This window comes from Bacteroides sp. AN502(2024), from assembly GCF_041227145.1.
Taxonomy (GTDB): Bacteria; Bacteroidota; Bacteroidia; order Bacteroidales; family Bacteroidaceae; genus Bacteroides.
Genome location: NZ_JBGFSP010000003.1, coordinates 3,402,620 through 3,460,290 on the forward strand (window position 1 = coordinate 3,402,620; position 57,671 = coordinate 3,460,290).

Genomic DNA, 57,671 nt, shown 5'->3' on the forward strand with positions numbered 1-57,671 from the left:
CGAAAACCAGGAAGACAAAAAAGGACAGCTCGTTCTGTCACACAGAAAAGCCCGCGCTACTCGTTCTTGGGATCGCGTGAACGCTGCTCTGGAAAATGAAGAAATTATCAAGGGTTACATCAAGTGCCGCACGAAGGGTGGTATGATCGTAGACGTATTCGGCATCGAAGCATTCTTGCCGGGTTCTCAGATCGATGTGAAACCGATCCGCGACTATGATGTATTCGTTGGCAAGACAATGGAATTCAAAGTGGTTAAAATCAACCAGGAATTCAAAAACGTTGTCGTATCTCACAAGGCTCTTATCGAAGCCGAACTGGAACAACAGAAGAAAGAAATCATCGGTAAACTGGAAAAAGGACAGGTTCTGGAAGGAACTGTTAAAAATATCACCTCTTACGGTGTGTTCATCGACCTGGGTGGCGTAGACGGTTTGATCCACATCACCGACCTTTCTTGGGGACGTGTCAGCGATCCGAAAGAAGTGGTTGAACTGGATCAGAAGCTCAACGTGGTTATCCTTGACTTCGATGACGAAAAGAAACGTATCGCTCTTGGCTTGAAACAACTCACTCCGCACCCATGGGATGCGCTTGACGCTGACCTGAAGGTGGGTGACAAGGTGAAAGGTAAAGTGGTTGTTATGGCCGACTACGGTGCATTCATCGAAATCGCTCCGGGCGTAGAAGGATTGATCCACGTCTCTGAAATGTCTTGGAGCCAACACCTGCGTTCTGCACAGGATTTCATGAAGGTAGGCGACGATGTGGAAGCTGTTGTGCTGACACTTGACCGCGAAGAACGTAAGATGTCTTTGGGTATCAAACAACTGAAACAAGATCCATGGGAAACAATCGAAGAGAAGTATCCTGTAGGTTCTAAGCATAATGCCAAAGTTCGCAACTTCACCAACTTCGGTGTATTCGTAGAGATCGAAGAAGGGGTTGACGGCTTGATCCACATCTCTGACCTTTCTTGGACGAAGAAAGTAAAACACCCGTCAGAATTTACTCAGATCGGTGCTGACATCGAAGTTCAGGTATTGGAAATCGACAAGGAAAACCGTCGTTTGAGCCTGGGTCACAAACAGCTCGAGGAGAATCCTTGGGATGTATTCGAAACGGTGTTCACCGTAGGGTCTATACACGAAGGTACGATTATCGAAATGTTGGATAAGGGTGCTGTAGTTTCTCTTCCTTATGGTGTAGAAGGTTTCGCGACTCCGAAACACCTTGTAAAAGAAGACGGTTCACAAGCACAGTTGGACGAGAAACTTCAATTCAAAGTGATCGAGTTCAACAAAGACGCCAAGAGAATCATCCTGTCTCACAGCCGTATCTTCGAAGATGTAGCCAAGGCTGAAGAGAAAGCAGAGAAGAAAGCTGCTTCCGGTTCTAAGAAGTCATCTTCCAAGAGAGAAGATACTCCGATGATCCAGAACCAAGCTGCTTCAACTACACTGGGCGACATCGACGCGCTTGCTGCATTGAAAGAACAGTTGGAAGGAAAGAAATAATGTTTATTTCCAGATAGATAAAAAGGCGTCCCGACCATCGGGACGCCTTTTTGTGTTTATAGGCAAGGATGTGTGGGGATTTTTTCCTTTTTCTTTGCAAGATTGAATGTGAAATGCTTTATCTTTGCAGAGGATAATCAATTATTCCGTATCTGATTGATACACAAATAGCGAATACTGTGATGAAAAGTTGTTGGTAACGATTTGGCGACTTCAAGATTGTACCAATCTTCCGCATTATGCTTTATCAAAACAACTCTGATACAAAAGTATAGCTAAACTTCTTGAATGAACAAAGAGTTTGGCTACTTTTTAAGTTATAAATCCATTTTGCAGTTATAAATAGTCATAATTAGTCATATTTCAGTCATAACATATGAATTAGGGACATTCATTAAATATTATAAAATGAGCCAACTAATTCATACACAAATTATTGCGAATTAGTTGGCTTTTTAGTATCTTTAGGTATTCCCCCGAAAACAAGGTTTGACGGCCCAAACGGGGGAAATTCCCCAACTAAGATATGGCTAAGATAGAAAAAATTTCAGAAATCCACCCAACTTTGGGCTTTACAGAATTTGATATTCTGGAAAAATACCGCAAGAGTTTTCATGAGAGTGAGCTTGGCAGGCTTCATTCGGTCTTTCCATTTGATCGTATGGCAAAAGCCGCAGGCCTGTCTGAACAACGTTTGGGCCGCAGGAACATATTCAGTCCTTCCGCAAAGATCGCCCTTATGGTCCTGAAGGCATACACCGGATTCTCCGACAGGAAACTGGTGGAACATCTGAACGGGAACATACACTACCAGATGTTCTGTGGAATCATGATCCCCCCGTCCCTTCCCATAACCAACTTCAAGATAGTCAGTGCCATCCGTAATGAGATAGCATCCCGCCTTGACATTGATTCCTTCCAGGAGATCCTGGCTTCACACTGGAAACCTTATCTTGATAACCTTCACGTCTGCATGACCGATGCCACATGCTATGAAAGCCACATGCGTTTTCCTACGGACATGAAACTCCTTTGGGAAAGCATCGAATGGCTCTACAGTCATATATGCCGGCATTGCAGGGATCTGGGCATAAGGCGTCCGCGCAACAAATACAGGAATGTGGCGGAATCCTATCTGTCCTACTGCAAGAAAAGAAAGAGGAGAGCTTCAAGGACAAGAATGCTTAAGCGCCGTATGATCAAGCTTCTTGAAAAGCTCCTCAGTCAAAGGGATGGGCTCCATAGCGAGTACGGTGCTTTACTCCGATATACGCAGGATTACCATAAGCGTCTTTCCATCATCAGAAAGGTGCTTGTACAGGAAAAGGAAATGTTTGAAGGGCGAAAAGTCAGTGACCGCATCATCAGCATCGACCGTCATTATGTACGTCCCATCGTCAGAGGCAAGGAAACCAAGTCCGTCGAGTTCGGTGCAAAGGTCAATAATATACAGATAGACGGCATATCGTTCATCGAACACCTCTCGTTCAAGGCTTTCAATGAGGGGATACGCTTGAAGGACTGTATCCGTATGCAGCAGAAGCTGATGAATGTAAGGGTAAGATGTGTGGCTGCCGATTCCATATATGCCAATAATGCCAACAGAAAGTTCTGTACTAAATATGGGATATCCACATCCTTTGTGCGCAAGGGAAGGGAGGGCAAAGATGAGCCTTTGAGGAAGCTGCTTAGAAGCGAACTCTCAAAAGAAAGGGCCACACGGCTTGAAGGAAGCTTCGGCACTCAAAAGCAACATTACTCGCTCGCAAGGATAAAGGCAAGGAACAAGAAGACGGAAATCCTGTGGATTTTCTTCGGAATACATACAGCAAATGCCATACTGGTGATTGACAAGATCAGGAACAGAACGGGGAAAGCTGCATGATATGAGTTTACTGAAAGAATCAGAAGAGGTCAGAAGACTTCTTCCGGAACTTCATGTATTGTCAGATAAGAGTATATGAGAATATACAGAAAAATGACAATAATAATGGCATATGAAGTGATTATACTCTATCATCTTCATATGCCATGGTATTTGGGGGGAACATTTACTGAATATTCCGAATTACGACTTCAAAAACACATCTAACTTTCGGACAAATTCCCTATGTTTTCATTTTTAATAAAACAAAAAAGAATTCTTCCGTATAATTTGCTATAGAATCTATTCTACTTTTACCTTACGATCATCCTTATATAACTGGATAGTTGTTCCTATTAATGTATGTGTATCTAATCCGTTCCAATCATCTTCCCACCCCAATTTATAATACATATAGTCATAACTAGATTCCATCCAAACTCCAAATACTTGCTGCACAAATATTTCAAAATTAATCATTGATGAATTCTCAAATTCTGCATTTGTTGAGTATGATACCACAAACTTTTGTTTATAAGGAGATTCTGACTCTGAATAATTCAGAACTCCATACTTTGGGAGATCTCCTTTTTTGAGCCATACGAAACGGTCTTCGATATTGAATACTTCGGAATTTGTAATAACTCGATAATTTTTCCCCTTACCAACTCCTTTATATTCTGTCAAATTTGCCCTTGAATTAGGAGGTATAGATAAAAAGCGTTGCATACCATAAGTTGCACTTGCTGAAGAAATATTACTTCCTCCTACAGAGATTCCGTTTGCAATGCCTCCAACAACACCGCCAACTCCCACTGCATTAGCCACAGCTCCTAAACCAACAGAAGCCCCAACTCCTTTTCCGCTTGATATTGTGGTTTGTTTAGTGTTATAATAGCATTCAGCTCTTCCGTCTGGGTATATTTTGAAACTTCTTGCTAAATCAATGTATATATAATCATCAGTTTTATTTCTTAATGATATTACATAGGGGGCATTATACCAACTTCCCTTTTTATTTAACAAGATACTAATTTCAAGTTCATTTGTGGACAAAATAGATGATGATGACATTCCAAATTTATATGTATACGCTGACGCTTTTTTAGTTGATATTTTATTCTTATAATACGTTATATATTTGTTATATAATGCTATAAGTGAGTCATTTTTTATGTCTGGAATCACTGTTTTATTTTTATTCTCCATTTGTGTCTCTCTACACTCAAAGACATCTTTTTCTCCATTTTCATAATTTATTGCTGCAATTTCTTTCGCTTCAATTGTATATATGGGGCCATTGAGATTTGAATACTTTTTATATTTTACAACGGAAGAGGATATTTCAACTACTTTACTCTTAATAACTGAAAGGTCTTTTTTAACAATAACATCTTGCGCAGATACAGAAAGGCAAGATAATAATCCTAAAAAGTATATAAACTTGTTATGCTTCATAAGCTTTCATAACTTGAAATTATAATTATTACAAATGTAATCAAAATAATCCACATTGGGGGTTGATAATACTACTTTTTAACTTTAAGTCGGATTTTTCTCTAAATCTCCCGACTTCGGAGAGGATGTTCGCGGAATTTGGCAAGATTTTCGGGAGTAACCCAAAACGTTTTGAGTAACTTAAAACATATCATGCTATCTTCCTGTAAACATCAGGTTTGAAACGGCTAAATTCATTTCGAGCGGCTGAAGACATACCTTGCTGTGTTCAGGAACACAAGCACGAAGTTTCAATTCATGGTTTATAAATGGCAGGATTGCCATAGCATCGGCAAGCAATATGGCAGTTTGCCAAATTTGAGGGCAATAAGGCTATATAGCTTGCAGACCTACAGTATAGCCGGCAGGTTTGCAAGCTATACGGTTTGTGTAAATGTTGAATTGCGAACTTTTGTTTCTTTGAGTGAGGGATTCTTCCTCCTAAAAAAGAAACGAATAGCAAAGCAATCAAGGCTCTGCCATCCGTCAGATTTTCTGTTTCTCATCGGTCGGTCATCTCCTCTATGGGTACTTTATCTGTGCGACCTTGAAATATGCAAGTTTTTTTCGGATCAATACTCTTGAAGTCTGAGAGGAAGATTGTTCCGAAAACGGGTTGCGTTGCAACCAACCATTATTGATAGCTGTGTATATAATACTGCGAAACGGCATCATATACGACCATACGGTATGGTGCAATGATTCTTCTCGGTGCGGAGGAACAACTCAAAGTCGGTGATAATACAGGGGATAGCTCACTCAAGGCAATATCACTCACTTTGTAGCGATGCTTGATGAACTCTTCCAAATGGTTGTAAATGGTGCAATATTTCCAATAGCTGCGTTGGCTTTTCATTTTACCTACTTGTTTGGCATAATCCTCATTGTGCTGTCGGAATACAGCAAGCAGGGGCTTATGGTTTTGCCCCATACCCAAGAATGCATCTCTTACTTTCTCTGACGAAACATAACCGTCTCTGTCCATAATCTCCTGATAAGCCTTGTTGATACCGACACGGATTTTATCCAACATTCGATTGGCTTCCTTTGCAACAATGCTTCTTCCCGAGATTCTGCCGAGGTTGATATTCCACAACCTTTCCTCTACATCCAATTTGCAACTGAATTGGGAAATCTTGCCGTTTACGGTGATACGACACATCACCGGTACAAGCCCGTTCTTCTTCGGGGCATTGAGCTTGAGATAGAATAATACTCTGAAAGTGCTTCTGCTCATAACTCTACTTTTTGGTTTGCAAAATTATTTATGGTAGAGCCGAATGACGGTAAGCAAAACACTGCGTATCGGTGCAAAAGAATTGGCCGAAGCGAAACCGGAACGAAGATGTAAGAAAAGCTCCTATATTTGTGGTCTCAACCGCCTAACAAGTGTTGCTATTCAATCTGTTACAACAGTCAAAAAAAAATTTCAAAGTCAAGATTCAAAGTAACGGGATAGTAACGAAACTCTGTCATTTCTTGGCTTTTCATTGGCTTTTGATGGCACTGCAATATCTTGGCGTACACTGTTAAATCGCTAACAGACAACATTCTTTCCCTGTTTCGCACTCACTTTCGTTTCTTTGTTGTATCTTTGCAAGAAATGGAAAAGTTTGAGTTACATATATTAGGATGCGGTTCCGCTTTGCCTACTACGCGACATTTCGCGACCTCCCAAGTCGTGAATTTGCGTGAGAAGCTTTTTATGATCGATTGTGGTGAAGGAGCGCAGATGCAGTTACGCCGTTCCCGGTTGAAATTTTCCCGGTTGAATCATATCTTCATCTCTCATTTACACGGTGACCATTGCTTCGGATTGCCGGGGCTCATCTCTACATTCGGCTTGCTGGGAAGAACGGCCGATTTACATATCCATTCCCCACAGGGACTGGAAGAGTTGTTTGCACCGATGCTTGCTTTCTTTTGCAAGACGCTGACTTATAAAGTATTCTTCCATGCATTCGAAACGAAGGAACCGTTGCCTATCTATGAGGACCGTTCGGTGACGGTGACCACCATCCCTTTAAAACATCGTATACCCTGTTGCGGCTTCCTTTTCGAAGAGAAACAGTGCCCGAATCACATCATCAGAGACATGGTCGATTTTTATAAAGTCCCGGTCTATGAACTGAACCGCATCAAGAACGGGGCAGATTTCGTGACTCCCGAAGGAGAGATCATCCCCAATTCACGCCTGACCCGTCCCTCGGCTCCGCCTCGTAAATATGCCTATTGCTCTGATACGATGTACCTCCCGTCACTTGTCGAACAAATCAGGAATGTGGATTTGCTTTTCCATGAGGCCACCTTTGCGCAGGCAGAGCAGGCACGTGCCAAGGAAACTTATCATACAACGGCTGCACAAGCCGCTCAACTGGCTCTGGACGCTCATGTGAGACAACTCGTTATCGGGCATTTCTCAGCCCGTTATGAAGATGAGTCCATCCTGCTTGATGAGGCATCCTCCCTCTTCCCGCCAACCGTGTTGGCGAAAGAAAATCTGTGTATTGACATTGCTGGAGGAGCTGCTGATGGGAGATAGACATTGATAAATAGGTTCCCTCTTTGCCGGAAACAAGGAATGGCCCGAATTTGAAACCATAAATAAACATACAGAAACAAGAGATGATGATTCCTTATAACGAACGCGAAGTTTTGAAGCTCCTTCAGGAGGAGAGTACGCAGCGGAAAGGATTTGAAATGATTGTGGCGCAGTATAGCGAGCAGTTGTATTGGCAGATCCGCCGGATGGTACTGTCGCATGAGGATGCGAACGATCTCCTGCAAAACACTTTCATCAAGGCATGGACGAGTATCGACTACTTCCGTGCCAAGGCGAAGTTGTCGACCTGGCTCTATCGCATCGCACTGAACGAATGTCTTACCTTTCTGAACAAACAGCGTGCGGTGACTACCGTAGGTATTGACGATCCTGAAGCTGCCATTGTGCAGAAGCTGGAAAGTGATTCCTACTTTTCGGGCGATGAAATACAGCTGTGCCTGCAAAAAGCATTGCTGACTCTGCCCGAGAAACAGCGCATGGTGTTCAACCTGAAATATTATCAGGAGATGAAATACGAAGAGATGTCGGAAATCTTCGGCACATCGGTGGGTGCGCTGAAAGCGTCGTATCATCATGCGGTGAAGAAAATAGAGAAGTTTTTAGAAGAAATAGATTAAACCTTTTAAATTAGACTGTGTCTAAGGAAAAGAGAGGAGAAAAGCGTATGAAAGAAGAAGAGATCCTATTGAAGAAGCTGGGGAAGGAGAATTCCTTCAAAGTGCCCGAAGGGTATTTTGAAAACCTGACTTCGGAGGTTATGAATACACTTCCTGAAAAAGAGAACGTTGTTTTCAAGGAGGAACCTGTCGGAACATGGACAAGAGTGAAGCCATTGCTCTATCTCGCTGCCATGTTTGTAGGTGCGGCTTTGATAATCAGGGTAGCGTCGACAGACCGCAAACCTGCTGCGGTGGATGAAGTGGCGGTGATGGAGGTGGATACCGAAATCGTGTCGGACGAGATGCTCGATGTGGCACTGGACCGTGCCATGTTGGATGATTATTCGTTATATGTTTATTTGAGTGACGCAAGTGTGGAATGATTTATTAATACTGATTGAATAATACGGAAAAATGAGAAGACTAATCGCATGGGTTGTTTTGTTGTGTGGCTTTATGCCTGTTCTTTGGGCTGCCGATGGATGTGAACAGCATTTATCCCGGGAGGAGTTCAGGGCAAAGCAAAAGGCATTCATTATCGAACAGGCCGGATTGAGTAAAGAGGAGGCGGCCAGGTTCTTTCCCCTCTATTTTGAACTCCAGGATAAGAAGAAGAAACTGAATGATGAATCGTGGAATCTGATGCGTAAAGGCAAAGAGGAGAAGACCACGGAAGCTCAATATGCGGAAATCAATGAGAAGGTAGCCAACAACCGTATTGCTGCCGACCAGCTTGACAAGACGTATCTGGGTAAGTTTAAAAAGATTCTTTCCAGCAAGAAGATCTTTCTGGTGCAGCGTGCTGAAATGCGTTTCCACCGGGAGATGATTAAAGGAATGAACCGTGGTAGAGAGAAGGGAGAGCATCCCAAGAAGAAATAAAGAAAAACAGAGGCGCTGTTTGAGTAAAATGGAGGCGCTGTTTCACCTAAATAGAGGCTCTGTTTGAGTAAAATAGAGGCTCTGTTTCACCCAAATAGAGGCTCTGTTTGAGTAAAATGAGGGTGTGTCAGAATGCCTGAATATAAAGATTGAGGCTGTCTGACAGGCCTCGGTAATTAGAAGTCACCCCTGCCAAAGCATATTCTGGCAGGGGTGAAATCGTTAAAATAGGACTTGTTAGACAGCCTCATTTCCTTAAAAAGGGATTCCGGCACACCCTCGTTTTGGTATCGGTAGGGCGGTTATAATCCCTTTTTCTTAGCCTCATTCCAAATGGCATCCATCTCTGCGAGAGTCATCTCTTTCAGGCTTTTTCCCTCTTTGATGGTATGCTCCTCCAGGTAATTGAAGCGGCGGATAAACTTCTGGTTGGTGCGTTCCAGTGCATTGTCGGGATTGATTTTGTAAAGACGTGCCGCATTGATAAGGCTGAACATGACATCCCCGAATTCGGCTTCCGCCTTCTCCTGGTCCATCTGGGCCACCTCATCCTGAAATTCTCCGATTTCTTCCTTCACTTTATCCCACACCTGCTCGCGCTCTTCCCAGTCGAAGCCTACGTTACGGGCTTTGTCTTGAATACGATATGCCTTGATGAGCGAGGGGAGGGCAGCGGGCACACCGCTCAATACACTCTTATTACCGTCTTTCTCCTTTAACTTCAACTGTTCCCAATTTTCGGAAACTTCTCCTGCCGTCTCCGCTTTGACCTCTCCGAACACATGCGGATGGCGGAAAATCAGTTTGTCGCACAGGCGATCGCAGACATCTTTCATGTCAAAATCTCCTGTTTCCGAACCTATCTTGGCATAGAAGGCTACATGCAGCAAGACGTCGCCCAATTCCTTGCAGATCTTTTTCTTGTCATCCCTCATCAGGGCATCGCAAAGTTCGTAAGTCTCTTCTATGGTGTTGGGACGCAGACTTTCATTGGTCTGTTTGCGATCCCAGGGACATTTAACACGCAGTTCGTCGAGAATGTCCAGGAAGCGTCCGAAGGCTTCCATCTGTTCTTGTCTGGTATGTGACATAAATCTGTTTTTTATTAAAATGGTTATAAAGCTATGATTCATCATTCATCCCCGGTGTGATGGTGCCGGCCCGAGAAACAAGGCACAATCTACTGCTGTTTTTCCCATTCCCGGTAAGAAATCAACAGCCCCACTACTTCCGAGTAGTTCCGGCGGCCGCTTTCTATCTTGTTTCCTTTCAGGTAGAGATCGTATATCCAATCCTGTACGGCTCCTACTGCCGGGCTGTATTTGGCAGCCCAATAGGCTTGATGATTCTTGGCCAATTCGATAATCTCCGGTCGGATGCGCTGAAAGTGTCTCGCATACTCTTCTTGGGAAAGCAATCTTTGCGCATTCCGTAGTACATGACCCAACACGGAAAAATATCCGGAGAAGCGGATGCCCATCGCCTGTGAACGGGTGCAGACCTGATAAGCATAGAAATTGGCTTCCGCTTCGCTGGTGATGCCCAACAGGTGGGCCAGCTCATGAGCATAAGTGGCGGGATAGTTGGCGGGAAGCAGATCTCCGTTGAGGGTGAACTCGCAGAAGAAAGGTCCCATGCTGCCGGTTACGCCTACCATGGAAATGAACGGGGTAAACAACATGGTCTTTACTCTCGGATGATCGTGCGGAGGGCGGTGTACGCCGAGGCTGTCGCTTAACTGATGATAAATCCGTACGGTTTCTTCCCGTATCAATTCCTTGTCGATACGATGGATGGGGGTATACGAATGATTTAGTCGGGTGATATAGTCGTCCACAAACTCCTGAAAATGTTCGGGAGTGTAGGCTGTATACGGGATTTCGGTTCGTTGATAAAAGTTCTTTTGGGAATAGTTCAGTCCCCATGCCAGATAGAACCATGCATACATCCACAACAGGTATTCACCGTCGTGCGATAAAATTTTCTTCCAGGGCAACTGCTTGCAGCGGCGGGCGTAAATGGGATAGATAATCACTCCCGTGATGCTGAGGAAGATGAATAAGTCTCCTATCGCAAAAGGAAATAGATTGGAAAAGAAAGATAGAACGTAAGAGATAAAGGGGTAGATGGTTTGCGAATAGATTGTTGCCAGAGCAGGAATCCATTGCGTCAGCCACACCAGGATTAAGATTGTTCCTAAGGCTAAATGTCTTACATTGGGCTTCTTTTTCATCATTTGTCTGATATCGGTCGACAAAAATAGGCATTAAATAGATGTAGCGCGAAAAAAATACCTCTATATTTGTGAAAAATCTGTTAACAACGGCTTTCGGGTGGGGATAACGGGGAGAGTCATCGCACATCAACCGGATAAAAAAAGAGGACTGCAAGTAGGAAGAAACCCTACGAGGGTGGTAAGATTTGAATTTAAATTGTTAACTTTGCACCCGTTATTTTTAGAATATACATTATCATATATACATAAGACAATATGGAATTAGCAAGTAAGTACAATCCCGCTGACGTGGAGGGAAAATGGTATCAGTATTGGCTGGACCATCATTTATTCAGTTCGAAACCCGATGGCCGTGAACCTTACACCATCGTCATTCCGCCCCCGAACGTCACCGGTGTGTTGCACATGGGACACATGCTTAATAACACCATTCAGGATATTCTGGTTCGCCGTGCCCGTATGGAGGGCAAGAATGCCTGCTGGGTACCGGGAACAGACCATGCTTCTATTGCCACCGAGGCAAAGGTTGTGAACAAACTTGCTGCTCAAGGTATCAAGAAGAGCGATCTGACGCGTGACGAGTTCTTGAAACATGCCTGGGAATGGACTGACGAACACGGTGGTATCATCCTGAAACAGCTTCGTAAACTGGGTGCATCCTGCGACTGGGATCGTACGGCTTTCACGATGGACGAGAAGCGTAGTGAGGGGGTGATCAAGGTGTTTGTCGACTTGTTCGATAAAGGATTGATTTATCGGGGCGTCCGTATGGTGAACTGGGACCCGAAGGCATTGACGGCTCTTTCTGACGAGGAGGTGATTTACAAAGAAGAGCACGGAAAACTATACTACCTCCGTTATCAAGTGGAAGGGGATCCGGAAGGACGCTATGCCGTAGTGGCAACGACTCGCCCTGAAACCATCATGGGGGATACGGCGATGTGTATCAACCCGAACGACCCGAAGAACGAGTGGCTGAAGGGAAAGAGGGTGATCGTTCCGCTGGTCAACCGGGTGATTCCTGTGATCGAGGATGATTATGTAGACGTTGAATTTGGTACGGGGTGCCTGAAAGTGACTCCGGCTCATGACGTAAACGACTATATGCTGGGTGAAAAGCACAACCTGCCCAGCATTGATATCTTCAACGATGACGGTACATTGAGCGAAGCTGCCGGTATGTATGTCGGCATGGATCGCTTCGATGTTCGTAAACAGATAGAGAAAGACCTCGAAGCTGCCGGACTGCTGGAGAAGACGGAAGCTTATACCAATAAGGTGGGCTACTCGGAACGTACCAACGTAGTGATCGAACCGAAACTCTCTATGCAATGGTTCCTCAAGATGCAGCATTTTGCCGATATGGCATTGCCTCCGGTCATGAACGACGAACTGAAGTTCTATCCTGCAAAATACAAGAATACCTATCGCCACTGGATGGAGAACATCAAAGACTGGTGTATCAGCCGACAGCTGTGGTGGGGACATCGTATTCCGGCTTACTTCCTTCCCGAGGGTGGTTATGTGGTGGCTGCCACTCCCGAAGAGGCATTGGCTAAAGCGAAAGAGAAGACCGGCAACGCTGCCCTGACAATGGAAGATCTTCGTCAGGATGAGGATTGCCTGGATACCTGGTTCTCTTCTTGGTTATGGCCTATCTCTCTGTTCGACGGAATCAACCGCCCGGGCAACGAAGAAATCAACTATTACTATCCCACCAGCGACCTTGTGACAGGACCGGATATTATCTTCTTCTGGGTAGCACGTATGATTATGGCAGGCTACGAGTATGAAGGACGGATGCCGTTTAAGAATGTTTATTTCACAGGAATCGTTCGTGATAAACTGGGACGTAAAATGTCCAAGTCACTCGGTAATTCTCCTGATCCGTTGGAGTTGATCGAGAAGTACGGAGCCGATGGAGTACGTATGGGTATGATGCTTTCCGCTCCTGCCGGAAACGATATTCTGTTTGATGACGCTCTTTGCGAACAGGGACGTAACTTTTGCAATAAGATATGGAATGCTTTCCGCCTGATTAAGGGGTGGACAAGAGCCCAAGACCCTATTGAGATTCCTGAAGATGCACATCTGGCAGTCCAATGGTTTGACCAAAGACTGGATGTGGCGGCTGTTGAAGTGGCCGATCTCTTCTCCAAATATCGTTTGAGTGAGGCGTTGATGCTGGTTTACAAACTGTTCTGGGATGAGTTCTCTTCCTGGCTGTTGGAGATCGTGAAACCTGCTTACGGACAGCCTGTTAATGGCTTTGTTTATAGTATGGTCCTTACCTCTTTCGAGCGTCTGCTTCAATTGCTGCATCCTTTTATGCCATTTATTACGGAAGAGTTGTGGCAACAACTGCGGGAGCGTGAACCGGGTGAAAGCCTGATGGTTACTCAACTGTATAAACCGGTGGGGGCGAATGAACAGTTTCTGGAGGCGTTTGAAGTAGCCAAGGAGATCATCAGTAATGTCCGTAGCATCCGTTTGCAGAAGAACATCGCGCAGAAAAAAGAACTCGAATTGCAGGTTGTGGGCACTCATCCGGTAGAGAAGTTGAATCCGGTGATTATCAGGATGTGTAACCTCTCTTCCGTATCAGTGGTGGACAGTAAATCGGAAGGTGCTGCTTCTTTCATGGTCGGCACCACCGAATTTGCCGTACCATTGGGCAATATGATTGATGTGGAAGCGGAAATCGCCCGTATGGAAGCCGAGTTGAAGCATAAAGAAGGATTCTTGCAGGGAGTGATGAAGAAACTGGGCAACGAGAAATTTGTCAGTCATGCGCCGGCAGCCGTTCTTGAACTGGAACGTAAGAAGCAGGCTGATGCGGAAAGTATCATCCGTTCTTTGAAAGAAAGTATTGCGGCTTTGAAGAAATTATAATCCTTTGATATTATATTTGTATAATGAAGGAGGCTATCTAACAGGTCTCGGTAATTAGAAGTCACCCCTGCCAAAGCATATTCTGGCAGGGGTGAAATCGTTAAAATAGGACTTGTCAGATAGCCTCTTTGGGGTTGCTAAAGCTATTCTATGCTTTATTTCTCTCCTGCTTTTACTTCTCTTTAGTTTTATTTCTTTTCAGCTTTACCTCTCTCCAGCTATATTCCTTCCAATCTGTTGGTGGATAAGTTATGCCCTTATGGTAAACTTCCGTTCCCTTATTGGATAAGTGGTCTTTGATTGAGAAGCTTGGTGGTAGGGAATGTGTTATCCCGCTTTCCGTGTCGGTTCGTAAAGGTTCGTTCTTATCGCCCTCAACCGTACGGATGAAGTGATATCGAACCGGTGTTCCGTGTATACGTGTATATGGTCTATAGGATCGCCCAGCATTCTTCTTATTTCATTAAATAAAAACGTGGTAAATGGATAATATATGATTCTTAATTGTTATATTTGACAAATTGTAAATAAAACTATGTATACACGTCTTTTATTCATTCTATTATGGGGGGCTACATGGATATGTAGCTGCCAAACCGAGCAGTTGCCTGTCCATGCATTGGCAGATCGTGTGACGGAGGGTACTTCGAAAGGTCGTATTCTTTTTCGGATGATGGCTGATGAAAACAATCCGTTGAAGGATTATTTTGAAATATCTTCCGAAGAGGGTAAGGTGCTGATAACCGGAAACTCTGACTTGTCTCTGGCTACGGGATTGAACTGGTATCTGAAATATGTAGCCGGTATTCATCTTTCTTGGAATAATCTTTCGCAGAAGTTACCGGAAACACTGCCGCTTCCCCAGGAAAAGATACGTAAGGAGACATCCATGGAGAACAGATATTATCTGAACTATTGTACCTATTCTTATTCCATGGCTTTCTGGGATTGGGAACGTTGGGAGAAAGAAATAGACTGGATGGCGATGCATGGCATCAATATGCCTTTGAGCATCACCGGAATGGAGGTGGTCTGGTATCATCTGTTGAAACGTCTCGGATACACAACGGAAGAAGTCAATGAATTTATTTCCGGCCCCGCCTTTATGGCTTGGTGGCAGATGAATAATCTCGAGGGTTGGGGAGGACCGAATCCCGATAGCTGGTACCGGCAACAGGAAGCTCTGCAGAAGAAGATCGTAGCCCGCATGCGGGAACTGGGCATTGAGCCGGTATTCCCGGGTTATGCAGGGATGGTTCCTCGTAATATTGGTGAAAAGTTAGGTTATCAGATTGCCGATCCCGGTAAATGGTGCGGCTTCCCCCGTCCGGCTTTCCTTTCTACGGAGGATGAACATTTCGACTCTTTTGCAGCGATGTATTATGAGGAATTGGAGAAGCTCTATGGGAAAGCCAACTATTACAGTATGGACCCTTTCCATGAGGGCGGTAATACGGCAGGAGTGGATTTGGCGAAAACCGGTGCTTCCATCATGGCTGCCATGAAGAAAGCGAATCCGGAGGCAGTCTGGGTCATTCAGGCTTGGCAGGCGAATCCTCGTGAAGAGATGATTTCTTCTCTTGACCGGGGTGATATGCTTGTTTTAGATTTATATGCCGAGAAGCTTCCTCAATGGGGAGATCCGGATTCGGGGTGGTATCGGGAAAAGGGCTTTGGCAAACACGACTGGCTCTATTGTATGTTGCTGAATTTTGGAGGTAATGTAGGTCTGCACGGCCGGATGAATCAGTTGGTGAACGGCTATTACGATGCTTGTGCTCATGCTAACGGAAAAACATTGCGTGGAGTAGGAGCAACGGCGGAGGGTATTGAGAATAATCCGGTGATGTTCGAACTCCTTTACGAACTTCCTTGGCGTGAAGAACGTTTTTCTTCCGATGAGTGGTTGCAAGGCTATTTGAAAGCTCGCTACGGCAAAGAGGTCGCTCCGGAAGTAATGGGAGCGTGGCGTGCATTGGAACATACTGTTTACAATGCTCCGAAAGATTATCAGGGTGAAGGAACCGTTGAATCTTTGTTGTGTGCCCGTCCGGGGTTCCATCTGGACAGGACTTCCACATGGGGATGTGCCCAACTGTTTTATGCACCGGATTCTACGGCAAAGGCAGCCCGGCTGCTAACCTCCGTTGCCGACCGGTATAAAGGAAACAATAATTTTGAGTATGACTTGGTAGACATCGTGCGCCAAAGTAATGCCGATAAAGGAAATGTGTTACTTGAAGAAATATCACAGAGCTATGACCGGAAGGACAAAGAGAATTTCCGCAGACAGACACGGCAATTCCTGCAACTCATCCTGTCGCAAGACAGTTTATTGTCTACCCGGAAAGAATTCTCCGTTTCCTCTTGGCTGGATGCAGCTCGTTCTTTGGGAACTACTGAAGAAGAAAAGCGATTGTACGAATGGAATGCTTCTGCATTAATCACCGTCTGGGGAGATAGTATTGCTGCCAATCGGGGCGGATTGCATGACTATTCGCATCGGGAATGGAGCGGACTCTTGAAAGACTTGTATTATCAGCGTTGGAAAGCCTTCTTTGAACAGAAGCAGGCGGAGTTGGACGGGAAGCCTGCAGGAGAGGAAATAAACTTCTATGGGATGGAGAAAGCCTGGGCAGAGAAGAGTAAGGTACAGACATTGAACAACTAAATGATTAGGAAACCCTCGTTCTATCCGTTGAACTACAAGACTTTATACTATTTTAGTATGTCGTTTTTGTCGAGCGTTTACTAAGTTAATAGTGTCAGCTCTCTCAATTTTAGCCCCTTTGTAGCTCATAAGTTTAACCCACGTCGGGTTGATATCACTTTGAGTAACCGAACTCACCTCCTTCCCGAAAGAGAGGAAGCCATACGGATATACAGATGAAGTTCTATCGAACTGACGTTTCATAGAAAACCAAGTGTTGTAGTCGGGGCTGAAATATGCCCGGTCATAATTTGTCTCAGAACTTTTTTAGAAGGAATCTTAAATTTCTACAGATCCATCTTAAGTTATATTGCTACAAGGTATATATCAAATAAGAGGCTGTCTAACAGGTCTCAGTAGTTAGAAGTCACCCTGCCCAAGCATATTCTGTCAGGTTGAAATCGTTAAAATAGGACTTGTTAGACAGCCTCTTATCTTTTTATATGAATCTTGAACGATCTCTGTTTAAAAAAAGAACGGTATCTTATTTCTCCAACAATCGTTCTTTATTTCTCCCATAATTCTTCTTTATTTCTCCAACAAATTCTTTAAGAAGTCATCCAACTCCTTATCCAACCCTTTCAACAATTCATCATTCACCAGTATGGTGTCGTCATCGACCAAGAGCAATTCCGCTACGGTTTCTTTCTCTTCATCTACCAAAACGAAGGAATAGGGTTTCAAAATGGTCACTTTGTCGAAATCTCCGGCATCTTTCATTCTACAAAGAATACTTTGCAGAGAAGGCTCCACGTTTTCCAGAAAATCATCCTCTTCATACGTTGCCCATTCTTCGACCAGAGTGTTTGCCAACTCTTCATCATCGTCATTATAAATGGTCAGTTGTCCCGATGTCTGATCCGGTTGTAAATGGATATCGGTTACGACTGTTTGTTCACAGCTACATGCATATTTAGCGACAGCCTTTTGGATCGTCGATTCGATAATGGATAGTGATTGTTGGCTTAGTTCCATGAGTTCTTTCTTTTTATACGCTCAAAGGTATAAAAAAAAGTAAGATTTGGTACACAAATTCCTTAAAAATCATCATTAAATCGGCTCATTTGTAATTTTAGCTTAGGTAATTGAGCGTTTCTCTCCTTCAATTCGGTTAAATACAAGGACGTAAGATAGTAATCCGGTCCCGCATCGATGGTGCCCCGAACACTATCCGTGATACTCTTCTTTTCTATTTTCAGGGCCAGTTGCCGGGCTTTTTCCGCCCATTCTTCCGCTTTAGCCAGGCTACCCTTCATTTCGTGATAAACAGCAATGTTGAGAGCGGTCTGCATCTTCTTCTTTTGACTTTTGCTACTTTCGAACGTTTGCTTCCAAAGTTCGTATGCGTTGTCCCATGAATTTTCACGTACATAGATGGCAGCGTCACGCATGGGAACGGAGCCTCCGGCATACAGATACCGTGTTCCTTTTTTCCAGATGGGGACGAGGTGTTTCACCGGAACGGTTCCTGCAAATGCTGCCGCTTCCTCCAACATCTGTTTGTCGGGAATCAGGTGGGTGGCAGCTTCTATGGCGCTACCTCCAAACTCCTCCCAGAAGATGCTGTCAGTAGGATGGAGCGTAGTCATCGGCCGGCTACGTTCGGGAAGATACACTCTCACTGTGGGGTATACTTTGACGTCCACCGCTCCTTGAAAACAGTTGAACTCATTCAAGTAACGCACCGTTTGGGTTGCTTTGAGTTGCAGGTTTTCCAGTGCAATGATAACATCCACTCCCAAATCAGAGGCTAACTGGCTGACCTCCTCCTGACTTAGCATACTCTCGCGAGGCAGTTTGTCATTGGCACGTAACGCAGAATCACAGATGACGACCTCATCGAAGTAATTCTGTCGTGCGATTTCTTCTGCCAGTGATTCGGTGGCAATCCGGGGGTCACCATTGGCATATATCGTTGCACGACTTACCACCGGTATGTCTTCTTTGATTTTCTCAGTCGCTGCTATCGGCTTGTTATCCGGTGCGTTGCCTGTGTTATTCACGATAGCTACTTTCCGGAGGTGTGGAGGAAAACTCAAATCCGCAGGTTGCAGATAATCAATGGAAATCTGTTCCAGACTCTGACAGCTGCCCAGTGTCAGCAGGAACAGAGCGATGAAAGCCAGTGAATAAGATTTTGCCATAGATGGGTGCTATTTAGTAATGTGAACAAAAGTACGATTTTGGAGGAATAAAAGAAAGAGGAGGCTGTCTAACATGTCCTGTTCTAACGATTTCGAGTGTATCAAAACTCCCTTTTTGAGGAAATTACCCCTGCTATAGCTATCTGTGGCAGGGGTAAATCTTTATATTTAGGCATTATGACACACCCTCGACTTCTAACTACTGAGACTTGTTAGACAGCCTCTCTTTCTTTTATAAGTGGAACACAGAGAGACTACGCCCTAAAGCATGTCATCCCGTGATTCCCAGCCTTTAATTTATAATCATAATCGATCAAAGGTTTCTACCGTGACAGTTCTTATACTTCTTGCCACTTCCGCATGGACAAGGATCGTTACGTCCCACAGTCTTCTCTGCACGGATCGGTTCACGCTTCTGCCGTTCACGGGTATCCTGGCTGGCAGCAGCCTGCTGGTTCGGGTCACTCAAGTCATGCTTGTTTTCGCGATACTTGCTCATATCCTGACGCTGTTCAGGAGCAGCCTGACGTACGTCCACGCGTCGTGCAGCCTGTTCGTCGGGAGCTTCCTGTACAGGAATCTGTCCGCGCATCAAGATAGATATAGTCTGGTTGTTGATCTTGTTCACCATCGCGTCAAACAGAGTCACAGACTCCAGTTTATAAATCAACAGCGGGTCTTTCTGTTCGTAGCTTGCGTTCTGTACGGAATGTTTCAGTTCGTCCAGTTCGCGGAGATTCTCTTTCCATGCTTCGTCGATGACGTGGAGCAAGATTGACTTCTCGAACGCTTTCACCACCTCTTTAGATTCCGATTCGTAAGCCGCTTTCAGGTTGCAAGAGATGTTGTACATCCGTTTACCGTCCGTGATAGGAATCAGGATGTTCTCGTACATGTGTCCCTGATTCTCATATACCTGTTTGATAACCGGGTTGGCGATCTGTGCCAGCCGTTCGGTCTTGCGTTTGAAGTTTTCCATCGCAATGTTGAAAGCCCTCTCGGCCAACTTATCCTTCTTCTCGTTACGGAATTCCTCTTCGGTGAACGGAGTTTCCATCGCCAATGTCTGGAGTAATTCCATCTGGCACCCTTCGTAATCATTGTTCTCGATCGCGTTGGCGCAACGGTCCCAAATCATATTCACGATATCCATGCCGATACGTTCACCCATCAAAGCGTGGCGACGTTTGGTGTAGACCACCGTACGCTGCTTGTTCATCACGTCGTCATATTCCAACAGACGTTTACGAATACCGAAGTTGTTTTCTTCCACCTTCTTCTGGGCACGTTCGATAGAGTTGGAAATCATCTTGTGCTCGATCATCTCACCTTCCTGGAAACCTAGCTTGTCCATCACACTGGCAATGCGGTCGGAAGAGAACAGACGCATCAAATCATCTTCCAACGACACGAAGAATACCGAAGAACCCGGGTCACCCTGACGTCCGGCACGACCACGCAGCTGTCGGTCTACACGACGCGATTCGTGTCGTTCCGTACCGATGATTGCCAAACCGCCCGCCGCTTTTACTTCCGGACTTAGCTTGATGTCGGTACCACGACCCGCCATGTTGGTAGCAATGGTCACTGTTCCTCTCAAACCGGCAGTAGCAACGATGTCTGCCTCTTTCTGGTGCAACTTCGCGTTCAATACTTTATGTTCGATCTTGCGCATGGTAAGCATTTTGCTCAACATCTCGGAGATCTCTACCGAGGTAGTACCCACCAGTACCGGGCGTCCTGCCTGCACCAATTTCTCGATTTCCTCGATGACAGCTTTATACTTTTCGCGTTTCGTTTTGTAAACGCGGTCGTTCATATCCTTTCTGGCAATCGGACGGTTGGTCGGGATAACGACTACATCCAATTTATAGATATCCCAAAGCTCGCCGGCTTCCGTTTCAGCCGTACCGGTCATACCAGACAGTTTGTGATACATACGGAAGTAGTTCTGCAAAGTAATCGTGGCGAAAGTCTGTGTAGCAGCTTCCACCTTCACCCGTTCCTTGGCTTCGATGGCCTGGTGCAATCCGTCAGAGTAGCGGCGCCCCTCCATGATACGTCCGGTCTGCTCGTCTACGATCTTCACCTGTCCGTCGATCACCACATATTCATCATCTTTCTCGAACATCGTGTAAGCCTTCAACAGCTGGTTGATGGTGTGTACACGTTCCGATTTGATGGCATAGTTTGTCAGAAGCTCATCTTTCTTTTCGAGCAGTTGTTCGTTACTCAGGTGCTGGTTCTCCAGCTCCGACAGTTGTCCGGCGATGTCGGGAAGAACGAACAAGGTCGGGTCTTCGGAGTTACCGGTAATCAGGTCCACCCCCTTATCCGTCAGGTCTACACTGTTCAGTTTCTCATCGATCACGAAATACAGCGGATCCGTCACCTCATGCATACGCTTGTTGTTCTGTTCCATGTAGATCTCTTCCGTTTTGAGCATACCGGCTTTGATGCCCTGCTCACTCAGGAACTTGATCAATGCCTTGTTCTTCGGCAATGCCTTGTGGCTGCGGTATAAGGCGAGGAATCCGTCTTCCACCTCTTTCTTATCGTTGGATGCGATCAGTTTCTTGGCTTCGGAGAGGTATTTGGTAGCCAATACCTTCTGTGCTTCCACCAAGCGTTCCACCAACGGTCGGAGTTGTTCGAACAACTGGTCGTCACCTTTCGGTACGGGACCGGAGATAATCAACGGCGTACGAGCATCGTCAATCAATACCGAGTCGACCTCATCGACGATGGCATAGTTGTGCTGCCGTTGCACAAGATCTTTCGGGCTGATAGCCATATTGTCACGCAGGTAGTCAAAGCCGAATTCATTGTTCGTACCGAACGTGATGTCTGCCAGATACGCCTGGCGTCGTGCGTCGGAGTTCGGCTGATGGCGGTCGATACAATCCACGCTCAGACCGTGGAACATATACAGAGGTCCCATCCATTCGGCATCACGTTTGGCGAGGTAATCATTCACGGTCACTACATGCACACCGTTTCCGGTCAGCGCGTTAAGGAATACCGGGAGGGTAGCCACCAATGTTTTACCTTCACCGGTTGCCATTTCCGCAATCTTACCTTTGTGCAGAACGACACCGCCGAAGAGCTGTACGTCGTAGTGAACCATGTTCCATACCGTATCATTACCACCGGCTATCCAGTGATTCCGATAGATAGCCTTGTCCCCTTCGATGCGTACAAAGTCTTTCGTAGCAGCCAGTTGGCGGTCGAAATCCGTAGCGGTAACCACGATCTCCTCATTTTCCGTGAACCGTTTGGCCGTAGCCTTTACGATAGAGAAAGCAACAGGCAGTACTTCATCCAGTGCTTTCTCATATTTCTCCAGAATCTCCTTTTCTATCTTGTCTATTTGTGCGAAGACCTCTTCACGGTCCTCCAATTCCAGTGTTTCGATACTGGCCTTCAACTCCTCCACTTTCGCGCGTTCGGCAGCGGCCGACTCATGGATATGTTTTTTGAGTTCTTCCGTTTTGGCACGGAGGGCATCGTTGTCCAGTCTCTCAATCTCCGGGTACGCAGCTTTGATCTTTTCCACCCAGGGCTTGATTTCTTTCATGTCTCGTGTGGATTTGTTTCCGAAAATCGAGCTTAAAAATTCATTAAATCCCATATATTATTCAATTTATTATTTATATCAATTTCAACGCGGATGAACGCCGGTTTACGCAGAATAAGGGAGAGGTTAAATCGGATTTTTAATCCCTGTTAATCCGCGTTGGAGGATCTTCCTATCAAGAAACCTCCGCAAAGTTACATTAAAATGCTGATTTATTTATGCTTTGCCCCTGTTTTTGTGAGTAATTTCTTACCGTAGGCCGGTCATAGGAGCAGAAGTGCAGGCGTTGGGAGCCCGGATACGCATAAAATGTGCCAGTGTAGGCGCGATATGATCAATGGTGACAGGCGTCCGGATGATGTCCGGCTTCACGGAATATCCCATGAAAATCAGCGGTGAAGGGACATAGGAATGACGTACCACTTTGTTCTTACCGCCATTCTCGTCGACGATGGTCCATCCGGGGAGAACGTCGATAACGAGGTCACCCGAACGTTTGCGATGATAGCCGTTACGTATTTTGTAGATTTCCGGGGTCCATGATCCCAGTAGCAGGCGGTTGGCCGAATAGGCTTCGTTCACCCCGCTGAACTGCATCAGGAACTCTGCCGCCTTCTGTTGTATCTCCGCCAGATTCAGTTCCTTCTTCTCCAGTAACTTATGGTTCAGGTAAATCTGCCGGTTGTGATGTGCTTCCACATACTTCCCTTCGCCATACGTAGCCATCAGGTACATGTTCAGCAAGGCGGCGCAACGGTTGAGGTGGAATTCCCCCCCCGGAATCTTGTATACCCCCGAATCGGGTGATTCGCTGTCGGTATATCCGGTGGAAGTGATGAAAATAAGTACATGCTGCAAGCCCACTTTCTTATCGAGCACTTCGAGCAGGTCGGCGATGCTACGGTCGAGACGCACGTAGGTGTCTTGTATCTCCATGGCACATTCCTGTACGGATTTGTGCATATAGTTGCCGGCATAATAAGTGAGTGCCAATAAGTCAGTAATGTCGTCCGCGCCGATCGAACTTTTGTTCAACGCCTCTTCGGCCAGCGCGTTCACTTCATCATTCACAAAAGGGCTGGCGATGAAGTGGCGGTACTTATTATTGCGGTCGTCATCAAACTTATATTTGAAGATCATATCCCGCCAATCTGGCAGGAAAGTATACATACTCCGAGGAAATACCGGTTCCCATGTCATACCGGCGATACGGAAATCAACCGCCTGCCGGTCGTTATATTGGCTTGCCCACCACGGAAACTCCCCGTAATAGGTGGTTCCGCTCCATTTCCCGGTGTTGGGATTGAGCCAGAAAGCAGCGTTTCCGGCATGTCCGGCCGCGAAAAGTGCGGCATCGCAATCAGGTGCGATGGCATATACGAGCCCTTTGCCTTGGGTCGCTATTTTAAGCTCGTCGGCAATGGTTGAAGTCAGTAGTCGGGTGGGGGCGGCAGTCCGGTCGGTGTAATACCCCATGAATGTCATGTCGTCCGTGCTGTTGACGGGGCGGAGCGTAGAGACGTCCATCCAGCGTTGGGAAATAATTCCGTTCACGGAAGGCGTCGTGCCGCTGTAAATAGCCGCAATGGCAGAGGCTCGGTCCACCCCGCTGAAGGTATATTCGGCATTATGGAACACCCTTCCCTCTTTCCAAAGACGTTTGAATCCTTTCTCGCCATACAGTGACGAAAACGCTTCCAGATAGTCCGTACGCAATTGGTCGATGGTCAGCCCCACCACCAATTTAGGGGCGGCAGGCAGCGACTGGGCTTGTAGCCCGGTGAAAGTCAGTACGGTGATGAGGGAAGTAAGTAGTCCTTTCATTATCTCTTTTTAGATGTCACAATCAAATGGCTTGCTGAACGTACCAGCAAAACGAGTGCCAAAGGTACAACAGCAAAGTCGATTTCTTGCGGAATGGCGCGTAAAAGCAATATAAAAAGTGTTAAAACGACTAAGTTCAGGGTCAGATACCAACATCTCTTCCCTTTTCGGACACAATAGACCACATACGGAAGGAACAGAAGTTGTCCCGGATGGAACACCCATAACAGGTAATTGGGACTGACTGCCGGGTGTTGGGAGAAGAGGGCGAGGAAGGCGAGGACGCATCCCACGATGCCCGCCATGCCAAAAAGAAAGAGGTCGACCCCCCATAATCCGGTTCTCCGGCGGATGCCGTAAATCGTGGCGGCGGCTGTCAGTATAAATAAGAGTAACGAGCATTGGAGCGGAGTAGGCATCCAGCTGCTTTCATCCGGTGCGGGAGTGGCATCGACTACCAGCTCTTTGGATGCTACGAGCCGGCGAATATAGTTCTTTCCGGAAATATATATGCCGTTGAAAATATTCATCAGGTAGAAAGGGGCAAACATCGTTTGCTGTTGTGTGATGGGTTGGTCGGCTTCGCTTCCGATGCAGAGATCGATGCCGAAACGTGCCCATGGATGCCCTTTGCAATATTCATGTACGATGCTGCGGAAGGTACAGGAACTATCTAGCGGAGCGATGGGGTAAACCACCTTTTCTGTAATGCTTTCCAGTATCTTGTCCCGGGGGCGGGTGGCACAATTGTCGTGAAAGAAATTATAATGGTATACCCGGTTCTCCGGGCGATAATTCTCTTGTAATGAACGGACTAGTTTTCTCCCTTCATCACGGGTCAGATAGAGTGTCTGTTGCCATACACTGCGTCCGAGAAATGCGTATTCAGCTGCGAAACGCTCGTAATCGGTTACTCCCAGTTGGTAGTCCGTTTTTCCGAGCGCGAAGCGGAGGATGAAGTGTGGCGTGTTGAAACTGAACAATCCGTAATTGAATACAAGGTCAGTTCCTTGTGAAAAGTTCTCATAACGGATGGCCGTGTGTCCGAACAGGGAATAGATTTCCTCTCCGGGGGCACAAGTCAGCAGACTCAGACGGATGGAGTCGTTGTCGTTGGCAGATGCTTGTCCGGTGGGCAGAAGCAACAGGAACAAGGAGAGGATGATGTATGAGTAAAATCGTTTCATTAGCTGGATCGTTTTATTTCAGTGGCAAATATACGAAAAAAATAGTTGGATTCGAAAATCCGGAGGCTTTATTTTATCAGAATAGAGCCTCTAATTGACTGAAACAGAGCCTCTGTTTAGGGTAAATAGAGGCTCTGTTCGGGTGAAATGGAGGCTCTGTTTGAGTGTAAAATCCTTACAAAAAAGCGAGCCACCAAACGAGCCACCCCTAAAGTCGTTCTAACTGTTTGTCAACCAATCGTTTGCAACGGTCGGAAGAAAGTGGAAAAAGCCACCAAACGAGCATATATAAATACTAAAGTATAATAAATATATAAATATAGTTCGATCGACACACTTTTTCGGTGGTTGGCGGACGGGAAAATACCCTAAAAGAAATTCTTAGGGAAATGAGCAAACCCGATTTCAAAAAAACTAAGGGTTAATTTCATGATAAGGGTCATAAAATAATATATAAAGCATTCCATGAGCGCCTACTAAAAAATAGATTCGAGGGGATTTTATATTTGATTTTCTATCGGCTAATGTTTCTTTATTAGTGTATAATGCAAAATGGTAGATTTCCGGATATATAATATTGTTAGATATCTCTCCATGTAATTCTCTCAATACTTTGCGTAAATTACCTCTTATTTCTGATTTATAAAAATGAAATTCATGATTATTTTCCTCTAACAATTCATCTAAAGTATGTTTAGAAATATATTTGATAGCTTTAAAATAAGACTTTATGTCCTTATTATCAAAACAATCTTGTAAAAAATGGTATTTAGTCTTATCTAAATCAATTAAATCATAACATATAACAGGAAGCGTTTGTTTAGAATTATAAATGCTTTCATTAGATAATCCTTCTCCCCATGTATACCTTTGATGAAATTCTTCAATATCCTCAATATCAAAATCGTAAGCCATTATTGTTTTCTTTTTTTAGAATCCAGTCTACTTTTATAATAGCTATACATTGTTTCTAACGAAATTTCTTCATTTGAATATTCAAACGGATTTAGCCCTTCTCTTTTTTCGCTCCATGGCTTTTCTGAATGTGTTAAGAATACCAATTTGTCATGACTCATTGTCCCGTAAAATTGAAATATTGATTCTAAAAATTCAAGTTGGTCATTATCTAAATCTAATTCTTTTTTCTTCTTTTCTAAGTTTCCTTCGATATCAATTTGTTCTGGAGTTATTTGGTCATATATGCCAATATTTTTATATTGATTATATATACTTCTATATACAGGGCCATTAACCCACGCTTCCGGTCTTTCGTCAAATAATAATTTTTTATCGAAATAAACCATATGCCATGCTTGAATATAATATAATATCTTCTGTAATTTTAAAGGGCATACAGATACTCCGTTTTCAAATAAACATAGTAATGTAAATTCTGCGATGGATTTTATATTTAAATTGGTTTTCATCTTTTTTCTGCAAATTAAAACAATTAAATTGAATGATGTATCATTCATTAATAAAAATTGGGGATTACCACTCTATAATTACCAATAAATCCTCATCTTTTCACTAAAGATACGAAAAATTGGGGAGAAGTCCAATTTTTTTGCAAGAAATAGTTATAGCCTAATCGTCATCAGAATCACCACCTCAGATAATAGAACTAAGGTTATCAGTGAACTTACTCGTTGGGTAAAGTGTATTTTGCCATATATTGACGTGGTGCGTTGCCATTAAGCAAGTGGACTTGTGGCGAGCCTTGATTACGTGTGGCAGTAGCAATACGTCTTTTTTGTGATTTTGGGTATGGTTATTGCTGAATAATCTGACTTTTTATTTATGATTGAGTCTTTTTTAGTTGAAAGAAAATGATGTTTTTCTGTTAAGAGTGCAAACTCTAAATACTTTTCTACCCCTGCTATAGTTATGTAGCAGGGGTAAATCTTTCAAATTTGGCATTATGTATACCTTATGGCTATTTTATTATTGCACGATAAATCTATAAAATGGCTAGAGGAACAAATTACCAAGTATCAACCCATTTTGTTTCTGGAAATCCATTCATAGTATGAGTGATAGTGCCTGTTATGTTTACAGTCCAAACACGAACTGGTAACCCATTTGGAATTATAAAAGCTGGAAGTAGTAAAAAATCGTGGTTTTTTGCAACATTAATAGTGCTGTTTACATTTATATTACCCCCACCATAGTTACCAACCTTAGCATATCCTGATAGATTTAGGTTGATAGTTCGACTTTCCCCTGCTTCATGCCAGCTCCTTCCCTTATATTCCAATTTTAATGTTATGAAGAGTGCTTCGGCATCTTGATTGTTAATTCTTATATTGACAGATTTTAATTCATGTACATACTTGAATTTATATTTTCCGTAATTGTAAGGTGTACATTCTTGTTGGTGGTTTGCTCCTAGTTTTCCAAATGTAACATTTGTAGTGGTTCTACTAGTTGGAGACTGTTCTAGTGAAGATGCAGAAATAGCTATAGCATTGCCACATACTATCTTCTCGTCATCAGATATTAAAATCATTTCTCCATTTACATATTTTAGAATAGAATCATTAATTTGGATTTCCAGATGTTTATCGAATAGGGCTTGAAAGGATGTTGGCATATTGAAAATTTCATTGTCTTCACATCCATCACAATGTAATAGGAAAGGAGCAGAACTGTGCATTCGAGACCACTTAATTTGTTCATCATAACTTTTTAATGATAACTTATTAAAAGTGTCGAAAAATTCTTGTGTGTTTTTAAATGAAATCCGAGAAAAAGTTTCTTTCGTTTCTCTAAATGACTCATTTTGTTCACATCCACAAAAAAGTAATACTAAAAAAAGAGGGATAAGCATTTTTTTTGTTTTCATAAGTGCGATTGTTTTTAAGAGGTTAATTATTAGTGAATGATTACTCTGTAAATATAATATTTTTTTTTGAGATAATGCATGTTTCTCTATTTTTTATCTGATAAATAGAGAAATATCATTTTTTTGTGGTAAAACTTAGAAATGATATTTTTGATTAATAGATTTGACGGGTTGGCTTAGTGCTTAACTAATTTTATTACTGTGGTATTTTGAGGCTATTTTCTAGTTTTGCATAAAACCTTCGATTAACGGTTATGTAGATGTATTCGCAGCAAATAATTCCCCCTTTATGCTTCAACTTCTCTTTTTTTACTTTACATTTGCGCTCGCTAAAGACGAAAATGCATTGAATTTAATAATCGACATAGGAAATACAATGGCAAAGGTGGCTCTCTTCGACGGTGGAGAGATGGTGGAGGTATCCGCTGGATCCAATCAGTCGCTGGAGGGTTTGAAAGCACTTTGCTCGAAGTATCCGGTGGATCGGGGAATGGTGGCTACTGTCGTTGACTTGAACGAACGGATACTGGCTGATTTGGCAGCTTTGCCGTTTCCTTTGCTCTGGCTCGATCACCGGACGCCGCTTCCGGTTGTCAACCTGTACGAAACTCCTGAAACATTGGGGTATGATCGTATCGCTGCCGCAGTGGGTGCCCATGAGCAGTTTCCTCATCGCGACATATTGGTCATCGATGCCGGGACTTGCATTACATACGAATTTATCGATTCAAAAGGTCGGTATCACGGAGGGAACATCTCGCCCGGTATGCAGATGCGTTTTAAGGCACTTCATCGGTTTACGGGACGCTTGCCTCTGGTGGACGCCGATGGGCGTAAACTCCCGATGGGACGGGACACCGAAACGGCTATACGTGCCGGAGTGATGAAGGGGATCGAGTACGAAATTTCAGGTTATATTGAGTCTATGAAGCATAAATATCCTGAACTTTTGGTTTTTTTAACGGGCGGAGATGAATTTTCTTTTGATAGCACCGTAAAAAGTACCATCTTTGCAGATAGATTTTTAGTGTTGAAAGGATTAAATAGAATTTTAAACTATAATAATGGTAGGATTTAAATACACACTTTGTGTGCTTTTGCTCACGATGGTTACCGGAATGGCAATCGCTCAAAATAATACAAACTCCCCTTATACACGATATGGCTATGGTGACTTGTCCGATCAAAGCTTCGGTAACAGCAAGGCGATGGGGGGAATTGCTTTTGGACTTCGGGATGGAGCACAGATCAATCCGCTGAATCCTGCTTCGTATACGGCCATTGATTCATTGACATTCCTCTTTGAAGGAGGCGTCAGTTTGCAAAATATGAACATTAGCGGCGGCGGTGTGAAGCTGAATGTCAAAAACTCCAGTTTCGACTATCTGGCCATGCAATTTCGTCTGCATCCGAGGATAGCGATGAGTGTCGGTCTGTTGCCGTTCTCCAATGTCGGATATTCTGTATCGGATGTACAGCCGAATGATGATCAAACATTGAACACATATCGAAATTTCAGTGGAGAGGGTGGATTACATCAGATGTATGCCGGATTAGGTGTGAAAGTGTTGAATAATCTTTCGGTAGGTGTGAATGTTTCTTATTTATGGGGGGATATTGATCGTACACGCACTATAAATTATAACGTGTCGAACGTGTATTATCATGAACAGACATCAGGTGTTTCGGTTTCGGATTACAAGTTGGATTTTGGAGCACAATATAGATGGGATATAAGCAAGAAAAAATCTATTACGATAGGTGCGGTGTATTCACCAAAGCATAAAATTGCTGATCGTTATAATGTGATAACGCAGATGAAGACGGTAAGTAATAGCGGAGGTGTTTCTATTGTCTCTTCCAACTCCTTGAACCCGGATGCTACATTGGAACTGCCTAATACATTTGGCATCGGATTCACTTATAACTATGACAAACGTTTGACAGTCGGTGCTGATTATAGTTTACAGCAATGGTCGAAAGCTAAGTTTGGCGTAAATGGAGCAGATGAGGCCATACGTAAAGAGTTTGATGAAACATACGCATGTGGCGACCGTCATAAAATAGCGGTGGGTGCGGAATACATCCCCAATTTGATCGGACGTTCCTATTTATCCCATGTCAAATATCGTTTGGGTGCTTATTATACGACTCCCTACTATAAGATCAATGGTAAAAGCGCTGCCCGTGAATATGGCGTCACTGCCGGTTTCGGTCTGCCTGTGCCTCGTTCCCGTTCCATCCTCAGCATCAGCGGACAGTTTGTCCGTATCAGTGGACAGGAGCCGACCTTTGTAAACGAAAATATCTTTCGTGTCAGCATCGGATTGACGTTCAATGAACGTTGGTTCTTCAAACGCAAAGTAGAGTAATGAGAAATAGAAAGAATAGACGACTATATAATAACAACTAAAACTTAGATACAATGAAAACTAAAACGCTTGTGGCTATGCTGTTCCTTTCGGCAGGGGCAACCACTGTGGTAGCACAGGATGCGTCTAACTGTAACTCGAACAGTAGTATTTCGCATGAAGCTGTGCGTGCAGGTAACTTTAAAGATGCGTATATTCCTTGGAAAGCTGTGTTGGAGAACTGCCCGACGCTTCGTTTTTATACCTTCACCGACGGATATAAAATACTGAAAGGGTTGATGGGACAAATCAAGGACCGGAACAATCCGGAATACCAGAAGTATTTTAATGAATTGATGGATACGCATGATTTGCGTATTAAATACACGGATGAGTTCCTGGCTAAAGGAACGAAGGTCTCTTCTGCCGATGAAGCACTGGGCATCAAGGCGGTGGATTATATCGCTTTCGCTCCGAAGATCGATCCGAATCAGGCTTACCAATGGTTGAGCCAGTCTGTAAACGCTGCGAAAGGCGAATCGGCAGGTGCAACGATCTTCTATTTCCTGCAGATGTCTTTGGATAAACTGAAGGCTGATCCGAATCATAAGGAACAGTTCATTCAGGATTATCTGGCTGCTTCCGAATATGTGGATACTGCCATTGCCAATGAAGACAACGAAGCGAAGAAGAAACCGCTGCTGGGTATCAAGGACAACTTGGTTGCGCTGTTTGTGAACAGCGGAACGGCGGATTGCGAATCACTGCAAAACATCTATGGACCGAAGGTAGAAGCCAACCAAACGGATTTGGCTTACTTGAAGAAGGTGATCGACATCATGAAGATGATGAAATGTACCGAAAGCGATGCGTATCAACAGGCTTCTTTCTATTCTTATAAGATAGAACCGACCGCAGAAGCGGCTACCGGATGTGCTTATCAGGCATTTAAGAAAGGGAATATCGACGATGCAGTGAAATTCTTCGACGAAGCTGTGAACCTGGAGACCGACAATCTGAAGAAGGCTGAAAAGGCATACGCTGCTGCGGCTGTATTGGCTTCTGCCAAAAAACTGTCTCAATCAAGAACTTATTGCCAGAAAGCAATCGGATTTAACGAAAACTACGGTGCTCCGTACATCCTGATTGCCAATCTTTATGCAATGAGTCCCAACTGGAGCGATGAGTCTGCTTTGAACAAGTGTACTTATTTTGCCGTAATCGACAAACTGCAACGTGCCAAACAGGTAGACCCGAGCGTAGCCGAAGAGGCTAACAAATTGATCGGTACGTATTCTGGTCATACTCCGCAAGCTAAAGACCTGTTTATGTTGGGCTACAAGCAGGGCGACCGTATCACTATCGGCGGCTGGATAGGAGAGACTACAACGATTAGATAAATGTATGTCGCGAAAACGAAGAAACCGTTTCTTGCATAAAAGCATGGGCATAACAATCACCTGCGCGGTGATTGTTATGCTTCTTTTATTATCTTCCTGTAGCGGAAAGAATAAAGCGATGGGGGAGGCTATCACTGAACGTGATTCTCTTCCGGTGATGACAACATTGGGAGTCACCACGCTTATTTCCGATTCCGGAGTGACACGGTATCGGGTGAATACGGAGAAGTGGGAGATGTACGACCGCAAAAAGCCATCCTATTGGGCCTTCGAAAAAGGGGTATATCTGGAACAGTTCGACTCTATCTTTCATATAGAAGCCAGTATCAAAGCGGATACTGCCTACTATTATGACAAAGAAAGGCTCTGGAAGCTGATAGGGAACGTGGATATACAGAACCGCAAAGGTGAACGCTTTAATACGGAATTGCTCTACTGGAACGAAGTCACCAAGAAAGTATACTCCGACAAGTTTATACGTATTCAACAACCGGACCGGATTATTACAGGGCATGGATTCGATGCGAACCAGCAAATGACCATATATACCATCCATAACATAGAAGGAATTTTCTATGTGGATGAAGAGGCGGGTGGCGCTCCGCCCCAACCGTAAATCAAAACGTATGAATATTTATATCTCTCTAATTATTACCATGGTCTTCTCCGCCTTCTTCTCAGGGATGGAGATTGCCTTTGTGTCGGTCGACAAACTGCGTTTCGAGATGGAGCGCAGAGGGGGAATTACCTCCCGCATCCTTTCCGTCTTCTTCAAGAATCCCAATGAGTTTATCTCTGCTATGCTGGTGGGGAATAATATCGCACTGGTCATCTACGGTATCCTGATGGCACAGATTATCGGCGACAATCTACTGGCGGAATTTATAGAGAACCATTTCTTGATGGTGCTGGCACAGACCGTTATCTCTACTGTAATCATCTTGGTGACCGGAGAGTTCTTGCCGAAAACACTCTTCAAAATCAATCCCAATCTGGTTTTGAACATTTTTGCCCTTCCGCTGCTTGTTTGCTATGTCGTTCTCTATCCTATTTCGAAACTCTCTTCCGGCTTGTCTTGCCTGTTTCTTCGTCTCTTTGGAATGAAGGTAAACAAGGATGCGTCTGACAGGGCGTTTGGAAAAGTCGACTTGGATTATTTCGTACAGAGTAGTATTGATAATGCCGAAAATGAAGAGGAGCTGGACACGGAAGTGAAAATCTTTCAGAATGCCCTTGACTTCTCGAACATCAAAATCCGCGACTGTATCGTTCCGCGCACCGAAGTGGTGGCGGTCGATCTGACCACTTCACTGGATGAGTTGAAGAACCGCTTCATCGAATCCGGTATCTCCAAGATTATCGTGTATGACGGGAATATCGACAATGTGGTCGGCTATATCCATTCGTCGGAAATGTTCCGTGCACCGAAAGACTGGCATGAGAATGTGAAACAAGTGCCGATTGTGCCCGAAACCATGTCTGCCCATAAACTGATGAAGCTCTTCATGCAGCAGAAGAAAACGATTGCCGTGGTGGTGGATGAGTTTGGAGGTACGTCGGGCATCGTATCTCTGGAGGACCTCGTGGAAGAGATTTTCGGAGATATAGAAGACGAGCATGATAATACTTCTTATATCAGTAAGCAAATCGGCGAACGGGAGTATGTGTTGTCCGCCCGCCTGGAGATAGAAAAAGTGAACGAGACGTACGGACTCGACTTGCCCGAGGCGGATGATTATCTGACGGTAGGAGGGTTGATCCTGAACCAATATCAGAGCTTCCCGAAGTTGCATGAGGTGGTCCGGGTAGGGCGTTATCAATTCAAGATTATCAAGGTCACAGCGACAAAAATAGAACTCGTACGGTTAAAAGTCTTGGAATAATGGCGATAATCAAGAAATTTTTAGCTAATAAATAGATGCATATTAGCATTTTTTGTATCTTCGTGCGCTAAAATGACAAAGGAAAGAAATAATAATAAACATAAATCGTATTAATCAAAATGGCAACGTTACAAAACATTAGGTCGAAAGGACCTCTATTGGTGATTGTTATCGGCTTGGCGCTGTTTGCTTTCATTGCGGGTGACGCATGGAAGGTGGTGCAACCGCATCAGGCACATGACGTAGGTGAGGTGAACGGAGACGCTCTTTCCGCTCAAGAGTATCAGAATTTGGTGGAAGAATATACCGAAGTAGTGAAACTCATGCGTGGGGTGACCGCCTTGAATGACGAACAAACCAATCAGGTGCGCGATGAGGTATGGCGTTCCTACGTAAACAATAAACTGATCGAAAAAGAAGCTAAAGCACTGGGATTGACTGTCTCTGCTGCTGAAATTCAGGACATCCTGAAAGCCGGCGTTCATCCTTTGTTGAGACAGACTCCTTTCCAGAATCCGCAGACGGGAAACTTCGACAAGGATATGTTGAACAAGTTCCTCGTGGAATATGCGAAGATGAACGAATCGCAAATGCCGGCACAGTATGCCGAACAGTACAACAAGATGTATAAATACTGGTCGTTCATCCAGAAAACATTGATTGAAAGCCGTTTGGCTGAAAAGTATCAGGCTTTGGTGTCTAAAGCGCTTCTCTCTAATCCGGTGGAGGCACAGGGGGCTTTCGATGCAAGAGTAAACCAGTACGATGTGTTGATGGCCGGTATTCCTTACTCTGCTGTGGTAGACTCTACCATCGTTGTGAAGGAATCGGAACTGAAAGAACTGTATAACAAGAAGAAAGAACAGTTCAAGCAATACCAGGAAACTCGTGACATCAAATATATCGATGTACAGGTGACTGCAAGTGCTGAAGACAGAGCTGCTATCCAGAAAGAGGTAGACGAAGCGACTGAGCAGTTGGCTGCTACGAAGGAAGATTATACCTCTTTCATCCGCTCGGTGGGATCGGAAGCTCCTTATGTAGACTTGTTCTATAATAAAACGGCTTTCCCGTCTGACGTCGTTGCACGTCTGGACTCTGCTGCTGTGGGTACTGTTTACGGGCCTTATTATAATGGTGCCGACAATACGATCAACTCTTTCAAAGTGGTGGCTAAAGCTGCTGCTGCCGACTCTGTTGAATTCCGTCAGATTCAGGTATATGCAGCTGATGCGGCAAAGACTGAGACACTGGCCGACAGTATCTACAATGCCATCAAGGGAGGGGCCGGTTTTGTCGAGCTGGCTAAGAAATACGGTCAGACGGGGGATGCAAACTGGCTGACTGCTGCACAGTATGAAGGTGCACAGATTGACGGGGATAACCTGAAGTTTATCTCTACGATCAACAATGCTGGTGTCAACGAACTGGTGAACTTGCCGATGGGACAGGCTCATGTAATCCTTCAGGTAACCAATAAGAAAGCTGTTAAAGACAAATATAAAGTGGCTGTTGTCAAACGTGAAGTGGAGTTCAGCAAAGAGACTTACAACCGTGCTTATAATGATTTCAGCCAGTTTATCGCAGCTAATCCGAGTGTGGAAAAGATGGTAGCTAACGCTGAAGAAGCCGGTTACAGACTGCTCGACAGAATGGATTTGAGCAGCTCCGAACACAACATCGGTGGTGTGAGAGGTACCAAAGAGGCGTTGAGATGGGCCTTTGATAAAGCAGAACCGGGTGAGGTTTCCGGCCTGTACGAATGTGGTGAAAGCGATCACATGATGGTAGTAGGGCTGGTAGGCGTTAAGCCGGAGGGATACCGTCCGTTGAAAGCGGTGCAGGATCTGTTGAGAGCTGAAATCGTGAAAGATAAGAAAGCTGAAAAGATTATGGCTGACATGAAAGCGGCTAATGCAACTTCATTCAGCCAGTACAAAGAGATGGCTAATGCGGTCAGCGACTCTTTGAAGATGGTTACTTTTGCTGCTCCTGCATACGTATCTTCATTGCGCAGCAGCGAACCGCTGGTAGGTGCTTATGCTTCTGCCGCTGCGGAAAATCAGTTGAGTGCTCCGATCAAAGGGAATGCCGGAGTATTCGTACTGCAGGTATACGGTAAGGACAAACTGCAGGAAACATTCGACGCAAAAGCTGAAGAGGCTACACAGGCTAACATGCACGCACGTTTTGCCGGTCGTCTGATGAATGATTTGTATCTGAAAGCAAACGTAAAAGATACACGCTACCTGTTCTTCTGATTCACTGTTCAGAGAACTCGAGTCGCTATATAATCAGGCATAAATCATACGTATTCTCCTGAAGCGTATGATTTATGCCTGATTTGTCTCTGTCTCCTCCGTGTCCTCTGTGGTGAATACCTGAATACTGTGGTGAATAAGCGATTTTTGTTAACTTTTACATTCCTGCTATACGGAAATCGACTTTATTTCCTTACATTTGCAAATATAAACCATGAACAGAAAGAAGAATGTCTAAATATCCCCTTTTAGGAATGACTCTTGTAGAGCTTCAATCGTTGACAAAAAGACTGGGTATGCCTGGATTTGCTGCCAAACAGATGGCGTCCTGGCTTTACGAAAAGAAGGTGGCCTCGATTGATGAAATGACTAATCTCTCATTGAAACACCGGGAGTTGCTCAAACAGAACTACGAGGTGGGAGCGGAAGCTCCGGTAGATGAAATGCGTTCTGTAGACGGTACGGTGAAGTATCTTTATCAAGTGGGCGGGAACCATTTTGTGGAATCGGTTTATATACCGGATGATGACCGGGCAACGTTGTGCGTCTCTTCACAAGTGGGATGCAAGATGAATTGTAAGTTCTGTATGACCGGTAAGCAAGGGTATGTCGCCAGCCTGACCGCCGGCCAGATCATTAACCAGATCCATTCGCTGCCGGAACGCGACAAACTGACCAATGTGGTGATGATGGGAATGGGCGAGCCGCTCGATAATCTGGATGAGGTGCTGAAGGCTTTGGAGATACTTACTGCTACTTATGGGTATGCATGGAGCCCGAAGCGTATCACGCTTTCCACCGTCGGGATACGGAAGGGGTTGCGACGCTTTATCGAAGAAAATGATTGCCATCTCGCCATTAGTCTTCACTCTCCTCTGTCTGTTCAACGTTCCGAATTAATGCCGGCGGAAAGGGCGTTTTCGATTACCGAAATCGTGGAGCTGTTAAAGAATTATGATTTTAGTAAACAACGGCGACTCTCGTTTGAATACATTGTCTTCAAGGGGCTCAATGATTCGCCGGTCTATGCTAAAGAGTTGCTGAAACTTCTTCGCGGCTTGGATTGTCGGGTGAATCTGATTCGTTTCCATGCCATACCGGGGGTAGACCTTGAGGGGGCGGATATGGACACGATGACCCGTTTTCGTGATTATCTGACGTCACACGGGCTTTTCACTACGATCCGTTCGTCCAGAGGGGAGGATATCTTTGCTGCTTGCGGCATGTTGTCGACAGCGAAGCAGGAGAAGAATAAGGAAAGTTAATATATAAAACCGAACATCATGAAAAAGTATTCTTTTATTTTATGCATCGCTTGGGTAGCCTTTGTCGTTGCCTCTTGTAGTCTGAAGGGAAATCACACCTCTAGCGGTCGTGCGTACGAACTTTTGGTTGTAGTAGATCACGGTGTTTGGGATCGTGCTGCCGGAAGGGCCTTGCATGACGCGCTCGATTCTGATGTGCCTGGTTTGCCGCAGTCGGAACCTTCTTTCCGGATTATGTATGCATCGCCGAAAGATTATGATTCTACGCTGAAGTTGATACGTAACATTATTATCGTAGATATACAGGATATCTATACAAAAGCCTCGTTTAAATATGCAAAGGATGTGTATGCCAATCCGCAGATGATATTGACGATCCAGGCTCCGAACGAAGAAGAGTTTGAGAAGTTTGCGGAAGAGAACAAGAAGACGATTGTCGACTTCTTTACTCGTGTGGAAATGAATCGCCAGATTGCATTGCTGGAGGAGAAACATTGCAACTTTGTTTCTACCAAAGTGGACAGCCTGTTCGGTTGCGATATTTGGTTGCCGTCCGAACTGACCAACTCCAAAACCGGTGAGGATTTCTTCTGGGCTTCTACCAATACGGGTACTGCCGACCGCAACTTCGTGATGTACTCTTATCCGTATACTGACAAAGATACGTTTACCAAAGCTTATTTTGTGCACAAACGTGATTCGGTAATGAAAGCCAATATCCCCGGATTCAAGGAAGGCGTTTATATGTCGACCGACAGTTTGCTGACTGATGTCCTCCCGATCAATGTAAAGAACTCCTACACCCTGGAAGCACGTGGCCTGTGGCGTATGAAGGGCGACTTTATGGGGGGACCGTATGTGTCTCATACGCGTCTGGACGAGAAAAACCAACGAATTATTACAGCAGAAATATTTGTTTATTCACCTGATAAAATGAAACGCAACCTGGTACGCCAGATGGAAGCATCTCTGTATACGCTGAAACTTCCGAATGAAGTTCAGCAGAATCAGATTCCATTGGGAGAAACATCGAAGGGGGCGGAGCAAACTAATAAATAAAAAGATGGAAGATAACAAGATAAGAATAGGTATCACTCAGGGAGATATTAACGGAGTGGGCTATGAGGTGATTCTTAAGACTTTTTCCGATCCTACGATGTTGGAACTGTGTACTCCGATCATTTACGGCTCACCGAAAGTAGCGGCTTATCATCGCAAGGCGCTGGATATACAGACCAATTTCTGTATTGTCAACTCTGCATCCGAAGCGGGACACAACCGTTTGAGCGTGGTGAACTGCACGAATGATGAGGTGAAAGTGGAATTCTCCAAACCCGACCCGGAAGCCGGCAAGGCTGCGCTGGGAGCTTTGGAACGCGCTATCGAAGAGTATCGCGAAGGGTTGATAGATGTTATCGTAACTGCTCCGATCAACAAGCATACGATTCAGTCGGAAGAGTTCTCATTCCCCGGGCATACGGAATATATCGAAGAGCGCCTGGGCAATGGCGATAAGGCATTGATGATCTTGATGAAGGATGACTTACGGGTGGCTTTGGTGACGACACATATCCCTGTCAGAGAGATCGCGACTACGATTACCAAAGAACTGGTTCAGGAGAAGCTGATGATATTCCATCGTTGTCTGAAACGGGATTTCGGTATCGGCGCTCCGCGTATTGCGGTGCTCTCTCTCAATCCTCATGCCGGAGACGGAGGCTTGCTGGGAATGGAAGAGCAGGAGGTGATTATCCCTGCCATGAAAGAGATGGAAGAGAAAGGGATCCTTTGCTACGGCCCTTATGCGGCCGACGGCTTTATGGGGTCAGGCAATTATACTCATTTTGATGGGGTCCTGGCGATGTATCACGATCAGGGACTGGCGCCGTTCAAGACATTGGCCATGGAAGACGGGGTCAACTATACGGCAGGTTTGCCGGTCGTGCGTACTTCTCCGGCTCATGGAACGGCTTATGACATTGCAGGCAAGGGGGTGGCTTGTGAGGATTCTTTCCGCCAGGCAATCTATGTGGCCATCGATGTGTTCCGTAATCGTCAGCGGGAAAAAGAGGCTCGTGTAAATCCGTTGCGTAAACAGTATTACGAGAAACGGGACGATAGTGATAAATTGAAACTGGATACAGTAGACGAAGATTAAAGAGTAGTAATGACAAAAGCAGAGATACAACAAGTGAAACAGCGTTTCGGTATTATAGGTAATACCGAAACGCTGTTGCGCGCCATAGATGTTGCCATTCAGGTAGCTCCTACCGATTTGTCTGTACTGATTACCGGAGAAAGTGGAGTCGGAAAAGAGAGTTTTCCGCAGATTATTCATCAATATAGCCGGAGGAAGCACGGGCAGTATATCGCTGTTAACTGTGGAGCTATTCCGGAGGGTACGATTGATTCCGAACTGTTTGGGCACGAGAAGGGTGCGTTTACGGGTGCGATTGGCGAGCGGAAAGGGTATTTTGGAGAAGCCGACGGTGGTACGATATTCCTGGATGAGGTAGGGGAGTTGCCGATGCCTACCCAGGCACGTTTGCTCCGGGTGTTGGAGAGTGGCGAGTTTATAAAGGTCGGTTCGTCTAAAGTGCAAAAGACGGATGTTCGCATTGTTGCAGCTACCAATGTCAATCTGACACAGGCGATTGCCGAAGGACGTTTCCGTGAGGATTTATATTACCGGTTGAATACGGTGCCTATCCAGATTCCTCCTTTGCGTGAACGTGGAGACGATGTGATCCTGTTGTTCCGTAAGTTTTCCGCAGACTTTGCAGAGAAATACCGGATGCCTGCTATCCAGCTGGCAGAGGATGCAAAGAAAGAGTTGCAGGCTTACCCGTGGCCCGGAAACGTGCGCCAGTTGAAGAATATCACCGAACAGATATCCATCATTGAAACCAACAGGGAGATCACGGCTGCCATCTTGCAGAATTATCTTCCCACACAGAATATGCAGCGTCTTCCCGCACTGATGGGAACACGCGAAAGTAAAGGGTTTGAGAGCGAACGGGAAATTCTTTATTCCGTGCTGTTCGACATGCGGCAGGAAGTGGCGGAGCTGAAGAAGATGGTGCACAACCTGATGGCGGAACGTGCCGGACAGGTGGGGCAGGTAGGACAAATGGAAACGGTGGTCACTACTCCGGTAGTGACGACGCATCAGTCTGCAGTACCTGCTATCATTCATACCATGCAGCCTACGGTTTGCAAGGATGACGATGACATACAGGACACCGAAGAATATGTGGAAGAATCTCCTTTATCACTGGACGAAGTAGAAAAAGAAATGATACGCAAAGCACTTGAAAGGCATCATGGAAAGCGGAAGAGTGCGGCTAAGGACTTGAATATTTCCGAGCGTACGCTGTATAGAAAAATAAAAGAATATGAATTGGATTAAGAGAATAATACGTCCGTTGTTACTGTTCGGCTTGCCGTTGGTAGTTATTGCGTGCACTGTTTCCTATAAGTTTAACGGATCGTCTATCAATTATGATAAGGTAAAGACCATTTCGATAGCAGATTTCCCTATCAAATCGGAGTATGTGTATGCTCCGTTGGCGACCAAATTCAATGAAGACCTGAAAGATATCTTCATCCGGCAAACCCGTCTGCAACTGCTCAAGCCGAGTCAGAATGCCGACCTGCAGATTGACGGAGAAATCACGGGATACAATCAGTATAACCAGGCCGTATCTGCCGACGGGTACTCTTCGGAGACGAAGCTGACTATCACCGTCAATGTGCGTTTTGTCAATAACACCAATCATGCCGAAGACTTTGAACAACAGTTTTCCGCGTTCCGTACCTATGATTCCAGCCAGTTGCTGACTGCCGTACAGGATGGATTGATTGCTGAAATGTCCAAAGAGATCACCGACCAAATTTTTAATGCAACTGTAGCAAACTGGTAATATAAATGGCTGCTGTTAACTTTCAACAATGGATTCAACATCCCGAAACGTTGAATAGGGATACTTTGTACGAACTGCGCAATCTTCTTGCAAGGTATCCGTATTTTCAGTCGCTGCGCCTGCTGTATCTGAAGAACCTGTATATTCTCCATGATATTAGTTTCGGTGGAGAACTGCGGAAAGCGGTTCTTTGCATTGCAGACAGGCGGAAGTTGTTCCGGCTGATTGAAGGGGAACGCTACGAGGTGCTGGCACGGAAAAAGGGAGTACTCCTCACGGAAGTACTGAAGGAAGAGCCATCGGTAGACCGCACATTGGCATTGATCGATGCTTTCTTGTCCACAGTACCCGAAGAGATGACTGCCCAGACGAGCCTCGACTATTCCATGGATTACACCTCTTATCTTTTGGAGGAGACTCCGGCCGCGGAACAGTTGTCTGAAGAAACGCCAAAACTGAAAGGCTTCGAACTGATTGACAACTTTATAGAAAAGAGTGAGAGTGACTCTCCCCTCTGCATGAAACCTTTGAGAGAAGAAACACCCTCTTCCGCCACCTCTCCGGACGACTCCTCTGAAGAAAAAGCAAGGGGAGAAGAGGAGGTGGACGACAGCTGTTTTACGGAAACTTTGGCAAAAATCTATGTTAAACAGCGACGATATTCGAAAGCTCTTGAAATAATTAAAAAATTAAGCTTGAAATATCCAAAAAAAAATGCTTACTTTGCAGACCAAATCAGATTTTTGGAGAAATTGATTATTAACGCTAATTCAAAATAACTAAAAATGTACTTATTATTCGTTATCTTAATGGTTATTGCAGCCTTGTTGATGTGCTTCATTGTGCTGATTCAGAACTCAAAAGGAGGCGGACTTGCTTCTGGTTTCTCTTCATCTAACGCCATTATGGGCGTGCGCAAGACTACAGATTTTCTGGAAAAAGCAACATGGGGTCTGGCTATCTTCATGGTGGTAATGAGCATTGCTACAGCTTATGTAGTTCCTCGCTCTGATGTTGCTAAAGACGCAGTGTTGGAACAGGCACAGAAAGAACAACAGACCAACCCGTATAACTTACCCGCAGGTACGGCTGCACCGCAAACTGATGCTCCCGCTACCAACGCACCGGCTACAGAGACTCCGGCATCTGCTACAGAAACTCCGGCATCGGCTGAAACTCCTGCTAAAGCAGAGTGATTTGCTCCGCCGTTAGGTAAGATTAGGGATAAATCATTTGAGGAAAGGTGCAGACAGATGCTGCATTTCTTTGATCGTTAAGTGCGGATTACGCAGATTGCACGGATTTTCAATGTTCCGGGTGGTCAGTGTAATCCGCACTTAACTTTTTCTTCTAAAAACAATCTCTTTGTGATAGAAACAAACGAGATTTAACTACCTTTGTCGGCTGTATAAGATTATTAACCACTATTTTAATATAACAATGACAGAACATTTGAAACAAAAATTGAATGACTCCGCCGTACTCCGATGGAGTGTTCTAGCATTGGTTGCATTTACCATGCTATGCGGCTATTTCCTCACCGACGTAATGTCTCCTCTAAAACCCATGCTCGAGAAAGAACTGTTATGGGATAGCCTTGACTATGGCTTCTTCACAAGTGCTTACGGGTGGTTTAATGTATTCCTGTTGATGCTGATCTTCGGTGGTATCATTCTGGATAAGATGGGAGTTCGTTTCACCGGAATGGGAGCTTGCTTATTGATGGTGTTTGGTTGTGGATTGAAATACTATGCGGTTTCCACGACTTTCCCGGAAGGCGCCATGCTCTTCGGATTCAAAACCCAGGTGACTTTGGCTGCATTGGGATATGCTATTTTTGGTGTAGGTGTGGAGATCGCCGGTATTACAGTTTCCAAGATTATTGTGAAATGGTTCAAGGGCAAGGAAATGGCATTGGCTATGGGACTTGAAATGGCTACGGCACGTATCGGAACAACTCTGGCGATGGTGCTCACGGTTCCATTGGCAGACTTCTTCGGATATACGGATGAGAGTGGCGTATTCCATACCAATATTCCTGCTCCTATTCTGTTTTGTCTGATTATGTTGTGTGTGGGGACGATTGCTTTTTTCCTTTATACTTTCTATGATAAGAAGCTGGATGCTTCTTTGGATGCAGAGGGACTGGAACCGGAAGAACCGTTCCGTATGAAAGATATCGTGTATATCGTCACCAATAAGGGATTCTGGTTGATTGCCTTGCTATGTGTCTTGTTCTACTCAGCTGTATTCCCCTTTATCAAGTATGCTGCCGACTTGATGGTGCAGAAATATAATGTAGATCCGAAGTTGGCGGGAACGATTCCCGGATTGTTGCCGATTGGTGCAATCATTCTGACTCCGTTGTTCGGTTCGTTATATGACCGTATCGGTAAGGGAGCCACATTGATGATCATCGGATCGGTGATGCTGATTTTTGTGCATACCATGTTTGCTCTGCCTATACTTAATATATGGTGGTTTGCTACCATTATAATGGTTATATTGGGATTTGCCTTCTCACTGGTGCCTTCGGCTATGTGGCCTTCGGTTCCGAAGATTATTCCGGAAAAACAGTTGGGCACAGCCTATGCATTGATTTTCTGGGTGCAGAACTGGGGATTGATGGGAGTTCCTTTGTTGATCGGATGGGTGTTGAATGCTTATTGCAAAGGGCCGGTGGTAGACGGTGCACAGACCTATGATTACACATTGCCGATGACTCTTTTTGCTCTCTTTGGGGTACTTGCTCTGATAGTGGCTCTGATGTTGAAGGCAGAGAACAAAAAGAAGGGATATGGTTTGGAAGAGGCAAATATCCGGAAATAATATCGGAATTCTGTTTCTAAAGTAATACAGGAACTCCGTTTCTAAAGTAATACAGGATTCAGTATCAAGGTGTAAACAACAGAGTATCGGTATTAATACGTTGAAATAAAGAATAAGAAGTATGGCTGCCAAAGAGAAAATCAACCTGTTAGAGGTCATTCCCTGTCGCAGTGAACATATTACAGCAGAAAGGGAAGGGGAGACGATTGTGCTCTCCTTTCCCCGTTTTAAACATCCGTGGATGCAACGCTTCCTCGTGCCGAAAGGTATGTCGAAAGAACTTCATGTGCGATTGGAAGAACACGGTACGGCTGTGTGGGAGCTGATAGATGGAAAACGTACTGTTCGTGAGATTATAGAAGAACTCGCAGTCCACTTTCAACATGAAGAGGGCTACGAGTCGCGTGTATCGGCTTATCTTTCTCAAATGCAGAAAGATGGATTGATAAAACTGATGGTGCCAGTCGTATAAATGTGAATCTATATTTCACTACAGAGGACGCAGAGGCTTCCTCTTTTTTGTTCACAATAGATTAAAACACAGAGTCTAACGTTTTTAATAATCGTATTTATCGCTCTCTTTTTAGGAATATTCAGTAAATGTTCCCCCCAAATACCATGGCATATGAAGATGATAGAGTATAATCACTTCATATGCCATTATTATTGTCATTTTTCTGTATATTCTCATATACTCTTATCTGACAATACATGAAGTTCCGGAAGAAGTCTTCTGACCTCTTCTGATTCTTTCAGTAAACTCATATCATGCAGCTTTCCCCGTTCTGTTCCTGATCTTGTCAATCACCAGTATGGCATTTGCTGTATGTATTCCGAAGAAAATCCACAGGATTTCCGTCTTCTTGTTCCTTGCCTTTATCCTTGCGAGCGAGTAATGTTGCTTTTGAGTGCCGAAGCTTCCTTCAAGCCGTGTGGCCCTTTCTTTTGAGAGTTCGCTTCTAAGCAGCTTCCTCAAAGGCTCATCTTTGCCCTCCCTTCCCTTGCGCACAAAGGATGTGGATATCCCATATTTAGTACAGAACTTTCTGTTGGCATTATTGGCATATATGGAATCGGCAGCCACACATCTTACCCTTACATTCATCAGCTTCTGCTGCATACGGATACAGTCCTTCAAGCGTATCCCCTCATTGAAAGCCTTGAACGAGAGGTGTTCGATGAACGATATGCCGTCTATCTGTATATTATTGACCTTTGCACCGAACTCGACGGACTTGGTTTCCTTGCCTCTGACGATGGGACGTACATAATGACGGTCGATGCTGATGATGCGGTCACTGACTTTTCGCCCTTCAAACATTTCCTTTTCCTGTACAAGCACCTTTCTGATGATGGAAAGACGCTTATGGTAATCCTGTGTATATCGGAGTAAAGCACCGTACTCGCTATGGAGCCCATCCCTTTGACTGAGGAGCTTTTCAAGAAGCTTGATCATACGGCGCTTAAGCATTCTTGTCCTTGAAGCTCTCCTCTTTCTTTTCTTGCAGTAGGACAGATAGGATTCCGCCACATTCCTGTATTTGTTGCGCGGACGCCTTATGCCCAGATCCCTGCAATGCCGGCATATATGCCTGTAGAGCCATTCGATGCTTTCCCAAAGGAGTTTCATGTCCGTAGGAAAACGCATGTGGCTCTCATAGCATGTGGCATCGGTCATGCAGACGTGAAGGTTATCAAGATAAGGTTTCCAGTGTGAAGCCAGGATCTCCTGGAAGGAATCAATGTCAAGGCGGGATGCTATCTCATTACGGATGGCACTGACTATCTTGAAGTTGGTTATGGGAAGGGACGGGGGGATCATGATTCCACAGAACATCTGGTAGTGTATGTTCCCGTTCAGATGTTCCACCAGTTTCCTGTCGGAGAATCCGGTGTATGCCTTCAGGACCATAAGGGCGATCTTTGCGGAAGGACTGAATATGTTCCTGCGGCCCAAACGTTGTTCAGACAGGCCTGCGGCTTTTGCCATACGATCAAATGGAAAGACCGAATGAAGCCTGCCAAGCTCACTCTCATGAAAACTCTTGCGGTATTTTTCCAGAATATCAAATTCTGTAAAGCCCAAAGTTGGGTGGATTTCTGAAATTTTTTGTATCTTAGCCATATCTTAGTTGGGGAATTTCCCCCGTTTGGGCCGTCAAACCTTGTTTTCGGGGGAATACCTAAAGATACTAAAAAGCCAACTAATTCGCAATAATTTGTGTATGAATTAGTTGGCTCATTTTATAATATTTAATGAATGTCCCTTTTTAATTGCGGAAAGAGAGAGAGAAGAACTCTGTGTTCTCCGTGTCCTCTGTGGTGGACTCATCAATTCACATTTATTTGATAAATACAGCCCAAAGTATGACAGCAATTGTTATCAGGACACCCATGATTATAAGTGTTCCCCACACAAAATAATTGCTGTCTTTCTCTTTCTTTTTCCCCGAGTCGTGGATAATGCGTTCCATTTCTTCAGGAGTAGTATTGGGTAGTGGATAAGGTTCGTTGGTGCGGTTGAGATGCTTCAGCTTCTCGTTGGTACGTTCACGGCGCAGGCGGGAAGCTTCCCGACCTTCACTCAGCCGGCGTATCATGTCGAGCATATATCCTTCACCACCCATATTCCTTGTTTTTCAGAAGTTAGTTCGGTTCCTTGTTTTTCTATTTTTCTTCTTCTCTGTCCACCTTGAGCAATCCTCCCGTATTCGGATCAAAATAAACTTTGATGGTAGAATTCTTGTTGAACAAGACCGGAGCCAGGTATTCTATCACACCGAATTGAGTAACAGGAAGCTCACCTTCGTAAAGTCTCTTTTTACCGTCTGTCAATGTAACCATCGCTTGTCCGGGTACGTTATAGGCGATTCCATCCAAATCTTTCTTTTTCTTACCCTCTTCCTGTGGTATATTGACGGATTTCAGGTCTTTTAGACTGATATAAAACGGAGTTCCTGCCAAATCATTGTTGGCAACTACACCCAACTTCTTTGAGAAGCGGAAAGCTACTTCATTGTTGAATTCCTTGTCGGGAGTAAGGCGGACAGTGAATGTTCTCTCTTCTTTGTTGCGAGTACCCGAGAACATTTGCGTCATGGCTTCTTCTTGTGCGTTCAGATTATCGAGCATAATCTTAAGTTGTGCTCCGTCTGAAGGCATATTGTCAGCTTGTCCGCGCAATAAGGCATTCTTACTTTCGCGGATGTTATAGATTTCTTTAGCCACCAGCTCGGCCATCTTGGCGGTGGAGCCAGCCATCAGAATCTCTTCAGTCAGGAATTCACGAGGATTTGCTTTCTTTGTGAGGAGTGCGGGAGCCGGAGCCGATTTTTTGTCTGCACTGCTTCTGCTGTAAGGAACATTGATTGTTTTCACAATGCCATCCTCTGTCAGTTCCATGAGCGGTGCTACTGTCTTATCCTTCAATTTCACGAAATACGTAGTTTCGCTGTTGGGCACACCTACGGATTTTACTTTTACACTAGCCAGTTCCCAGTATTCTTCGGGGGTGGTGGAGACATTGGTCAGCCGCAGGTAACGATCGGCATATTTACTGAACTCCCCCGGAGTATAGTTGACTTTGTTGGCTTTTATTTCAAGTTCTATTTGGGTTTTGGGAAGACTGTAAACCACTCCATAGTCTTTTCCCCGGGTAACCCCCGTCAGTACTTCGGTTTGTGCATAGGCGGATGTTACCATTAGTAATCCTGTTGCTATAATCAACTTTTTCATATTCGGTTCTTTTTAACTGGTTTTGAAAACAAAGTTAATGAAGTTATTGAGAAAACTGTAAGTTCTTAACTTTTATTCGCTTACAAGTCGCCATGCTGTCGGCAGACAGGTGATAATATCGCTTGCGATCATTCCGACCATTCCTTGTTTCTTCTGGGCGATATCGCCTGCCAATCCGTGAATATAAGTGCCTATTTTAGCGGCTTCTTCGGCTGGGTACCCTTGGGCAAGCAGTGCCAGGATTACTCCGGTCAACGCATCACCGCTACCTCCGGTTGCCATTCCGGGATTTCCGGTTGGGTTGAAGAAACATTTACCTTCGGGGGTGATGATGGCGGAATAGGCTCCTTTTAAAATAATGTGTACATGAGCGGCACGGGCCAATTCGCAAGCCTTCATCAGACGTCCGTAAGAGTCCTGGCATTTGCCGGTCAGTCGTTCCAGTTCTTTCGGATGCGGGGTCAGTATGGAACCTTTCGGCAGATGTGTAAGTGTGTGGTGGTGGTTGGCGAGGATATTCAGTGCGTCGGCATCCAACACAACAGGAGTTTGGCAGTGTTCCAGTTGTTCCAGTAAGGCAGCTTCCGTTTCCTCGTTTCTCCCCAGTCCCGGACCGATGCCGACCGCCTGATAATCGTCCGTGTCGGTAGGTACGGCGAAATAGTTTTCGCTGGCGTCCGTCTCCACCATTGCTTCAGGTACGGAGGTTTGCAGGATGTTGTTGTTGCATATCGGAGCGTGCACGGTGAGCAATCCTACACCGGAGCGGAGACAGGCACGGGCGGCGAGGACAGAAGCGCCTGCCATTCCTTTCGAACCGGCAATCAGTAGTGCATGACCGAAATTTCCTTTATGGGCGAATTGTTTGCGTGGTTTGATGAGCGAACGGATTTCTTCAATCTCCAACATTTCGTAGTTCGTTTCCGTCTCTTCGATTCCCTCTTCGCTCAACTGGATATCCAGCAGTTCCCACTCTCCTACGAACTCGGTGTTTTCTGCAAAGAGGAAAGCCAGCTTCGGCAGTTGCAGGCTGAAAGTAACGTCCGCACGGATAATATTGTTTTTGACGTTGAACGTATTCTCTTCTCCCATGAGTCCGGAAGGAATGTCGATGGCCACTACCATGGCGGGAGAGGAATTGATGTATTTCACTACCGCAGCGAATCCGCCGCTCAGCGGTTTGTTCAGTCCGGAACCGAATAGTCCGTCAATAACCAGATGGTCGGCTGTCAGGGTGGGTGGTACGAACTGCGTACTGATTTCGTGGAATGTCACTTCTTCCATCATCTCCACCAGTTCCTTATTGGTCTGGCAGTCGGGTGAAAGCTCCCCTTTGGTGTTGAAGAGGTATACCTCGATCTTATACCCTTTTTCAGCCATCATGCGGGCTACGGCAAGGGCGTCTCCGCCATTATTTCCCGGTCCGGCAAAGACAGTGACGGGTGTTTCCGTATTCCATCTGTCTGTGATGGCTTTGGTTAATGCGGTTGCTGCACGTTCCATCAGATCGATGGATGCAATCGGTTCGTTCTCAATGGTATAAGCGTCCAATTTCTTGATACTGCTATTAGGAAATATTTTCATTGCGATGTTCTTTTTAGTTTTCGGATTACAAATGTACATGATTCTTCTGACTTTTCCCGTTTGTTGTGGGGAATAGTGGCAATTTTCTTTGTTGTTTCCTGCCTTGTAACTACAGTTTCCTCGCCTTGGAACTACAGTTTCTTCACCTTGAAACTACAGTTTCCTCACCTTGAAACTACAGTTTCATCACCTTGGAACTACAGTTTTCCACCTTGAACGACTTGTTCCCCGCCTTGAACCGAGTGTTTTGAGGCATAAAACATTTTGTATTAATTAGGCTTCCCTGAATAAAAGTTTAAATGGAAGGAGCCGTGGATAGTTGATACTTTTTTTTTCGATTCAGTTGGAAAAAGAATCCATTTGAAAAGTTTTTGGAGGAGTATGGTTGAAGGCAATCATCCCCCAAATGGTTCGTTTCCTTACAAGAGTGAAACAAACTTTGATTATGATTGCTCTTGATTATTTGCATTTTACGGGAAAAATGTTATCTTTGTAGGTGTGTGAATAACATGATGTTCATAATGATTCAATCATGAATTACAGATTGTTTAATTTTCTAAAGTTTGCATGATGGAAAAGACTAGAATTGGCTTGAATGCCGGGAAAGTATGGCGTATTTTAAATGAGAAAGGTGAACTTTCCATGTTTGATTTGTGCCGCGATTTAGGTTTGACGTTTGAAGACGTAGCTCTCGCTGTTGGTTGGCTGGTTAGAGAAAACAAGCTCTTATTGAGAAAAAAAGAAGGAATGCTTTTTGCCAGTATCGAAGATGTCGAATTTACTTTTGGCTAAAGAGAGCAGTAACCTACATTTAAGATGAATTTCCACTTTATTGTTTCCACTGCTGAAAAGTTACGAAGTGGATCAGTAGGGCTTTTATGCTCATTTTTATGACTCCTCCTCTATTCCTGTTTTCATAAGAACTTCCTTTTTTGGGGGAAGCATTGAATCTGTTTTTCGTACCTTTCTTCTAAAGAAAAAACGGATTCTTTATCTTGTCGGTGTAATATCTCGCTGATTTTATCTACTTTTGCATCCCATAAACTATTAAACACATAAATCCATAAACTATTAAACACATAAATCCATGAGTGCATTGAAAGGGCATCCGAAAGGTCTTTATCTGATTTTCGCGACAAGCACGGCAGAACGTTTCAGTTACTACGGTATGCGTGCGATCTTTATTCTTTTCCTGACGCAGGCGTTATTGTTTGACAAAGAAGCGGCAGCATCCATTTACGGTAGCTATACCGGATTAGTTTATTTAACTCCTTTGATTGGCGGGTACATTGCTGATAAATATTGGGGAATCCGTCGCTCTGTGTTTTGGGGAGCGGTGATGATGGCAGTCGGACAGTTTCTGATGTTTATGAGTGCCTCTACGTTAGAGAATAAGGAGCTTGCCCACTGGATGATGTATGGCGGACTGGCTTTCCTGATTCTGGGAAACGGCTGTTTCAAGCCTACTGTTTCTTCTCTCGTGGGTCAACTCTACGAACCGGGAGACAGGCGACTGGATGCTGCATATACCATCTTTTATATGGGAGTAAATGTGGGTTCTTTTGCTGCCCCCTTGATTTGTGGTTATCTGGGCGATACCGGTAATCCGCACGACTTTAAATGGGGATTCTTGGCAGCCGGAATCATGACACTGTTCACCGTTGTACTTTTTGAAACTCAAAAGAATAAATATCTGTTCTCTCCCTCGGGAGCACCCATCGGTATTATCCCCGATGCCAAACGTGAAAAGAAAGAGGAGAAAGCGGAGCACATCTCACATCCGAAGATGAGCAAGCGTACCAAGTTGCGTAATACCTTTGTCATCACTCTGCTGACGGTTGCTTTAATCGCCTTCTTTAGTTACGCTTTTGATGGTGACTGGGTGAGCATCGGCATTTTTACCGCCTGCATTGTTTTCCCTGTCCTCATCCTGCTGGACGGTTCATTGACGCGGATCGAGCGTAGTCGTATTTTCGTGATCTATATAGTAGCCTTCTTCGTCATTTTCTTCTGGGCGGCTTACGAACAGGCAGGAGCCTCTTTGACCCTCTTTGCCTCCGAACAGACCAACCGAGAGATTCTAGGTTGGGAAATGCCGGCTTCGTGGTTTCAATCCTTCAATCCTCTGTTTGTGGTTGTCCTGGCATATATCATGCCGGGTGTGTGGAGCTTTCTCAACAAACGGAAGATGGAGCCTTCTTCTCCTACCAAACAAGCGATTGGTCTGCTGCTCCTCTCTTTGGGTTATCTTTTCATCTGCTTCGGAGTGAAAGATGTGGTCCCCGGAGTGAAAGTGAGCATGATTTGGCTGACAGGACTTTACTTCATTCATACCATGGGTGAAATAGCTTTATCACCGATCGGACTATCCATGGTAAATAAGTTGAGCCCGTTGCGTTTCGCTTCTCTGATGATGGGAATCTGGTATCTGTCGACTGCTACCGCCAATAAATTTGCAGGCATGTTGAGCGGACTATATCCGGAAGCCGGAAAGGTGAAATCAATCTTGGGTTATCAGATTGCTACCATGTACGATTTCTTTATGGTATTCGTTGTCATGTCCGGTGTTGCTTCGTTGATTCTGTTCCTTCTCTCGAAGAAATTACAGAAGATGATGCACGGGGTAGAATAAAAAATTGTATTTTTGCAAGGTTATTTTTAAAATTACCGGTTATGGATACCATTCAGATAAAAGACAAACAGTTTACAGTTTCCATTAAGGAACAGGATATTCAGAAAGAAGTGATTCGCGTAGCGAACGAAATCAACCGCGACTTGGCAGGTAAGAATCCGCTCTTCCTGAGCGTGTTGAACGGCTCGTTTATGTTTACTGCCGACTTGTTAAAGCATATCACCATCCCTTGCGAGGTTTCGTTTGTGAAACTGGCTTCTTATCAGGGAGTGACCTCCACCGGAGTGATTAAGGAGGTGATCGGACTGAATGAAGACATTACCGGACGTACAGTAGTCATCGTGGAAGATATTGTGGATACCGGGTTGACCATGCAACGCTTGCTCGACACGCTGGGTACGCGCAACCCCGAAGCAATCCATATCGCTTCTCTCTTGGTGAAACCTGAAAAGCTCAAGGTCGATCTGAATATCGAATATGTAGCAATGGAGATCCCGAACGACTTTATCGTAGGTTACGGACTGGATTATGATGGCTTCGGACGTAACTATCCCGATATTTATACAGTAGTAGATTAAACAGAATAGTAAATAGGTACCAGTTTTAATGGTAAATGGTAAATCGTTAAATTGTAAATAACAACATGTTGAACATCGTAATTTTCGGTGCTCCAGGTTCAGGAAAAGGAACACAGAGCGAACGTATCGTAGAGAAGTATGGAATCAATCACATCTCGACAGGGGATGTATTGCGTGCTGAAATCAAGAATGGCACAGAACTGGGTAAAACAGCTAAAGGTTACATCGACCAGGGTCAATTGATTCCTGATGAATTAATGATCGATATTCTGGCAAGTGTATTCGACAGCTTCAAAGATAGCAAAGGGGTCATTTTCGATGGTTTTCCAAGAACTATTGCACAGGCAGAAGCATTAAAGAAAATGTTGAAGGAAAGAGGACAGGATGTTTCTGTTATGCTCGACTTGGAAGTTCCGGAAGAAGAACTGATGGTACGTCTGATCAAACGTGGTAAGGATTCCGGTCGTGCCGATGATAACGAAGAGACGATTAAAAAACGTCTTCACGTATATCATTCACAGACTGCCCCACTGATCGACTGGTACAAGAACGAAAAGAAGTACCAACACATCAACGGCTTGGGTACGATGGAAGCTATCTTCGCTGATATCTGCAAGGCTGTAGATAAATTGTAATTTAGTAAATCTTACTAATTATCAATACACTATTATAAATGAATAAGTCAGTCAGTAGCCGGAGTATTCTACTTAACTACTCTAACTACTGACAACTTTAACTACTTAAAAAAGAATATGGCTGAATCGAATTTTGTTGATTACGTAAAGATATACTGCCGCTCGGGTAAGGGCGGAAGAGGCTCTACGCACATGAGGCGCGAGAAATATTGCCCTAACGGTGGTCCCGATGGGGGCGATGGTGGAAGAGGAGGTCATATCATCTTGCGCGGTAACCGTAATTACTGGACATTGCTGCACTTGAAGTATGACCGTCACGCAATGGCCGGTCATGGCGAATCGGGGAGCAAAGGACGTAGCTTCGGAAAAGACGGTGCGGATAAAATAATAGAGGTACCTTGCGGAACGGTGGTTTACAATGCCGAAACCGGAGAGTATCTTTGCGATGTGACAGAAGACGGACAGGAAGTGATTCTGCTTAAAGGCGGTCGCGGCGGTCAGGGTAACTGGCATTTCAAGACGGCAACCCGTCAGGCTCCGCGTTTTGCGCAGCCGGGTGAACCGATGCAGGAAATGACCGTTATCATGGAGCTGAAACTGCTTGCCGATGTCGGTCTGGTAGGTTTCCCGAATGCGGGAAAGTCCACTTTGCTTTCTTCCGTTTCGGCGGCAAAACCCAAAATCGCCGATTACCCGTTTACTACGCTCGAACCCAACTTGGGGATCGTGTCCTATCATGATGGGAAGTCTTTCGTGATGGCGGATATTCCGGGGATTATCGAGGGAGCCAGTCAGGGGAAAGGCTTGGGACTGCGTTTCCTACGTCATATCGAACGTAACTCGTTACTGCTCTTCATGGTTCCGGCAGACAGCGATGATATTCGTCAAGAATACGATATTCTGCTGAATGAACTGCGCACCTTCAATCCTGAAATGCTGGACAAACAACGGGTGCTGGCTATCACCAAGAGCGATATGCTCGATCAGGAGTTGATGGACGAGATTGAACCTACATTACCGGAAGGCATACCCCACGTATTCATATCTTCTGTTTCCGGTTTGGGAATCCCGGTGTTGAAAGAGATTCTTTGGGAAGAACTGAACAAGGAAAGCAATAAGATAGAGGCAATCGTTCACCGTCCGAAGGACGTGACCCGCCTGCAACAGGAGCTCAAAGAGATGGGCGAGGATGAAGAGATCGAATACGAGTATGACGAAGATGTGGACGATGAGTACGATGACCTCGATTATGAATACGAGGAGGAAGATTGGGAAGAGAAATGATTTCACTTACAGAAGATAACAGGATGTTGGGGTATGAGTCGCTACACCCGTACTCTGACATTTTTCATTTTGTAACTACCCGCTACGGAGGAGTGGGCGAGGGAACTTATGCATCGTTCAACTGTTCGCATTATTGCGGTGATGATCTTGGAAACGTTCGCGAGAATCGGGCACGCCTTTTAGGAGGATTCCCGCAGCCCCCCATAGAGTTGATAGTGCCGGTGCAGACGCATGGAGTGGAAATGCTTCGCATAGACGCCTCTTTTCATACCTTGCCTGCCGCAAGGAAAGAGGAACTCTTGCACGGGATAGACGCTGTGATGACTTCCGAACCCGGATATTGCATTTGCGTCTCTACGGCAGACTGCGTACCGATATTGCTCTACGACCCTAAACATCGTGCGATAGCCGCCGTTCATGCCGGATGGCGGGGGACAGTGGCGCATATTCTGCATCGAACGTTGCAGAAGATGAACCAATGCTTTGGTACGGAAGGCGGAGATGTGGTGGCGTGCATCGGACCCAGCATTTCGCGGGAATCTTTTGAAGTAGGCGAAGAAGTGTACCAAGCATTTCAACAGCAGGAGTTTGATATGTCCCGTATTTCTGTGTGGAACGGACAGACGGGAAAACATCACATCGACCTGTGGGAAGCCAACCGGATACAGTTGCTGGACTTCGGAGTACCCGACAGCCGGATTGAGCTGTCAGGCATTTGTACCTATATTCATTGCGACGAGTTCTTTTCTGCCCGTCGCTTAGGCATCTGTTCCGGACGTATCTTGTCCGGGATTATGTTGGTCCCGGCTACGGTATGATTACGGTTTGGGTAGACCGATCATTGCATGGAAAGAATCTTACACAAAAAAATGAAACAAGATGGTTTGAGAGAGGGGAGATTTTGAAGGAGAATATCATTAATTGCTATTAAATGGAGGCAAGATATTGAAGCAAAAAACTTATTTTTGTGACCGAAGAACCCGATTAAAAGAACAAATATTGAATGATGTATACAATTACTGTCTCTCAGGAAATAAAGAAGGCATGCCCGGTTTTTGCCGGAGCGGCCGTATATGCCGCAGTGAAGAATACAGCTTACTGCGAAGGTCTTTGGAAGGAAATCAATGCTTTCACCGAACAGCTGACTTCCACTACGCAAATGGAAGACATCAAACGTCAACCGGTCATTGCAGCTACCCGCGAAGCGTACAAGCGTTGTGGGAAAGACCCGGGGCGTTACCGCCCGTCGGCAGAAGCCTTGCGTCGTCGCCTGATGCGTGGGATTCCTTTATATCAGATCAATACGCTGGTAGACCTTATCAATCTTGTCTCTCTCCGAACGGGACATTCTATCGGTGGTTTCGATGCCGATAAGATACAAGGCACGGGGATCGAACTCGGCATCGGGAAAGCGGAAGAACCGTTCGAAGGCATCGGACGCGGAGTGTTGAATATCGAAGGGCTGCCCGTATATCGTGACGCTTTGGGCGGAATCGGAACGCCTACAAGCGACCATGAGCGTACGAAGATGGACGTCGGGACGACTCATATCCTTGCTATCGTCAACGGTTACAATGGAAAAGAGGGCTTGAAGGAGGCTGCCGGAATGATTCAGTCCTTGTTGAGAGAGTATGCGGAATCGGATGGCGGCGAGCTTTTATTTTTCGAATGACTGTGTCAAAAACGGACATTCCCCTTGGGGCTTTTAAAAGCGGGTGACACGTAGACTTAGGTTTGTTTACTTGTCGTTTGAAATTCATCGGCACGTAAGCTGAACAAACAGAGCCTCTATTGGGGTAAAACAGAGGCGCTATTTGGATGAAACAGAGCCTCTATTTGAGTGAAACAGAGGCTCTGTTTGAGTGAGATAGAAGCTCTATTTGGATGGCACAAATTTTATACAAACCGGTTTGTCTACCTTTATATCTTTATGTATGTCCGATAATAATCCCGTATCTGTATCTCTTTGATAAACCTGAATCGCATTACTGTCCCTGCAAGCCACCAGCAGATATTTTCCATTCGGGGTAATGATGAAGTTACGCGGATGAATCCCTGTCAGTTGGTAGCCTGTTTTTGTTAACTTCCCGTTTTCGGGGTCGATACGGAAGATAGCGATACCGTCTGCTTTCAGCCGGTTACTGGCATATAGAAACTTACCGTCCGGACTGATATGGATATCGCCACTACCTCTTGCTCCGACTGTGTCGGCAGCTATTGTCTGAATCTCTTCCAGGTTTCCGTCTTTATATTTGAAAGCGATTACCGTGCCCGAAAGTTCGTTTATCAGATAAGCATACTTGCCATTCGGGGCAAATGTCAGGTGTCGTGGACCTGAACCCGCTTCCACTTTAAAGGCGGCAGGAGAACCTTCTTTGAGGAAAACCTTTTTGTTCTCTGCATCCGCATCCGGGTTAATGATAAACTTGTGTATCCGGTCTGTTCCCAGATTATCGGCAAACAGGTATTTACCGTCCGGAGTGATACGGACACAGTGTAAGTGCGACTGTTCCTGCCGTTCTTTGTCGGTTCCCGAACCTTCGAATTTGATCGTATCGGAAGCGGGCAGGAGTGAACCGTCTTTTGCGATGGGAAAAACGGAGATACTGCCGCCACTATAATTGGCGGTTATCACATGCTTTCCATTCGTTATGATATAACAAGGGTCTTCACCGCCGGTCTTCTGTGAGTTCAGCAATTGGAAGGTCCCTTTTTCTTGATCGAAGGCAAATGCGTTGGCGGCAGCCTGTTCGTTATTGCACTCACTGACTGCATACACCCATTTTCCGTCGGCAGAAGGTACGAGATAAGAAGGGTTTTCTACTTCCACCTCACTGAGTGCGGTGGCTGTTCCGGTTTCTTCATCGAAACGGAAACTGTAAATGCCCTTGCTCTCTCCTGCGGTATATGTGCCT

The 57,671-nt window shown here is 44.9% G+C and carries 46 protein-coding genes and 1 pseudogene (2 of these 47 running past the window's edge); 30 read left to right on the forward strand and 17 right to left on the reverse strand.

The features are described 5' to 3' along the window. Positions 1–1,516, forward strand: the 3' portion of a protein-coding gene (rpsA, locus tag AB9N12_RS13300) for a 30S ribosomal protein S1 (protein ID WP_369892505.1). It extends 281 nt beyond the left edge of the window; the window shows 1,516 of its 1,797 coding nt (coding positions 282–1,797); the start codon falls outside the window, past its left edge; the stop codon is at positions 1,514–1,516. Positions 1,517–2,042: 526 nt separating this feature from the next. Continuing rightward, positions 2,043–3,401, forward strand: coding sequence for a transposase (locus AB9N12_RS13305; RefSeq protein WP_369892506.1), 1,359 nt, complete (start codon positions 2,043–2,045; stop codon positions 3,399–3,401). 282 nt (positions 3,402–3,683) lie between these two features. Here AB9N12_RS13305 and AB9N12_RS13310 read toward each other — a convergent pair whose 3' ends face one another. Together AB9N12_RS13310 and AB9N12_RS13315 are read right to left on the reverse strand one after the other, a co-directional pair. Beyond that, positions 3,684–4,838 carry a hypothetical protein gene (locus AB9N12_RS13310; protein WP_369892507.1) on the reverse strand — a complete coding sequence of 385 codons (1,155 nt, stop codon included), beginning with the start codon at positions 4,836–4,838 and terminating at the stop codon, positions 3,684–3,686. A gap of 621 nt (positions 4,839–5,459) precedes the next feature. Then, positions 5,460–6,114 (reverse strand): annotated as a pseudogene (locus tag AB9N12_RS13315) (phage integrase SAM-like domain and Arm DNA-binding domain-containing protein); the annotation flags it as partial. 366 nt (positions 6,115–6,480) lie between these two features. On the opposite strand from AB9N12_RS13315, the gene AB9N12_RS13320 reads away from it, so the two are divergent. The 4 genes from AB9N12_RS13320 to AB9N12_RS13335 all read left to right on the forward strand — a co-directional run bounded on the left by AB9N12_RS13320 (position 6,481) and on the right by AB9N12_RS13335 (position 8,981). Next, complete coding sequence (locus AB9N12_RS13320; RefSeq protein WP_369892508.1) at positions 6,481–7,419, forward strand: ribonuclease Z; 939 nt, start codon at positions 6,481–6,483, stop codon at positions 7,417–7,419. Positions 7,420–7,505: 86 nt separating this feature from the next. Then, positions 7,506–8,057, forward strand: a complete 552-nt coding sequence (locus tag AB9N12_RS13325; protein ID WP_369892887.1) for an RNA polymerase sigma factor — start codon at positions 7,506–7,508, stop codon at positions 8,055–8,057. A gap of 47 nt (positions 8,058–8,104) precedes the next feature. Beyond that, positions 8,105–8,482 carry a hypothetical protein gene (locus AB9N12_RS13330; RefSeq protein ID WP_369892889.1) on the forward strand — a complete coding sequence of 126 codons (378 nt, stop codon included), beginning with the start codon at positions 8,105–8,107 and terminating at the stop codon, positions 8,480–8,482. Between the two features lie 31 nt (positions 8,483–8,513). Continuing rightward, positions 8,514–8,981, forward strand: coding sequence for a hypothetical protein (locus AB9N12_RS13335; protein ID WP_369892509.1), 468 nt, complete (start codon positions 8,514–8,516; stop codon positions 8,979–8,981). 302 nt (positions 8,982–9,283) lie between these two features. Here the strand turns inward: AB9N12_RS13335 and mazG are convergent, their stop codons facing one another. Together mazG and AB9N12_RS13345 are read right to left on the reverse strand one after the other, a co-directional pair. After that, on the reverse strand, positions 9,284–10,072 hold the full coding sequence (gene mazG, locus AB9N12_RS13340; RefSeq protein WP_369892510.1) for a nucleoside triphosphate pyrophosphohydrolase: 789 nt from the start codon (positions 10,070–10,072) through the stop codon (positions 9,284–9,286). An 89-nt stretch (positions 10,073–10,161) separates the two neighbouring features. Next, positions 10,162–11,217, reverse strand: a complete 1,056-nt coding sequence (locus tag AB9N12_RS13345; protein WP_369892511.1) for a DUF3810 domain-containing protein — start codon at positions 11,215–11,217, stop codon at positions 10,162–10,164. Positions 11,218–11,472: 255 nt separating this feature from the next. On the opposite strand from AB9N12_RS13345, the gene AB9N12_RS13350 reads away from it, so the two are divergent. Continuing rightward, the gene (locus AB9N12_RS13350; protein WP_369892512.1) at positions 11,473–14,109 is read left to right on the forward strand and encodes a valine--tRNA ligase; all 2,637 of its coding nucleotides are present in this window, start codon (positions 11,473–11,475) and stop codon (positions 14,107–14,109) included. Positions 14,110–14,644: 535 nt separating this feature from the next. Next, positions 14,645–16,780: an alpha-N-acetylglucosaminidase gene (locus AB9N12_RS13355; protein ID WP_369892513.1), complete on the forward strand. Its 2,136-nt coding sequence runs from the start codon at positions 14,645–14,647 to the stop codon at positions 16,778–16,780. Positions 16,781–17,347: 567 nt separating this feature from the next. Here the strand turns inward: AB9N12_RS13355 and AB9N12_RS13360 are convergent. From AB9N12_RS13360 to AB9N12_RS13395, 8 genes are all read right to left on the reverse strand, one after another. Continuing rightward, complete coding sequence (locus tag AB9N12_RS13360) at positions 17,348–17,794, reverse strand: hypothetical protein (RefSeq protein ID WP_369892514.1); 447 nt, start codon at positions 17,792–17,794, stop codon at positions 17,348–17,350. A 62-nt stretch (positions 17,795–17,856) separates the two neighbouring features. Then, entirely contained in the window at positions 17,857–18,963 is a 1,107-nt protein-coding gene (locus AB9N12_RS13365; RefSeq protein WP_369892515.1) for a DUF6340 family protein, read from the reverse strand. A gap of 313 nt (positions 18,964–19,276) precedes the next feature. Next, positions 19,277–22,594 (reverse strand): preprotein translocase subunit SecA, encoded by a 3,318-nt coding sequence (secA, locus tag AB9N12_RS13370; RefSeq protein WP_369892516.1) that lies wholly within the window; start codon positions 22,592–22,594, stop codon positions 19,277–19,279. Positions 22,595–22,789: 195 nt separating this feature from the next. Then, entirely contained in the window at positions 22,790–24,364 is a 1,575-nt protein-coding gene (locus AB9N12_RS13375; protein WP_369892517.1) for an alkaline phosphatase family protein, read from the reverse strand. Further along, on the reverse strand, positions 24,364–25,551 hold the full coding sequence (locus AB9N12_RS13380; protein ID WP_369892518.1) for a DUF4105 domain-containing protein: 1,188 nt from the start codon (positions 25,549–25,551) through the stop codon (positions 24,364–24,366). The genes AB9N12_RS13375 and AB9N12_RS13380 overlap by 1 nt, the downstream gene beginning before the upstream one ends. Positions 25,552–25,965: 414 nt before the next feature. After that, the gene (locus tag AB9N12_RS13385; protein WP_369892519.1) at positions 25,966–26,466 is read right to left on the reverse strand and encodes a hypothetical protein; all 501 of its coding nucleotides are present in this window, start codon (positions 26,464–26,466) and stop codon (positions 25,966–25,968) included. Further along, the gene (locus AB9N12_RS13390; protein WP_369892520.1) at positions 26,466–26,978 is read right to left on the reverse strand and encodes a Panacea domain-containing protein; all 513 of its coding nucleotides are present in this window, start codon (positions 26,976–26,978) and stop codon (positions 26,466–26,468) included. The genes AB9N12_RS13385 and AB9N12_RS13390 overlap by 1 nt, the downstream gene beginning before the upstream one ends. Positions 26,979–27,535: 557 nt before the next feature. Beyond that, on the reverse strand, positions 27,536–28,396 hold the full coding sequence (locus AB9N12_RS13395; protein WP_369892521.1) for a hypothetical protein: 861 nt from the start codon (positions 28,394–28,396) through the stop codon (positions 27,536–27,538). Positions 28,397–28,685: 289 nt separating this feature from the next. On the opposite strand from AB9N12_RS13395, the gene AB9N12_RS13400 reads away from it, so the two are divergent. The 15 genes from AB9N12_RS13400 to AB9N12_RS13470 all read left to right on the forward strand — a co-directional run bounded on the left by AB9N12_RS13400 (position 28,686) and on the right by AB9N12_RS13470 (position 44,780). Beyond that, positions 28,686–29,474 carry a type III pantothenate kinase gene (locus tag AB9N12_RS13400; protein WP_369892522.1) on the forward strand — a complete coding sequence of 263 codons (789 nt, stop codon included), beginning with the start codon at positions 28,686–28,688 and terminating at the stop codon, positions 29,472–29,474. Beyond that, entirely contained in the window at positions 29,461–30,768 is a 1,308-nt protein-coding gene (locus AB9N12_RS13405; RefSeq protein WP_369892523.1) for an outer membrane protein transport protein, read from the forward strand. Before AB9N12_RS13400 ends, AB9N12_RS13405 begins: the two co-directional genes overlap by 14 nt. Before the next feature lie 53 nt (positions 30,769–30,821). Next, a complete protein-coding gene (locus tag AB9N12_RS13410; protein ID WP_369892524.1) occupies positions 30,822–32,147 on the forward strand; it encodes a hypothetical protein in 1,326 nt (441 codons plus the stop codon). A gap of 43 nt (positions 32,148–32,190) precedes the next feature. Further along, positions 32,191–32,763: an LPS export ABC transporter periplasmic protein LptC gene (gene lptC / locus AB9N12_RS13415; protein WP_369892525.1), complete on the forward strand. Its 573-nt coding sequence runs from the start codon at positions 32,191–32,193 to the stop codon at positions 32,761–32,763. Positions 32,764–32,773: 10 nt separating this feature from the next. After that, the gene (locus tag AB9N12_RS13420; protein WP_369892890.1) at positions 32,774–34,030 is read left to right on the forward strand and encodes a hemolysin family protein; all 1,257 of its coding nucleotides are present in this window, start codon (positions 32,774–32,776) and stop codon (positions 34,028–34,030) included. 119 nt (positions 34,031–34,149) lie between these two features. After that, positions 34,150–36,291, forward strand: a complete 2,142-nt coding sequence (locus tag AB9N12_RS13425) for a peptidylprolyl isomerase (RefSeq protein ID WP_369892526.1) — start codon at positions 34,150–34,152, stop codon at positions 36,289–36,291. A 230-nt stretch (positions 36,292–36,521) separates the two neighbouring features. Then, positions 36,522–37,556: a 23S rRNA (adenine(2503)-C(2))-methyltransferase RlmN gene (rlmN, locus tag AB9N12_RS13430; RefSeq protein WP_369892527.1), complete on the forward strand. Its 1,035-nt coding sequence runs from the start codon at positions 36,522–36,524 to the stop codon at positions 37,554–37,556. Positions 37,557–37,574: 18 nt separating this feature from the next. Then, positions 37,575–38,615 (forward strand): DUF4837 family protein, encoded by a 1,041-nt coding sequence (locus AB9N12_RS13435; RefSeq protein ID WP_369892528.1) that lies wholly within the window; start codon positions 37,575–37,577, stop codon positions 38,613–38,615. Positions 38,616–38,619: 4 nt separating this feature from the next. Next, on the forward strand, positions 38,620–39,714 hold the full coding sequence (pdxA, locus tag AB9N12_RS13440) for a 4-hydroxythreonine-4-phosphate dehydrogenase PdxA (RefSeq protein ID WP_369892529.1): 1,095 nt from the start codon (positions 38,620–38,622) through the stop codon (positions 39,712–39,714). 9 nt (positions 39,715–39,723) lie between these two features. Beyond that, positions 39,724–40,965 carry a sigma-54 interaction domain-containing protein gene (locus AB9N12_RS13445; protein WP_369892530.1) on the forward strand — a complete coding sequence of 414 codons (1,242 nt, stop codon included), beginning with the start codon at positions 39,724–39,726 and terminating at the stop codon, positions 40,963–40,965. Continuing rightward, positions 40,952–41,479: an LPS assembly lipoprotein LptE gene (gene lptE, locus AB9N12_RS13450; protein ID WP_369892531.1), complete on the forward strand. Its 528-nt coding sequence runs from the start codon at positions 40,952–40,954 to the stop codon at positions 41,477–41,479. Before AB9N12_RS13445 ends, lptE begins: the two co-directional genes overlap by 14 nt. A 5-nt stretch (positions 41,480–41,484) precedes the next feature. Further along, positions 41,485–42,258 carry a tetratricopeptide repeat protein gene (locus AB9N12_RS13455; RefSeq protein ID WP_369892532.1) on the forward strand — a complete coding sequence of 258 codons (774 nt, stop codon included), beginning with the start codon at positions 41,485–41,487 and terminating at the stop codon, positions 42,256–42,258. 6 nt (positions 42,259–42,264) lie between these two features. After that, a complete protein-coding gene (secG, locus tag AB9N12_RS13460) occupies positions 42,265–42,675 on the forward strand; it encodes a preprotein translocase subunit SecG (RefSeq protein ID WP_369892533.1) in 411 nt (136 codons plus the stop codon). A gap of 244 nt (positions 42,676–42,919) precedes the next feature. Next, positions 42,920–44,308, forward strand: coding sequence for an MFS transporter (locus AB9N12_RS13465; protein ID WP_369892534.1), 1,389 nt, complete (start codon positions 42,920–42,922; stop codon positions 44,306–44,308). Positions 44,309–44,429: 121 nt separating this feature from the next. Continuing rightward, on the forward strand, positions 44,430–44,780 hold the full coding sequence (locus AB9N12_RS13470; RefSeq protein ID WP_369892535.1) for a PqqD family protein: 351 nt from the start codon (positions 44,430–44,432) through the stop codon (positions 44,778–44,780). A 294-nt stretch (positions 44,781–45,074) separates the two neighbouring features. Here the strand turns inward: AB9N12_RS13470 and AB9N12_RS13475 are convergent, their stop codons facing one another. From AB9N12_RS13475 to AB9N12_RS13490, 4 genes are all read right to left on the reverse strand, one after another. Continuing rightward, positions 45,075–46,433 (reverse strand): transposase, encoded by a 1,359-nt coding sequence (locus tag AB9N12_RS13475; RefSeq protein WP_369892536.1) that lies wholly within the window; start codon positions 46,431–46,433, stop codon positions 45,075–45,077. Between the two features lie 217 nt (positions 46,434–46,650). Next, positions 46,651–46,935 carry a hypothetical protein gene (locus AB9N12_RS13480; protein WP_369892537.1) on the reverse strand — a complete coding sequence of 95 codons (285 nt, stop codon included), beginning with the start codon at positions 46,933–46,935 and terminating at the stop codon, positions 46,651–46,653. A gap of 40 nt (positions 46,936–46,975) precedes the next feature. After that, positions 46,976–48,043, reverse strand: coding sequence for a DUF4831 family protein (locus AB9N12_RS13485; RefSeq protein WP_369892538.1), 1,068 nt, complete (start codon positions 48,041–48,043; stop codon positions 46,976–46,978). A 72-nt stretch (positions 48,044–48,115) separates the two neighbouring features. Next, positions 48,116–49,627 (reverse strand): NAD(P)H-hydrate dehydratase, encoded by a 1,512-nt coding sequence (locus AB9N12_RS13490; protein ID WP_369892539.1) that lies wholly within the window; start codon positions 49,625–49,627, stop codon positions 48,116–48,118. Between the two features lie 567 nt (positions 49,628–50,194). Here AB9N12_RS13490 and AB9N12_RS13495 point away from each other — a divergent pair. The 7 genes from AB9N12_RS13495 to AB9N12_RS13525 all read left to right on the forward strand — a co-directional run bounded on the left by AB9N12_RS13495 (position 50,195) and on the right by AB9N12_RS13525 (position 56,428). Next, positions 50,195–50,419, forward strand: a complete 225-nt coding sequence (locus tag AB9N12_RS13495; protein WP_369892540.1) for a winged helix-turn-helix domain-containing protein — start codon at positions 50,195–50,197, stop codon at positions 50,417–50,419. Between the two features lie 295 nt (positions 50,420–50,714). After that, a complete protein-coding gene (locus AB9N12_RS13500) occupies positions 50,715–52,259 on the forward strand; it encodes a peptide MFS transporter (protein WP_369892541.1) in 1,545 nt (514 codons plus the stop codon). Between the two features lie 41 nt (positions 52,260–52,300). Next, positions 52,301–52,837 (forward strand): hypoxanthine phosphoribosyltransferase, encoded by a 537-nt coding sequence (gene hpt / locus AB9N12_RS13505; protein WP_369892542.1) that lies wholly within the window; start codon positions 52,301–52,303, stop codon positions 52,835–52,837. A 65-nt stretch (positions 52,838–52,902) separates the two neighbouring features. Then, the gene (locus tag AB9N12_RS13510; protein ID WP_369892543.1) at positions 52,903–53,472 is read left to right on the forward strand and encodes an adenylate kinase; all 570 of its coding nucleotides are present in this window, start codon (positions 52,903–52,905) and stop codon (positions 53,470–53,472) included. Positions 53,473–53,589: 117 nt separating this feature from the next. Then, entirely contained in the window at positions 53,590–54,756 is a 1,167-nt protein-coding gene (gene obgE, locus AB9N12_RS13515) for a GTPase ObgE (protein ID WP_369892544.1), read from the forward strand. Beyond that, entirely contained in the window at positions 54,753–55,574 is an 822-nt protein-coding gene (gene pgeF / locus AB9N12_RS13520) for a peptidoglycan editing factor PgeF (protein WP_369892545.1), read from the forward strand. Before obgE ends, pgeF begins: the two co-directional genes overlap by 4 nt. 188 nt (positions 55,575–55,762) lie before the next feature. Further along, a complete protein-coding gene (locus AB9N12_RS13525) occupies positions 55,763–56,428 on the forward strand; it encodes a B3/4 domain-containing protein (RefSeq protein WP_369892891.1) in 666 nt (221 codons plus the stop codon). Between the two features lie 204 nt (positions 56,429–56,632). Here AB9N12_RS13525 and AB9N12_RS13530 read toward each other — a convergent pair whose 3' ends face one another. Further along, positions 56,633–57,671, reverse strand: the 3' portion of a protein-coding gene (locus tag AB9N12_RS13530; protein ID WP_369892546.1) for a lactonase family protein. The gene runs 119 nt beyond the window's last position; the window shows 1,039 of its 1,158 coding nt (coding positions 120–1,158); the start codon falls outside the window, past its right edge; the stop codon is at positions 56,633–56,635.

Excerpts from the sequence above, each read along its gene's own strand:
- AB9N12_RS13305 (WP_369892506.1), top strand. The coding sequence starts at position 2,043 with ATGGCTAAGATAGAAAAAATTTCAGAAATCCACCCAACTTTGGGCTTT.
- AB9N12_RS13310 (WP_369892507.1), bottom strand. The coding sequence starts at position 4,838 with ATGAAGCATAACAAGTTTATATACTTTTTAGGATTATTATCTTGCCTT.
- AB9N12_RS13320 (WP_369892508.1), top strand. The coding sequence starts at position 6,481 with ATGGAAAAGTTTGAGTTACATATATTAGGATGCGGTTCCGCTTTGCCT.
- AB9N12_RS13325 (WP_369892887.1), top strand. The coding sequence starts at position 7,506 with ATGATTCCTTATAACGAACGCGAAGTTTTGAAGCTCCTTCAGGAGGAG.
- AB9N12_RS13330 (WP_369892889.1), top strand. The coding sequence starts at position 8,105 with ATGAAAGAAGAAGAGATCCTATTGAAGAAGCTGGGGAAGGAGAATTCC.
- AB9N12_RS13335 (WP_369892509.1), top strand. The coding sequence starts at position 8,514 with ATGAGAAGACTAATCGCATGGGTTGTTTTGTTGTGTGGCTTTATGCCT.
- mazG (WP_369892510.1), bottom strand. The coding sequence starts at position 10,072 with ATGTCACATACCAGACAAGAACAGATGGAAGCCTTCGGACGCTTCCTG.
- AB9N12_RS13345 (WP_369892511.1), bottom strand. The coding sequence starts at position 11,217 with ATGATGAAAAAGAAGCCCAATGTAAGACATTTAGCCTTAGGAACAATC.
- AB9N12_RS13350 (WP_369892512.1), top strand. The coding sequence starts at position 11,473 with ATGGAATTAGCAAGTAAGTACAATCCCGCTGACGTGGAGGGAAAATGG.
- AB9N12_RS13355 (WP_369892513.1), top strand. The coding sequence starts at position 14,645 with ATGTATACACGTCTTTTATTCATTCTATTATGGGGGGCTACATGGATA.
- AB9N12_RS13360 (WP_369892514.1), bottom strand. The coding sequence starts at position 17,794 with ATGGAACTAAGCCAACAATCACTATCCATTATCGAATCGACGATCCAA.
- AB9N12_RS13365 (WP_369892515.1), bottom strand. The coding sequence starts at position 18,963 with ATGGCAAAATCTTATTCACTGGCTTTCATCGCTCTGTTCCTGCTGACA.
- secA (WP_369892516.1), bottom strand. The coding sequence starts at position 22,594 with ATGGGATTTAATGAATTTTTAAGCTCGATTTTCGGAAACAAATCCACA.
- AB9N12_RS13375 (WP_369892517.1), bottom strand. The coding sequence starts at position 24,364 with ATGAAAGGACTACTTACTTCCCTCATCACCGTACTGACTTTCACCGGG.
- AB9N12_RS13380 (WP_369892518.1), bottom strand. The coding sequence starts at position 25,551 with ATGAAACGATTTTACTCATACATCATCCTCTCCTTGTTCCTGTTGCTT.
- AB9N12_RS13385 (WP_369892519.1), bottom strand. The coding sequence starts at position 26,466 with ATGGCTTACGATTTTGATATTGAGGATATTGAAGAATTTCATCAAAGG.
- AB9N12_RS13390 (WP_369892520.1), bottom strand. The coding sequence starts at position 26,978 with ATGAAAACCAATTTAAATATAAAATCCATCGCAGAATTTACATTACTA.
- AB9N12_RS13395 (WP_369892521.1), bottom strand. The coding sequence starts at position 28,396 with ATGAAAACAAAAAAAATGCTTATCCCTCTTTTTTTAGTATTACTTTTT.
- AB9N12_RS13400 (WP_369892522.1), top strand. The coding sequence starts at position 28,686 with ATGCTTCAACTTCTCTTTTTTTACTTTACATTTGCGCTCGCTAAAGAC.
- AB9N12_RS13405 (WP_369892523.1), top strand. The coding sequence starts at position 29,461 with ATGGTAGGATTTAAATACACACTTTGTGTGCTTTTGCTCACGATGGTT.
- AB9N12_RS13410 (WP_369892524.1), top strand. The coding sequence starts at position 30,822 with ATGAAAACTAAAACGCTTGTGGCTATGCTGTTCCTTTCGGCAGGGGCA.
- lptC (WP_369892525.1), top strand. The coding sequence starts at position 32,191 with ATGGGCATAACAATCACCTGCGCGGTGATTGTTATGCTTCTTTTATTA.
- AB9N12_RS13420 (WP_369892890.1), top strand. The coding sequence starts at position 32,774 with ATGAATATTTATATCTCTCTAATTATTACCATGGTCTTCTCCGCCTTC.
- AB9N12_RS13425 (WP_369892526.1), top strand. The coding sequence starts at position 34,150 with ATGGCAACGTTACAAAACATTAGGTCGAAAGGACCTCTATTGGTGATT.
- rlmN (WP_369892527.1), top strand. The coding sequence starts at position 36,522 with ATGTCTAAATATCCCCTTTTAGGAATGACTCTTGTAGAGCTTCAATCG.
- AB9N12_RS13435 (WP_369892528.1), top strand. The coding sequence starts at position 37,575 with ATGAAAAAGTATTCTTTTATTTTATGCATCGCTTGGGTAGCCTTTGTC.
- pdxA (WP_369892529.1), top strand. The coding sequence starts at position 38,620 with ATGGAAGATAACAAGATAAGAATAGGTATCACTCAGGGAGATATTAAC.
- AB9N12_RS13445 (WP_369892530.1), top strand. The coding sequence starts at position 39,724 with ATGACAAAAGCAGAGATACAACAAGTGAAACAGCGTTTCGGTATTATA.
- lptE (WP_369892531.1), top strand. The coding sequence starts at position 40,952 with ATGAATTGGATTAAGAGAATAATACGTCCGTTGTTACTGTTCGGCTTG.
- AB9N12_RS13455 (WP_369892532.1), top strand. The coding sequence starts at position 41,485 with ATGGCTGCTGTTAACTTTCAACAATGGATTCAACATCCCGAAACGTTG.
- secG (WP_369892533.1), top strand. The coding sequence starts at position 42,265 with ATGTACTTATTATTCGTTATCTTAATGGTTATTGCAGCCTTGTTGATG.
- AB9N12_RS13465 (WP_369892534.1), top strand. The coding sequence starts at position 42,920 with ATGACAGAACATTTGAAACAAAAATTGAATGACTCCGCCGTACTCCGA.
- AB9N12_RS13470 (WP_369892535.1), top strand. The coding sequence starts at position 44,430 with ATGGCTGCCAAAGAGAAAATCAACCTGTTAGAGGTCATTCCCTGTCGC.
- AB9N12_RS13475 (WP_369892536.1), bottom strand. The coding sequence starts at position 46,433 with ATGGCTAAGATACAAAAAATTTCAGAAATCCACCCAACTTTGGGCTTT.
- AB9N12_RS13480 (WP_369892537.1), bottom strand. The coding sequence starts at position 46,935 with ATGGGTGGTGAAGGATATATGCTCGACATGATACGCCGGCTGAGTGAA.
- AB9N12_RS13485 (WP_369892538.1), bottom strand. The coding sequence starts at position 48,043 with ATGAAAAAGTTGATTATAGCAACAGGATTACTAATGGTAACATCCGCC.
- AB9N12_RS13490 (WP_369892539.1), bottom strand. The coding sequence starts at position 49,627 with ATGAAAATATTTCCTAATAGCAGTATCAAGAAATTGGACGCTTATACC.
- AB9N12_RS13495 (WP_369892540.1), top strand. The coding sequence starts at position 50,195 with ATGATGGAAAAGACTAGAATTGGCTTGAATGCCGGGAAAGTATGGCGT.
- AB9N12_RS13500 (WP_369892541.1), top strand. The coding sequence starts at position 50,715 with ATGAGTGCATTGAAAGGGCATCCGAAAGGTCTTTATCTGATTTTCGCG.
- hpt (WP_369892542.1), top strand. The coding sequence starts at position 52,301 with ATGGATACCATTCAGATAAAAGACAAACAGTTTACAGTTTCCATTAAG.
- AB9N12_RS13510 (WP_369892543.1), top strand. The coding sequence starts at position 52,903 with ATGTTGAACATCGTAATTTTCGGTGCTCCAGGTTCAGGAAAAGGAACA.
- obgE (WP_369892544.1), top strand. The coding sequence starts at position 53,590 with ATGGCTGAATCGAATTTTGTTGATTACGTAAAGATATACTGCCGCTCG.
- pgeF (WP_369892545.1), top strand. The coding sequence starts at position 54,753 with ATGATTTCACTTACAGAAGATAACAGGATGTTGGGGTATGAGTCGCTA.
- AB9N12_RS13525 (WP_369892891.1), top strand. The coding sequence starts at position 55,763 with ATGTATACAATTACTGTCTCTCAGGAAATAAAGAAGGCATGCCCGGTT.